This window comes from Paenibacillus phoenicis, assembly GCF_034718895.1.
Taxonomy (GTDB): domain Bacteria; phylum Bacillota; class Bacilli; order Paenibacillales; family Paenibacillaceae; genus Fontibacillus; species Fontibacillus phoenicis.
The window spans coordinates 1-56461 of the sequence record NZ_JAYERP010000002.1 but is presented as its reverse complement, the minus strand read 5'-3'; the positions used below and the strand labels follow the sequence as shown (position 1 = coordinate 56461).

Annotated in this window: 60 protein-coding genes, 2 pseudogenes and 1 riboswitch (1 of these 63 cut by a window edge); of the genes and pseudogenes, 47 read left to right on the top strand and 15 right to left on the bottom strand. The window is 54.6% G+C overall.

Annotated features, from left to right (window positions below):
* Nucleotides 1–1215, top strand: partial view of a deoxyguanosinetriphosphate triphosphohydrolase family protein gene (locus U9M73_RS21705; RefSeq protein WP_323079236.1) — the 3' portion only. 195 nt of this gene lie to the left of the window's left edge; only the last 1215 of its 1410 coding nucleotides appear in the window; its start codon lies beyond the left edge, outside the window; it ends in the stop codon at nt 1213–1215.
* A 52-nt stretch (nt 1216–1267) separates the two neighbouring features.
* On the opposite strand, the gene U9M73_RS21700 is transcribed toward U9M73_RS21705, so the two are convergent.
* Entirely contained in the window at nt 1268–1837 is a 570-nt protein-coding gene (locus tag U9M73_RS21700; protein WP_323079235.1) for a thymidine kinase, read from the bottom strand.
* 145 nt (nt 1838–1982) lie between these two features.
* Between U9M73_RS21700 and U9M73_RS21695 the strand changes: the two genes are divergently transcribed.
* Nucleotides 1983–2174: a hypothetical protein gene (locus U9M73_RS21695; protein WP_198136181.1), complete on the top strand. Its 192-nt coding sequence runs from the start codon at nt 1983–1985 to the stop codon at nt 2172–2174.
* A gap of 8 nt (nt 2175–2182) precedes the next feature.
* On the opposite strand, the gene U9M73_RS21690 is transcribed toward U9M73_RS21695, so the two are convergent.
* The 3 genes from U9M73_RS21690 to U9M73_RS21680 all read right to left on the bottom strand — a co-directional run bounded on the left by U9M73_RS21690 (nt 2183) and on the right by U9M73_RS21680 (nt 4711).
* Nucleotides 2183–2749 (bottom strand): 5' nucleotidase, NT5C type, encoded by a 567-nt coding sequence (locus U9M73_RS21690; protein WP_260070691.1) that lies wholly within the window; start codon nt 2747–2749, stop codon nt 2183–2185.
* A gap of 156 nt (nt 2750–2905) precedes the next feature.
* Nucleotides 2906–3754 carry an NAD-dependent epimerase/dehydratase family protein gene (locus U9M73_RS21685; protein WP_323079234.1) on the bottom strand — a complete coding sequence of 283 codons (849 nt, stop codon included), beginning with the start codon at nt 3752–3754 and terminating at the stop codon, nt 2906–2908.
* 18 nt (nt 3755–3772) lie between these two features.
* Nucleotides 3773–4711: an aldo/keto reductase family protein gene (locus U9M73_RS21680; protein WP_009224497.1), complete on the bottom strand. Its 939-nt coding sequence runs from the start codon at nt 4709–4711 to the stop codon at nt 3773–3775.
* A gap of 209 nt (nt 4712–4920) precedes the next feature.
* On the opposite strand from U9M73_RS21680, the gene U9M73_RS21675 reads away from it, so the two are divergent.
* Both U9M73_RS21675 and U9M73_RS21670 read left to right on the top strand, forming a co-directional pair.
* Nucleotides 4921–5265, top strand: coding sequence for a winged helix-turn-helix transcriptional regulator (locus U9M73_RS21675; protein ID WP_009224498.1), 345 nt, complete (start codon nt 4921–4923; stop codon nt 5263–5265).
* A 20-nt stretch (nt 5266–5285) separates the two neighbouring features.
* Nucleotides 5286–7061 carry a glycerophosphodiester phosphodiesterase gene (locus U9M73_RS21670; RefSeq protein ID WP_260070689.1) on the top strand — a complete coding sequence of 592 codons (1776 nt, stop codon included), beginning with the start codon at nt 5286–5288 and terminating at the stop codon, nt 7059–7061.
* Nucleotides 7062–7218: 157 nt separating this feature from the next.
* Here U9M73_RS21670 and U9M73_RS21665 read toward each other — a convergent pair whose 3' ends face one another.
* The 4 genes from U9M73_RS21665 to U9M73_RS21650 all read right to left on the bottom strand — a co-directional run bounded on the left by U9M73_RS21665 (nt 7219) and on the right by U9M73_RS21650 (nt 9259).
* Complete coding sequence (locus U9M73_RS21665) at nt 7219–7611, bottom strand: DoxX family protein (protein WP_260070688.1); 393 nt, start codon at nt 7609–7611, stop codon at nt 7219–7221.
* 72 nt (nt 7612–7683) lie between these two features.
* Nucleotides 7684–8136, bottom strand: a complete 453-nt coding sequence (locus U9M73_RS21660; protein WP_323079233.1) for a MarR family winged helix-turn-helix transcriptional regulator — start codon at nt 8134–8136, stop codon at nt 7684–7686.
* A gap of 86 nt (nt 8137–8222) precedes the next feature.
* Nucleotides 8223–9071 carry a sulfurtransferase gene (locus U9M73_RS21655; protein WP_260070687.1) on the bottom strand — a complete coding sequence of 283 codons (849 nt, stop codon included), beginning with the start codon at nt 9069–9071 and terminating at the stop codon, nt 8223–8225.
* 53 nt (nt 9072–9124) lie between these two features.
* Nucleotides 9125–9259, bottom strand: coding sequence for a hypothetical protein (locus tag U9M73_RS21650; protein WP_260070709.1), 135 nt, complete (start codon nt 9257–9259; stop codon nt 9125–9127).
* A gap of 169 nt (nt 9260–9428) precedes the next feature.
* Between U9M73_RS21650 and U9M73_RS21645 the strand changes: the two genes are divergently transcribed.
* Nucleotides 9429–10361 carry a DMT family transporter gene (locus U9M73_RS21645; protein WP_260070707.1) on the top strand — a complete coding sequence of 311 codons (933 nt, stop codon included), beginning with the start codon at nt 9429–9431 and terminating at the stop codon, nt 10359–10361.
* Between the two features lie 46 nt (nt 10362–10407).
* Here U9M73_RS21645 and U9M73_RS21640 read toward each other — a convergent pair whose 3' ends face one another.
* Nucleotides 10408–10620 carry a hypothetical protein gene (locus U9M73_RS21640; protein ID WP_009224505.1) on the bottom strand — a complete coding sequence of 71 codons (213 nt, stop codon included), beginning with the start codon at nt 10618–10620 and terminating at the stop codon, nt 10408–10410.
* Between the two features lie 272 nt (nt 10621–10892).
* Nucleotides 10893–11900: a ketoacyl-ACP synthase III gene (locus U9M73_RS21635; protein ID WP_260070686.1), complete on the bottom strand. Its 1008-nt coding sequence runs from the start codon at nt 11898–11900 to the stop codon at nt 10893–10895.
* 149 nt (nt 11901–12049) lie between these two features.
* On the opposite strand from U9M73_RS21635, the gene U9M73_RS21630 reads away from it, so the two are divergent.
* The 30 genes from U9M73_RS21630 (at nt 12050) to U9M73_RS21485 (ending at nt 41940) form a co-directional block, all read left to right on the top strand.
* Complete coding sequence (locus U9M73_RS21630; protein WP_323079231.1) at nt 12050–14182, top strand: DNA topoisomerase III; 2133 nt, start codon at nt 12050–12052, stop codon at nt 14180–14182.
* An 81-nt stretch (nt 14183–14263) separates the two neighbouring features.
* Nucleotides 14264–14401 (top strand): hypothetical protein, encoded by a 138-nt coding sequence (locus tag U9M73_RS21625; protein WP_198136182.1) that lies wholly within the window; start codon nt 14264–14266, stop codon nt 14399–14401.
* 161 nt (nt 14402–14562) lie between these two features.
* On the top strand, nt 14563–14826 hold the full coding sequence (locus U9M73_RS21620; protein WP_036644872.1) for a DUF1294 domain-containing protein: 264 nt from the start codon (nt 14563–14565) through the stop codon (nt 14824–14826).
* A 27-nt stretch (nt 14827–14853) separates the two neighbouring features.
* A complete protein-coding gene (locus U9M73_RS21615) occupies nt 14854–15288 on the top strand; it encodes a universal stress protein (RefSeq protein WP_009224511.1) in 435 nt (144 codons plus the stop codon).
* 508 nt (nt 15289–15796) lie between these two features.
* Complete coding sequence (locus tag U9M73_RS21610; protein WP_036644873.1) at nt 15797–16525, top strand: amino acid ABC transporter ATP-binding protein; 729 nt, start codon at nt 15797–15799, stop codon at nt 16523–16525.
* Between the two features lie 30 nt (nt 16526–16555).
* On the top strand, nt 16556–17410 hold the full coding sequence (locus U9M73_RS21605; RefSeq protein WP_260070685.1) for a glutamate ABC transporter substrate-binding protein: 855 nt from the start codon (nt 16556–16558) through the stop codon (nt 17408–17410).
* Nucleotides 17411–17416: 6 nt separating this feature from the next.
* On the top strand, nt 17417–18067 hold the full coding sequence (locus U9M73_RS21600; protein WP_009224514.1) for an amino acid ABC transporter permease: 651 nt from the start codon (nt 17417–17419) through the stop codon (nt 18065–18067).
* An 18-nt stretch (nt 18068–18085) separates the two neighbouring features.
* Nucleotides 18086–18736, top strand: coding sequence for an amino acid ABC transporter permease (locus U9M73_RS21595; RefSeq protein WP_009224515.1), 651 nt, complete (start codon nt 18086–18088; stop codon nt 18734–18736).
* 110 nt (nt 18737–18846) lie between these two features.
* Nucleotides 18847–20154, top strand: coding sequence for an ATP-binding protein (locus U9M73_RS21590; RefSeq protein ID WP_009224516.1), 1308 nt, complete (start codon nt 18847–18849; stop codon nt 20152–20154).
* 46 nt (nt 20155–20200) lie between these two features.
* Nucleotides 20201–21112 (top strand): response regulator, encoded by a 912-nt coding sequence (locus U9M73_RS21585; RefSeq protein ID WP_323079228.1) that lies wholly within the window; start codon nt 20201–20203, stop codon nt 21110–21112.
* 49 nt (nt 21113–21161) lie between these two features.
* A complete protein-coding gene (locus U9M73_RS21580; RefSeq protein WP_323079227.1) occupies nt 21162–21455 on the top strand; it encodes a hypothetical protein in 294 nt (97 codons plus the stop codon).
* A 207-nt stretch (nt 21456–21662) separates the two neighbouring features.
* A riboswitch (purine riboswitch) is annotated at nt 21663–21764 on the top strand.
* A gap of 232 nt (nt 21765–21996) precedes the next feature.
* Nucleotides 21997–22494, top strand: a complete 498-nt coding sequence (gene purE / locus U9M73_RS21575) for a 5-(carboxyamino)imidazole ribonucleotide mutase (RefSeq protein ID WP_260070681.1) — start codon at nt 21997–21999, stop codon at nt 22492–22494.
* Nucleotides 22491–23705 (top strand): 5-(carboxyamino)imidazole ribonucleotide synthase, encoded by a 1215-nt coding sequence (purK, locus tag U9M73_RS21570; protein ID WP_009224520.1) that lies wholly within the window; start codon nt 22491–22493, stop codon nt 23703–23705. The genes purE and purK overlap by 4 nt, the downstream gene beginning before the upstream one ends.
* A complete protein-coding gene (purB, locus tag U9M73_RS21565; RefSeq protein WP_009224521.1) occupies nt 23702–25000 on the top strand; it encodes an adenylosuccinate lyase in 1299 nt (432 codons plus the stop codon). The genes purK and purB overlap by 4 nt, the downstream gene beginning before the upstream one ends.
* Before the next feature lie 36 nt (nt 25001–25036).
* Nucleotides 25037–25936 (top strand): phosphoribosylaminoimidazolesuccinocarboxamide synthase, encoded by a 900-nt coding sequence (locus U9M73_RS21560; protein WP_323079225.1) that lies wholly within the window; start codon nt 25037–25039, stop codon nt 25934–25936.
* A 466-nt stretch (nt 25937–26402) separates the two neighbouring features.
* Nucleotides 26403–26648: a phosphoribosylformylglycinamidine synthase subunit PurS gene (gene purS, locus U9M73_RS21555; RefSeq protein WP_009224523.1), complete on the top strand. Its 246-nt coding sequence runs from the start codon at nt 26403–26405 to the stop codon at nt 26646–26648.
* A gap of 3 nt (nt 26649–26651) precedes the next feature.
* Nucleotides 26652–27341, top strand: a complete 690-nt coding sequence (purQ, locus tag U9M73_RS21550; RefSeq protein WP_009224524.1) for a phosphoribosylformylglycinamidine synthase subunit PurQ — start codon at nt 26652–26654, stop codon at nt 27339–27341.
* Complete coding sequence (gene purL, locus U9M73_RS21545) at nt 27319–29562, top strand: phosphoribosylformylglycinamidine synthase subunit PurL (RefSeq protein WP_260070680.1); 2244 nt, start codon at nt 27319–27321, stop codon at nt 29560–29562. Before purQ ends, purL begins: the two co-directional genes overlap by 23 nt.
* Nucleotides 29547–31028 (top strand): amidophosphoribosyltransferase, encoded by a 1482-nt coding sequence (gene purF / locus U9M73_RS21540; RefSeq protein ID WP_260070679.1) that lies wholly within the window; start codon nt 29547–29549, stop codon nt 31026–31028. The genes purL and purF overlap by 16 nt, the downstream gene beginning before the upstream one ends.
* Nucleotides 31029–31171: 143 nt before the next feature.
* On the top strand, nt 31172–32215 hold the full coding sequence (gene purM, locus U9M73_RS21535) for a phosphoribosylformylglycinamidine cyclo-ligase (protein WP_323079224.1): 1044 nt from the start codon (nt 31172–31174) through the stop codon (nt 32213–32215).
* The gene (purN, locus tag U9M73_RS21530) at nt 32215–32832 is read left to right on the top strand and encodes a phosphoribosylglycinamide formyltransferase (RefSeq protein WP_323079223.1); all 618 of its coding nucleotides are present in this window, start codon (nt 32215–32217) and stop codon (nt 32830–32832) included. Before purM ends, purN begins: the two co-directional genes overlap by 1 nt.
* Before the next feature lie 132 nt (nt 32833–32964).
* Entirely contained in the window at nt 32965–34512 is a 1548-nt protein-coding gene (gene purH, locus U9M73_RS21525; protein ID WP_323079221.1) for a bifunctional phosphoribosylaminoimidazolecarboxamide formyltransferase/IMP cyclohydrolase, read from the top strand.
* Between the two features lie 301 nt (nt 34513–34813).
* Nucleotides 34814–36085, top strand: coding sequence for a phosphoribosylamine--glycine ligase (purD, locus tag U9M73_RS21520; RefSeq protein WP_323079220.1), 1272 nt, complete (start codon nt 34814–34816; stop codon nt 36083–36085).
* 106 nt (nt 36086–36191) lie between these two features.
* On the top strand, nt 36192–36413 hold the full coding sequence (locus tag U9M73_RS21515) for a hypothetical protein (protein WP_036644875.1): 222 nt from the start codon (nt 36192–36194) through the stop codon (nt 36411–36413).
* Between the two features lie 154 nt (nt 36414–36567).
* The gene (gene ilvA, locus U9M73_RS21510) at nt 36568–37830 is read left to right on the top strand and encodes a threonine ammonia-lyase IlvA (protein WP_009224532.1); all 1263 of its coding nucleotides are present in this window, start codon (nt 36568–36570) and stop codon (nt 37828–37830) included.
* 442 nt (nt 37831–38272) lie between these two features.
* Nucleotides 38273–39289: an ABC transporter ATP-binding protein gene (locus U9M73_RS21505; RefSeq protein ID WP_323079218.1), complete on the top strand. Its 1017-nt coding sequence runs from the start codon at nt 38273–38275 to the stop codon at nt 39287–39289.
* Nucleotides 39282–40046 (top strand): DUF2705 family protein, encoded by a 765-nt coding sequence (locus U9M73_RS21500; protein WP_323079217.1) that lies wholly within the window; start codon nt 39282–39284, stop codon nt 40044–40046. Before U9M73_RS21505 ends, U9M73_RS21500 begins: the two co-directional genes overlap by 8 nt.
* 48 nt (nt 40047–40094) lie before the next feature.
* Entirely contained in the window at nt 40095–40469 is a 375-nt protein-coding gene (locus U9M73_RS21495) for a GntR family transcriptional regulator (RefSeq protein WP_009224535.1), read from the top strand.
* Between the two features lie 16 nt (nt 40470–40485).
* Nucleotides 40486–41181 carry an ABC transporter ATP-binding protein gene (locus tag U9M73_RS21490; RefSeq protein WP_260070672.1) on the top strand — a complete coding sequence of 232 codons (696 nt, stop codon included), beginning with the start codon at nt 40486–40488 and terminating at the stop codon, nt 41179–41181.
* Entirely contained in the window at nt 41182–41940 is a 759-nt protein-coding gene (locus U9M73_RS21485; protein WP_323079216.1) for a hypothetical protein, read from the top strand.
* A 78-nt stretch (nt 41941–42018) separates the two neighbouring features.
* Here the strand turns inward: U9M73_RS21485 and U9M73_RS21480 are convergent, their stop codons facing one another.
* Nucleotides 42019–42768, bottom strand: a complete 750-nt coding sequence (locus U9M73_RS21480) for a DUF1129 family protein (protein WP_260070670.1) — start codon at nt 42766–42768, stop codon at nt 42019–42021.
* Between the two features lie 263 nt (nt 42769–43031).
* Here U9M73_RS21480 and U9M73_RS21475 point away from each other — a divergent pair, with 263 nt between their 5' ends.
* From U9M73_RS21475 to U9M73_RS21465, 3 genes are all read left to right on the top strand, one after another.
* Nucleotides 43032–43253: a hypothetical protein gene (locus tag U9M73_RS21475; protein WP_036644877.1), complete on the top strand. Its 222-nt coding sequence runs from the start codon at nt 43032–43034 to the stop codon at nt 43251–43253.
* Nucleotides 43254–43389: 136 nt separating this feature from the next.
* The gene (locus tag U9M73_RS21470; RefSeq protein WP_009224540.1) at nt 43390–44214 is read left to right on the top strand and encodes an alpha/beta hydrolase; all 825 of its coding nucleotides are present in this window, start codon (nt 43390–43392) and stop codon (nt 44212–44214) included.
* A 112-nt stretch (nt 44215–44326) separates the two neighbouring features.
* The gene (locus U9M73_RS21465; RefSeq protein WP_009224541.1) at nt 44327–45115 is read left to right on the top strand and encodes a DODA-type extradiol aromatic ring-opening family dioxygenase; all 789 of its coding nucleotides are present in this window, start codon (nt 44327–44329) and stop codon (nt 45113–45115) included.
* Nucleotides 45116–45220: 105 nt separating this feature from the next.
* Here the strand turns inward: U9M73_RS21465 and U9M73_RS21460 are convergent, their stop codons facing one another.
* On the bottom strand, nt 45221–45703 hold the full coding sequence (locus tag U9M73_RS21460) for a DoxX family protein (protein ID WP_323079215.1): 483 nt from the start codon (nt 45701–45703) through the stop codon (nt 45221–45223).
* Between the two features lie 222 nt (nt 45704–45925).
* On the opposite strand from U9M73_RS21460, the gene U9M73_RS21455 reads away from it, so the two are divergent.
* The 4 genes from U9M73_RS21455 to corA all read left to right on the top strand — a co-directional run bounded on the left by U9M73_RS21455 (nt 45926) and on the right by corA (nt 49904).
* A complete protein-coding gene (locus U9M73_RS21455) occupies nt 45926–47002 on the top strand; it encodes a DUF3048 domain-containing protein (protein ID WP_323079214.1) in 1077 nt (358 codons plus the stop codon).
* A gap of 197 nt (nt 47003–47199) precedes the next feature.
* Nucleotides 47200–47814: a DUF47 domain-containing protein gene (locus U9M73_RS21450; RefSeq protein ID WP_085279799.1), complete on the top strand. Its 615-nt coding sequence runs from the start codon at nt 47200–47202 to the stop codon at nt 47812–47814.
* A gap of 83 nt (nt 47815–47897) precedes the next feature.
* On the top strand, nt 47898–48887 hold the full coding sequence (locus U9M73_RS21445; protein ID WP_009224545.1) for an inorganic phosphate transporter: 990 nt from the start codon (nt 47898–47900) through the stop codon (nt 48885–48887).
* A 57-nt stretch (nt 48888–48944) separates the two neighbouring features.
* Nucleotides 48945–49904: a magnesium/cobalt transporter CorA gene (corA, locus tag U9M73_RS21440; RefSeq protein ID WP_260070666.1), complete on the top strand. Its 960-nt coding sequence runs from the start codon at nt 48945–48947 to the stop codon at nt 49902–49904.
* Between the two features lie 38 nt (nt 49905–49942).
* Here the strand turns inward: corA and U9M73_RS21435 are convergent, their stop codons facing one another.
* Nucleotides 49943–50464 carry a hypothetical protein gene (locus U9M73_RS21435; RefSeq protein WP_260070665.1) on the bottom strand — a complete coding sequence of 174 codons (522 nt, stop codon included), beginning with the start codon at nt 50462–50464 and terminating at the stop codon, nt 49943–49945.
* Between the two features lie 348 nt (nt 50465–50812).
* On the opposite strand from U9M73_RS21435, the gene U9M73_RS21430 reads away from it, so the two are divergent.
* The 4 genes from U9M73_RS21430 to rlmD all read left to right on the top strand — a co-directional run bounded on the left by U9M73_RS21430 (nt 50813) and on the right by rlmD (nt 55390).
* Nucleotides 50813–51103 carry a YerC/YecD family TrpR-related protein gene (locus tag U9M73_RS21430; protein WP_009224548.1) on the top strand — a complete coding sequence of 97 codons (291 nt, stop codon included), beginning with the start codon at nt 50813–50815 and terminating at the stop codon, nt 51101–51103.
* A gap of 67 nt (nt 51104–51170) precedes the next feature.
* Nucleotides 51171–51959, top strand: coding sequence for a sirohydrochlorin chelatase (locus tag U9M73_RS21425; RefSeq protein WP_260070664.1), 789 nt, complete (start codon nt 51171–51173; stop codon nt 51957–51959).
* Nucleotides 51960–51987: 28 nt separating this feature from the next.
* Nucleotides 51988–52869 (top strand): diacylglycerol kinase, encoded by an 882-nt coding sequence (locus U9M73_RS21420; protein WP_260070663.1) that lies wholly within the window; start codon nt 51988–51990, stop codon nt 52867–52869.
* 1009 nt (nt 52870–53878) lie between these two features.
* Entirely contained in the window at nt 53879–55390 is a 1512-nt protein-coding gene (gene rlmD, locus U9M73_RS21415) for a 23S rRNA (uracil(1939)-C(5))-methyltransferase RlmD (RefSeq protein WP_407673991.1), read from the top strand.
* Here rlmD and U9M73_RS21410 read toward each other — a convergent pair.
* Both U9M73_RS21410 and U9M73_RS22255 read right to left on the bottom strand, forming a co-directional pair.
* A complete protein-coding gene (locus U9M73_RS21410) occupies nt 55303–55839 on the bottom strand; it encodes a hypothetical protein (RefSeq protein WP_323079209.1) in 537 nt (178 codons plus the stop codon). The two genes, rlmD and U9M73_RS21410, sit on opposite strands and share 88 nt — an antisense overlap.
* 18 nt (nt 55840–55857) lie before the next feature.
* A pseudogene (locus U9M73_RS22255) lies at nt 55858–55905 on the bottom strand (hypothetical protein); the annotation flags it as partial.
* Nucleotides 55906–55911: 6 nt separating this feature from the next.
* On the opposite strand from U9M73_RS22255, the pseudogene U9M73_RS21405 reads away from it, so the two are divergent.
* Nucleotides 55912–56052, top strand: a pseudogene (locus U9M73_RS21405) (aspartate-semialdehyde dehydrogenase); the annotation flags it as partial.
* Nucleotides 56053–56461: the final 409 nt, after the last annotated feature.

The window sequence follows — 56461 nt, the reverse complement described above, 5'->3', positions numbered from 1 at the left end:
GTCGCCCAGATCGCCCGGGAAGCGGCGCGCAGCCTTCTGCGCACGTATCCGGAGCTGGCGGCCGACCGCGCCGAGCATCCAGGCTTGGTCATCGATCCGGAGGTGGTGGAATGCGCCGCTATTTGCCATGATTTTGGCCATCCGCCGTTTGGCCACAAGGGCGAAGAGGTGCTGGATCAAATATTGGAGAAGCTCATTGAGGAGAAGGTACGGACTGCCCTTAAAGGCAAACAGCCCACTCCGGAGGAAGAGCAGCAAACGAGGGCAGCATTCCGTCAGAAATATGAGCATTTTGAAGGCAACGCCCACAATTTCCGGCTGATGATGTTCCTGGAGAAGCGGGAAAACATCGACGGGTTGAACTTATCCGATGCGGTGCTGCTTGGAACAAATAAATACCCTTATCCCGGTACGATCAACAAGAAAGGGTTATATCTGCATGAATGGGAGTACATCTCCTTCATTCGCGACCGCTGGGGCATTCCCGAAGGGAAGAAGACGTTTGAGGCGCAGCTGATGGACCTTTGCGACGACATCGCTTATTCGGCCCACGATCTCGAGGATGGCATCAAGGCGGGAAAAATCGAGGTGCACGAGCATTTCCTCAAGGACTCGCACATTCAGAGACTGATCGTCGAGAAAATCATGACGTTGGAGGATGCTTGCTGGGCGGGATGGCAGCCGCAGCAAATTCAGGTCAAGGTGGCCGAGGTGCTGGACGATTTCCTGCGCATCTGGAATGTCAAAATGCCGGTGTGTGATCATGACTATTCCCGCACGCGCCGGGAGGTGAAGGCCTATTGGGTCAGCCTGTTCGTCGGCTGCCTGGGAGTTATCGATGACGGCGATTGGCAGAAGGTCACGTTCGTGAAGGACGGGCAGGAGGATAAGGATATGCTGCGGACGGTGAGCGTGCTGAAGAGCTTCGCTTGGGTGACGATGATCCGCGATTTGCGGGTCCAACGGCTGCAGAAGCGCAGCGCATGGATTATCAAGCGGCTGTGGGATGCCTTCGTGGATCCGGAGACAAGCAAGTCGATCATTCCCGGTGACTGGCTGCGCCGGTTCGACCGGGATCAGGCCAAGCCCAAACCGATCTGGACATGGGAGCATATGATCATCGATTATATTGCCGGCATGACGGACGCCTATGCAGAAAAGATCTACAACGAGCTGTACGGGCTGAAGGTGGGCACGATTTACGATATGGATTAAAAACGACGAACGGACCGGCGTTAGCCGGTCCGTTTTTTTAGATTCGGAAGTATTACAGCGGCGGGTTGGCGTGGCATTTCCGGCATACCGGGTAATACGACTCGTTGCCGCCGATTTGGATCTGCTCGCCGGTGTAAACGGGTTTGCCGTTCTCCACCCGCAGGTTCATCGTTGCTTTGCGCGCGCAGAACCAGCAGATCGTTTTCATTTCCTCGATTTTGTCCGCATAAATCAGCAGCAGGCGGCTGCCCTCGAACAACTGGTTCTGGAAATCGTTTTTCAACCCGAAAGCCATCACGGGAATATCCAGCTCATCGACGATGCGGACCAGCTGCTTAATGTTGTTCTCACCGAGGAATTGGCATTCATCGACCAATACGCAGTATAAGCGCGGGGTATGATTTTTGACGATTTCGAAGAGGTTCGTGTTCGGATAAATCGGAATAGCCTGCCGGCGCAATCCAATCCGCGAGGAGACATAACCAACCTCGTCACGGTTATCGATCGCCGAAGTAAAGAGCAGCACCGGTTTGTTCTGCTCTTCATAATTGTGGGCAACCTTCAAAATTTCGATAGATTTGCCGCTGTTCATTGCTCCGTACTTGTAAAATAATTGTGCCAACGATGACGTCCCTTTCTATTCGTTCTATCGAAACCATGCTCTTTATTCTAGCATACTTCGATTCGGTTGTTGGATAGGCTGGCGCGAAATTTGGAGATATTCAGCGCCTGGAAAATGTTACATCGCTGCATCAAAGAGCTGCGGCATGTCCTGGAGGGGCTGGTTTTGGAGCCGCCTCGGATGCAGGCGGATTCGGAGCGGGAAGCTGAGTTTGGAGACGCCGTTCCGGTCCAGCATCGAAATCGAACTGCTGGAGGAAGGCGTAGAGATCCGCCATGCCGTAAACGTGTCCTTCGGGGAAACAACTTCGGCTCCCATCCGGGGGCATCTGCAGTAGCCGCTGAGCTATTCCCTTGGGAAACGTTCAGCCAACAGCTGGTTCACCAAGTCGCTCATGCCTTCCCATGAATCCTTCATGAGGAATTGCTGCTGAATCGGGGCGTTCCACGGGCGTGGGATCCCGATGGTGAGCCGGCCAGCTTCCTTGGCAGGCTGCAAATTATGCGGCCCGTCATCGATTATCAGGTCGAAGTCCAGCAGCGTTTTTCGCTTGGCGACGAAGAAGTTCTCAAACGGGATAAACGGCATCCAGCGTTGCAGCCAGTTCCATTTTTCCTGTACAGATGAGGGGCGGGCGGCCGTAACGATGATCACATCATGCTCCTGCGTCATTTTGCGTACTTCCTCGACGGTATGCTCATCAAAGATCTCCAGCTCCTCATACAAGCCGGGGCGTCCGAAGAAGAGATCTTCATTACACTCGGGATGCCAGATTTGTGTCATATCAAAGCTGGTCATTTGGTCCATGGTGAGCTGACGGTCGGGAAACTGCAGATTATGATAGTAAATCGCTTTGGGCACGAGATGGCATAGGGTATCGTCCATATCGATGGCTACAATGTGTTTGCGCATAACGGAAATCTCCTGATTCGATGTATTCGTTGATTGGTATGACTTCCTCTAAGATATCAAAAAACGCGGTTTTGGGATACAGTAAGGCTAGTAAAAAAAGAACCCGGCTCCGTATCGGCGGAGCCGGGTTCTTCTGCGTGAACAGCCGCAGGCGGTTTATGGCTTAACTTCATCCCGCCAGAAATGGACAGGCTGCCATCCAAGCAGTTGTTTGGCTTTCTCGTTGCTGAGCAGCGTTTCGTGCCCTTCCAGCGGCGCGCGGAAGTCTGTGACGCCCGGGAAGCGGGCGGCCATCAGCTCCCGGCTGCGAATCGCCATGCTGGAGTCGTCCGCGGCGATGTTCAGCGCCACCGCGCCGAGGCCGTCCGCTTCGACGGCCAGCCGGCATGCGGTTGCCGCATCGCGCGTATCGATGTAGCTCCACAGGATGCGTTCCCGCTGAGCCGGATCGTGGATGAAGGACGGGAACGTTGCATAGCGTTCCGGCGGAATCACGTTGCCCAGCCGCAGCGATACGATCTGCATTCCGGTGCGGCGGTGGAACATGTCCGCGGTCAGCTCGTTCACCACCTTGGACAAGCCGTAGCTGTCCTCGGGGAGCTGTGGGTGCGCTTCATCCACCGGCACGTATTTCGGGGCGGGCGGATGCACCGCAAAGACGATGCCGTAGGAGGATTCGCTGGAGGCGATCACCGCCTTGCGGATGCCCAGCCCTTCCGCAGCCTGCAAAATGTTGTACGTCGACATCACATTATTGAGAAAGGTGACCTCCGGCGTGCGGATATGCGCGGCGGGAATCGCGGCGAGATGAACAACCGCGTCCGCGCCGGTCAGCGCGCTGTAGCATTCGCCAAGCTGCTCCAGATCGGCGATCAACGTCGGACAGACCGGGTCTTCCGAAGGCCGGACGTCTACGTTCAGCACGTCATACCCGCGTTCGACGAATTCTCGTACAACGTAGCGCCCTAACATTCCGCTTCCCCCGGTAACTACGACTTTAGCCATGGCTGCTTCGACTCCTTCTTAGTTCAGAATCTCTTCGATCCGCGTCAGCACGTCCTCGCTTAGTTTGATGCCGGAAGCTTTGGCGTTCTCGATCACCTGTTCCGGACGGCTGGCGCCAACCAGTGCGCTGGCCACGTTGTTTTGGCGCAAAATCCAAGCCAGGGCCAGGTTACCTACCGTGATGCCAAGTTCAGCGGCAATTCCCTCAAGCTGCTTCACCTTGGCGATGTTCTCTTCCGTAATGCCTTTGCGAACCCATTCCAGCTTGGCTGCACGGCTGTCCTGCGGAATATCGGTTGCAGATGTATATTTACCGGTTAGCAGACCTTGAGCCAGCGGAGAGAAGACCACCTGGCCGATGCCGTGACGTTCGCTGACCGGGATGACTTCCTTCTCGATATAACGATTAAACATGTTATATACCGGCTGATTCACGACGATGCGATCCAGCAGGTAACGATCGGCCAAGCCAACAGCTTCCGCAATTTGTGAGGCTTGCCATTCGCTGACGCCGGCGTACAGGATTTTGCCTTGACGGATCAGGTCATCGATCGTGCGCAGCGTTTCGTAAAGCGGTGTCTCCGGATCGTGACGGTGGCAATAAAAGATATCGATATAATCATGGCCAAGACGCTTCAGGCTGGCATGGACCTGCTCCATGACGTGCTTCCGCGACAAACCGCGATCGTTAGGTCCATCCCCCATCGGCCAGAACGCTTTCGTAGCCAATACATAGGATTCCCGGGGGTAAGCTTTAAGCGCTTTGCCCACCAGCTCTTCGGCGGCCCCTTTTTCGTATACATTGGCGGTGTCAAAGAAGTTGATCCCTAGATCGTAAGCGGTTTTGATCGATTTCTCCGCGTTTTCACGTTCGACGTACCCGCCGTAAGTCAGCCAGCTTCCCAAGCTGATTTCACTGACTTTGAGGCCGCTTCCGCCTAGTCTTCTATATTCCATGTTTCATCATCCTCCTTGAGCATTTGTGTTGGAACCATTTTCATTCTATAAAAGTTCATATACAATTGAAAGAAGTGAAAACTCCTTCACTAAATTATATCTGTGATACTTACTATAAAAAGTATAGCGCCCTATAACGAACCTATATCGCCTGAAATAGCAACTCTTATACATCACTAAAGCAACACTTCCAGGGGAGGTTTTTACGAATGAACAGCATCCGCAAGGCTAGCAATTACATTCCGAAAACGCCGGAGCATATCGAATGCAATATCGAAAAAACGTTGGACGTCCTCGGAGGAAAATGGGCGTTCCTCGTGATCCGCGAGCTGTTTGGAGGGACGCTGCGCTTTGGGGAGCTGCAACGCCGAATCCCTCAAGTGAGTCCACGGGCGTTAACCAGTACGTTGCGCCATCTGGAGGAGAAGGGCGTACTGGAGCGTACAGTGTATCCTACCGTTCCCGTGACGGTCGAATACACGCTTACGCCGAAGGGGATGGACTTGCATGTCATATGTCATGAGATGAAGGTTTGGGCTGCGCGGTGGACCTGATGGAACAGGGAAGGGGGTCCATGCTTAAACTGATCGGCAGAAGCATCCGTGACTTCCGCAAGTATTCCGGTAAGCTGCTGCTGTTTCAACTGCTGTATATGCTGGCCACAAGCGTCTTTGTCCTGCCGGTTACGACGTTCCTGTTCAACCGGGTTCTCCGGGTGGTCGGCTCCGGTTCCCTGTTGAACGGGGAGGTTTACCGGATCGGGTTGAGCTATAAAGGTATGGCGGGGCTGACTCTCATCGGGCTTGTTGCCTCTTTTACCCTGCTGATTGAATTGTTGGTCCTCATCGTGCTGATTCAGCAGCGCTTTTTTGGCAAGTCGATTGCCATTTCTGATGCTGTGTTAACGGTGCTGCATAAAATGCCCAAGCTGTTCGGGTTTGGCGTATTCCAGCTGCTGCTGTTGTTGCTGCTCTTGATTCCGTTTGTGGACTCGCCGCTGTCGGCTTCGTTTTACGCGTTGTTTAACGTGCCGATCTTCTTGAACAATCAAGTGCTGGATGCCTCATTCACCATGACCGTAGCTTATCTCGTGCTGATCGCAGGGCTGCTCTATACTTTGCTCCGCTGGATTTTCGTCCTGCATTGTATCGTGCTCGAGGATATGAATCTCCGGCAGGCGGTTCGCCAAAGCCATGAGCTGACGCAAGGTCGGCGGTGGCGGCTGTTTGGAACGCTGCTTCTGTTTAACTGTACGGTGGTCGGGGTCACCTCCGCGGTGGTGACTGCCCTTGGGCACATCCCTTCCTGGCTTGATCTGGATGTGCTTGCGTTGGTGTCCCAGCACTATTCACTGCCGGTTACGACGGTACTGGCTTATCTGCTGGAGCTTCTGCTGCTGCCAATCAACCTGTTCGTGCTGACGAGACTTTATTATGCGTTGGGCCGCTTAAAATGGATTCGGCCAAGGGATCAGCTGCAGGTGCGCCGCAGCCGAATCGGTCGTCTGGAGAACCAGATCGTAGATTGGTGGAAGGGGCTAAAGTGGAAAAGGATGGTGTATGTCCTAAGCGCGGCCCTTTATATTTCGCTAGCGCTGCTGATCGGTTTGCGGGCGAACGAGAGTCTCGTCTACGCAAAATGGAACGTGCAGATCGCAGTGCATCGCGGGGATACGTCGAATGCTCCGGAAAATTCGCTGCCTGCCCTGATCTCCGCGATCGACAAAGGCCTTCAAGTCGTGGAGTTGGACGTGCAGTTGACCAAGGATGGCGTCGCTGTGTTAAACCACGATTCCGACCTGCGACGGATGACAGGCTTGCGGAAGCGGATCGCGGATATGAGCTTCAACGAAGTGCAGCAACTGAGCATCGGCATCGATGCGAACGGTTATCCGATACATATCCCCTCGTTGTCCAGCGTGCTCGCCGAGGCGCAAGGGCGAATCAAGCTGCTGCTGGACCTGAAGCCCAACGGCTCCCCTAGTGAAGCGCTGGCGGAGGAGGTTGTCCGCCTCATCAAGGAAGCTGGAGCCGAGGAAGAGGTGAGAGTGCAATCCTTCGACGGCGAAGTGCTTGGCCGAATCCGTGAATTGGCTCCCGAGATCAAGATCGGGCGAATTCTGTTCTTCGCCCTCGGAGATCTATCGGTGCTCGACGTCGATTTCTATACGATTGAGCAGGTGATGTTAACCGATTTCCTAGTGAACCAGGCCCATGCCGACGGCCGCGAGGTTTGGGTGTGGACCGTGAATACCCGGAGGGACATGAAGGAAGTGCTCAAATATCCGATCGACGGCATCATCACCGATTATCCGGAGACCGCCCAGTCGATGGTAGAAGTGGATCTGTAAATGGTGAAGGCGCCGGTTTCTGGCGCCATTTTTTAAGATATCAGAAAGTATAAACTTCGGGGCATTGACATCCTGATATCGCAAGAAAAACTTCCGCTAAACGCGGTCTGTCTACATTGAATGTACGTCGATTGACGTTTTTCTTATGCCCAATGGTTCAAGCATGGCTTTCAACACGCTTAGATTTAGATTTGGATTGGAAAACAATTCTGAGGCGCACCCCTGCGATCAGCACCAATACGACCAACCACTGGGCAGCCATCAAGGTGCCAAAACCTTGACCGGCCGACAGTTCGGAAACTACGGCGCCAATCATAAGGAGGCCAAGGGCTGTCGCGGCGTACAAGGTTAAGCGCGGCCAAACCAGCAGTACCGCGCCTGCTATTTCCACCAAGCCAATGAGGATTCGACTCCAATCCGGATAACCTATCTCTTGAAAGTGCCGGATCATCTCTTCAGTCCCCGCCAGCTTCTGAATACCGCTCTGAATATAAAACAATGAAGTCAAACCCACGACGATCCATCCAACAATACGCATCCATCTCTTCATCATCTTTGCCTCCTAAGTGCAATTTAATTAGAATTCTAACTACATAGACGCAAAAGGGGTGCAAATAAAAATCTACTGCTTTTCAAATGTACGGATCATTTTGGTGAGGAGCGACTTTAAGGTGTCGAACTCTTCAGCCGTCATCTCCGCTTTAACTCGCTCTTCTACAACTGACGTGAAGTGCTGCGTCTCTTCCGCCAATTGGCTGCCCGCTTCCGTCAAAAAAATCAGCTTAGAGCGTCCGTCTTGCGGATGGTCCTTATAACGGATGAGTCCTTTGTTCGTCAACCCTTTTAATAAGCTGGTGACGCTCGGACGTTCAATCATTAGAATCGGCTCCAGTTGAGAGGGAGAGATTCCTGGATATTGACGAATGACGCCGAGCGCACTCCATTGCGTATGTGTTAACCCCAGCGGATGTAACAATTCCTCGACTTCCCTGCGCAGCGTGATATACCCCGTCTTGACCAGTCGGCCAATGGGCCCCTTATCCCATTGCCACTCAATAGGCTCGCTTTGATGCATGATTAGATACCTCTTTAGTTAGAATTCTAACTATATTATATCCCAAAATCGAGCCTTGTAAAGTCCCTAGGCCCATATTCTGGCGTTTATTCCTCCCCCGTCGCGATGGGGTTCTCGGGATAAGAAATCCAGTCGCTCCAGCTGCCGGCGTACAGTTTGACCTGCGGGTAGCCAAGCCGATAGAGGGCGAGCACGTTCGGGCAAGCGCTCACGCCGGAGCCGCAGTAGACGATGGCCTCGCGGCCTTCGTCGAGGGCGGCGATGACCGGCGCCAGCTGCTCGCGCAGCTCGCCCTCGCTTTTCCAGGAGCCGCTGTCATCCAGCACCTGCTTCCAAAACCGGTTGATGGCCCCGGGAATGTGGCCGGCCTTGACGTCGAGCGGCTCCTGCAAGCCGGCGTAGCGATCCGCGGCGCGCGAGTCCACGAGCAGGATGCCGGGATCGCGCAGCGCCCGGCGGACGTCCTCGACGCCGGCCAGCAGGTGCGGCCGGGGCGAGGGGGTGAAAGCGGCGGGGACGATCGTCCGCCGCTCTGCGGTCACGGGATAGCCGCCGGCTTGCCAGGCGGCGAACCCCTCGTCCATGACGTAGACCTCGTCATGGCCCAACCAGCGCAGCAGCCACCATAGGCGGGAGGCGTTCATGCCTCCCTGGTCGTCGTAGGCGACCACCCTGGTGGCGTTGCCGATGCCGGCGCGGGCGAAGCGCGCGGCCAACTCGTCCGGGGCGGGCAGCGGGTGACGCCCGCCATGCGTGGTGACCGGTGCCGACAGATCCTGTTCCAGATCAAGATAGACGGCACCGGGAATATGTGCGGCGTCGTAGGCCGCACGCCCGGCCTCCGGCTGCCCAAGCTCAAAGCGGCAATCGACGATGACGAGATCCGGTTCATACATTCTAGCTAACAGCCAACGTTTGGATACGATCGGTTCCATAAGGCGTACACATCCTCTGCACACATAATATGGAACCATTATAAGCCTAAAGCTTAGATCAGGCGATATCCGCTGGGCCATGTCCCGCTGCGGCGAATTTCCCGAACTTGTTCTGCCGTTAACCGTTGGTTGGTCGCGATGAGCGATTCCACGTCGTTGCCGCCGATCAGAACATCTAAATTTTTCATAGAAAGCTCCTCCTTCATCTTTTTTTGACGATAGATTAGGGGCTGCTTCTACTAGATCCTTAGGGTCTATTTTTTCGATTGAGGAACGGCTGTGACTCCGCTATAATGAAGTGGTTTGCAGCCCGATCGGGTGACAAAATTTCATGAGAAAGATGGGACCTTAACGCATATGCACACCACCACGAAGTCCATGGGTAAATATGAAATCCTCTACGTGATCGGCATTATCGCCATCTCGTTTTCTTCCATCTTCATCCGCTGGTCCAATGCCGAAGTGTCGGTGATTGCCATGTACCGGATGTATATCACGAACGTATTGATGCTGCCGCTGCTGTGGCGCTACCGGGGAGAAATTGCGCGACTGACTGGCAAGCAATGGGGGCGTCTTTTGTTTTCGGGGCTGATGCTGGGGCTGCATTTCCTGCTATGGATGGGTTCGCTGCGCTTGACGACGGTCGCAAGCTCCACGGTCCTTCTGACACTGGAGCCCATCATCGTGATGTTCGGGTCGTTCTTCTTGTTTGGGGCAAAAATCAATAAAGCGATGATCCTCGGTATTACGCTGGCATGTATCGGCTCGATCGCGATCGGCTCCGGAGATTTCGCCTTGTCCGGCAAGGCCGTGACCGGAGATTTGCTCTCTCTGCTCGGGACGATTGCGGTCGCGATTCATATCCTGGTCGGCAAGCAGCTGCTACAGACGATCAGCGCGTTTGTTTATAACTTCCTCGTGTTTGCCGTGGCGGGAACGTCAATGGCCGTATACAACGTAGCTGCCGGCATCCGGTTTACCGGCTATGAGCCGAGGGAATGGGGCATTTTCCTTCTGCTGGCGATCGTTCCTACGTTATTCGGGCATTATCTGTTTAACTGGCTGATGAAATATCTCAGCGCTTCTGCAGTGTCAATGGCCGTTCTCGGCGAGCCGGTATTTGCCTCACTGCTGGCCTGGTTGCTGCTGAAGGAAAGCTTAACTCCGCTGCAGCTGTCGGCGGGCGTGCTCATCTTATGCGGCGTATGGATCTTTATTCGCTACGGCAAAGAAACGCCTAACATGAAGACGGAAAATGCGGTTCTCCCGACGGCGGGGCAGCCAAAGTGAAAGGGACGAACCCGGAGAGAGCTCGCTCGGTTGCCGTCCCTTGGAGTTATTTTTTTAACTCAAAAAATTGGCATTCCCGGCGTGGATGGTAGGACAACTCGTCTACTCCAGCCTGCGTGATAATGGTGTCATCTGTGAAACGGACAATAATGCTGCCGTTATCGATCATGTGATCGTCGCGGAATACGCGGACGCGCAGCTTCCGGTCCAACGCTTCCTGAAAGTCCAGATCGGTAAACAGTTCTCTGAGAGTAGGCATCGTACGGCATCTCCTTCGGACACAAGATGGGGCGGATCGTAATGAATGACTCCTGTTATTGTACCTGGAAGCCTGCAGGTTGAAAAGGGAACGCTCCGAAACGGAGATCAAGAGCAGAGGAGCAGAAGAGCTGAGGCTTCACCTCTTCCGCCCGGCGCTTTGCAGGATGATCCCGTTTGGTCAGATAGAAGTTAGAGTCAAGTGAATTGAAGCCCCAGCATACTCCCTTACCAAAAGGGATAATGACGCAAAGGGCCGTGCGGACAGACAGATCACGCACCCCAGCGCAGGATCAAGCCGGCATGGGTTAAGCCGCTGCCAAAGCCGTACACCAGCACGCGGTCGCCATATTTCAAGCGGCCCGCGTCAACGCCGGCCTGCAACGCCAGCGGGATGGAGGCAGAGGACGTATTTCCCATGTCCTGCACGCTTTGCAGGGTTTTGGCGAGAGGGAGATCCGCTTTCTCGCAGATTGACTCGATCATGCGCAGGTTAGCGCTATGCGGCACAAACCAGTCGATGTCCTCGCGAGCCAGACCCGCCTGCTCCAGCAGTTGCTCAATTCCGGCGGTCACGGTTCGGACGGCCCATTTGAACACCTCGCGGCCGTTTTGTACGATTTTGCCTTTGCCTTCGAGGGGCTGCCCGTTCATTTGATCCGACAGACCGGTGCGGTACACATGGATGCCGCCGGCGCCGTTGGTTCCGAGAACAAACGATTCGAAACCCGGCCATTCGGCTTCAGCCTCAGAAGTTGCCTCGACCAGCACAGCTCCGGCTCCGTCCCCGAACAGGATGCAGGTGCTGCGGTCGGTATAGTCGGTGATTTTGGACATCGTTTCCCCGGCCACGACAAGGATTTTGCGATGCAGACCGGCGCTGATCATGCCGTTCGCCAAATGAAGAGCATAAGCGAACCCGGCGCAGGTTGCGTTTAAATCAATCGCTCCCGCCTGTTCCATGCCAAAATGCTCCTGAATCCGGCAAGACACGGTCGGAAACGAATAATCCGGCGTTGTCGTCGAGGTGATGATGAAGTCGACGTCGTCCAGCGAAGTCTTGTACGTCTCGCGAAGCCGCTCCACCGCCTTAATACTTAGGTGGGAGGTGAACTCATTCTCGGCGGTAATATGTCTTTCCTTAATCCCCGTGCGCTGCACAATCCACTCGTTGCTCGTATCCACGAGCTGCTCCAAATCCGCGTTGGTCAGGATTTTTTCAGGAACATAGGTTCCAAGAGCGGTAATGCGGGCCTTGGATGGGGGTGTTTGTATGGCCATCGGTATCACTCCTTTAGGTCGAGAAGGATTTTTTTGTGATCAGATATTAGTACCTGGTACTAAACATGAGTATATCATGTTTTAAATTTCAAGCAACTGTTGCTTGAATGCTATAATGGTTCAGTGGAAAGGAGTGTCCGATCGAACTTATGAAAACGTTGGTATTAGCCGAGAAGCCCTCGGTTGCCAGAGAGATCGCGCGAGTCATCGGCAGCCGGGATAAGCATAAAAGCCATTTTGAAGGGTCCAAATATGTAGTGACCTGGGCATTAGGCCATCTGGTGGGATTGGCCGAGCCGGAGGATTATGATAAGAAATATGCCACGTGGGCGCTGGAGGATTTGCCGATTTTACCGGAAAAAATGAAGCTCAAGGTGCTGCGCGAGACCAGCCACCAGTTTAAGGCGGTGCAGCAGCTGATGCGCCGTCAGGATATCGGCGAGCTGATCGTGGCGACGGACGCCGCCCGCGAAGGCGAGCTGCTCGCCCGCTGGATTATGGAAATGGCTAAATGGAATAAGCCATTTAAGCGGTTGTGGATTTCGTCGCAAACGGACAAAGCGATCAAGGAAGGGTTCGCGTCGCTGAAGCCGGGCAATCAATATGAGCGCTTGTACCAATCGGCGCGCTGCCGGGCCGAAGCCGACTGGATGGTGGGGCTGAACGTGACCCGGGCGCTGACCACCAAGTTTGGCGCGCCACTCTCGGCTGGACGGGTGCAGACGCCGACACTTGGCATGATCATGCAGCGGGAGAATGAAATTCTCCGCTTCCGCTCGGAGGAGTATCATGTGCTGCGCGCGGACTTCGGCAAGTTTGAGGCGGTATGGCGCGGCGGGAACGGCGATGCGCGTATTTTTGACCCGGAGAAGTTAAATGTGTTGAAACAGAAACTGGAGGGCGCTTCCGGCCAAATCGTTAAGCTGGTTAAGCATGAAAAAACCGTGCCCCATCCGCTGGCATACGATTTGACCGAGCTGCAGCGGGATGCCAACCGACTTCTGGGCTTTTCGGCCAAGCAGACCTCTAACGTGCTGCAACGGCTCTACGAGCAGCATAAGTTAGTAACGTATCCGCGGACCGATTCGCGGTATTTGACTTCGGATATGACGGATACGCTCAAGGAGCGCCTGACGAGTGTGGCTGTCGGCCCTTACGCGAGTTTGGCGCGGCCGTTGCTGCGGGGTTCTTTGCATCTGAGCAAGCGGGTGGTTGACGACAGCAAGGTCACCGACCACCATGCGATTATTCCAACGGAACAAACGGTGCTGTTGAACGCGCTGAACACGGATGAACGTAAGCTCTACGATTTAATTGTTCGGCGATTTATCAGTTTATTTTATCCGCCGGCAAGGTTTGATCAAGTTAGCGTGACGGTGCAAATTGCGGGGGAGACGCTGCATGCCAAGGGGACGACGATTAAGGATGCCGGATGGCGGGCGGTTTATGACGGGCAGGTCATGGAAGAGGAAGAAGGCGGCGAGGACGATGCCGAGAGCGGCTCCGTGCTGCCGGAGCTCACTCAAGGTGAGGCGGTGAAGGTGCAGCGCTGCCGCGTGACGCCGGGACGGACCCAGCCGCCGAAGCGCTACACAGAAGCTGCCCTGCTGACCCAAATGGAGAAGCATGGGCTGGGCACGCCGGCAACGCGGGCGGACATCATCGAGAAGCTGATCAGCTCCGACACGATCGAGCGGCAAGGGAATTACCTGCATCCGACCGGCAAAGGGAAGCAGCTCATCGAGCTGGCGCCGGCTGATTTGCGTACGCCGGAGCTGACGGCCCGCTGGGAAGCTGAGCTGGAACGGATCGCCCGCGGGCAAGGTCAGCCGGGGCCGTTCCTCAGCGGAATCCGTGAGATGGCGATCAACCTGGTGCAAGGCGTGAAGCGCAGTGATGCGACGTATAAGCCGCATAACGTCTCCAACAGCCATTGCCCGGAATGCGGGACAAGGCTGCTTGAGAAGAAGACCGGGCGCGGCTTGATGCTGGTCTGCCCCAGCGAGGATTGCGGTTATCGCCGATCCGGCGAGAAACGTCTGTCCAACCGTCGTTGTCCGCAATGCCACAAGAAGATGGAGCTCAAGGAAGGCAAAGCCGGCAAGTATGTGCAGTGCCTGTCCTGCGGGATCACCGAGGTGCTCGGGAAAGACAAGGATAAGCATATGAGCAAGCGCGAGCAGCAACGGCTCGTGAAGCAGTATGCCCAGAAGCAGGAGTCCGGCGGCATCAATCTCGGTGAACTGCTGAAGGCGGCGCTGAAGAAAAAGGGCGACGATTAACCCCGATCACAGGATGGTGGCAGCCCAACCCTGAATAAATCGGCAGCATTTACGGGACGCTAAGTAGCGGAGGTGATGAGGGTGCCGCATCATAAAGCGCGGAAGACCGAGAACCAGCAGAACAAGTCGAGCCTGATGGAACCATCCATCGCGGCCAAGCCAAAGAAACAGGCTGAATATGCGCCCAATCTGAACGGAATTTCAAAGAACGAATCCTAATGTTTATGCGTCCGCAGCTCCCCGTTTCGGGGAGCTTTCTTTAGTATGAGGCGTATTGGCTTCAAGATGCCGATTGCTCTGGATTGAGGTATAATAGATTTATCCATTAAGAGGAAATACTAAGCAATAACCGAGCAATGGGCTCGAAGGGGGCGGCGAAGATGAGGACGGGGTTACTCGTATGGTTTCTATTTATCAATGCGGTCGCCTATCTGGTGATGTCCGATGACAAGAGGCGGGCGAGGCAGAGACGTGAACGGATCCCGGAGCGAACGCTGTTTCTGCTTGCTGCACTGGGCGGAGCGCTGGGTGTACTGGTTGCCATGAATACCAAACGCCATAAAACGAAGCACTTCAGCTTCCGGGTGGGCATTCCGCTGCTGCTTCTTTTCAACGCCGTACTTTATGGGTATTTTATGATATAAACTCTTGGGACAAGTGAGGTGCTTTCCATGCTATTCCATAAGATTTTAGCCGCGTACGACGGTTCGAAAGCAGCAAACAAAGCGCTGGACAAAGCCATTGAGTTGTGCAAAACGACGCCCGAAGCCAAGCTGGAGGTCCTGCATGTGTACGACTTCCCGCGTTTTTACGTGGCCGAGGGCTTTGTGCCGGTACCTGCTTCCATGAACAAGGATTTCTATGAGCTCGCAGAGAGAACGGTAGAGGAAGCGAAGAAACGCGTTGTGGCCGCAGGTCTGGAGCCTAAAGTCGAAATGGTTCAAGGGGCTCCGGCAGAGACGATTCTGGAGTACGCTCAGAAGAGCGGGGCGGATCTGATCGTCATTGGCAGCCGCGGACTGGGCGGCATCCGCGAATTCGTGCTTGGCAGCGTCAGCCATAACGTCGTCCAGCATGCCCGGATCCCGGTGCTCGTCGTGAAATAATAAGAGCCAGCTTGTTACAAGAAGCCTGACCGAATCATTTCGGTTGGGCTTTTTTGCTTGTTGGAAGCATGTTGTGCTGGGTATCGGTTTTAACGCTTGCCAGAAAGCTTATTGAGGCGAAAAACACTAGATTTTTTTTCTAACGCTGACCAGCGTGCTTATTTGAGTCGGGAGCCGCCTTTTTCGGGAGAAAACTCCGAAATAAGCTCTCCCATAAGCGTTACAAGTTGCACGCTCCGATTTTAGCGCAAATAGCGTCTAACCCAAGCGTTAGAACTTTTGGCGTGTGTAGAACTTAACTCCTTCAACTCCATCAAGGAAGATTCCTGTAAGGAAAACTAACGCTTGTCCGACAGGATTGAGGAAGATGCCCAAATTTTTTTGGGCGATTTTCTAGTCGGCGTGTAGGGAATTGTAGTTTTTTATAGTCTCCAAAGTAAGGTTATGTTCAAATGTTACGATTACTCACATCGACTTCAGGGATGTGCGGTCGAAAGGAGGGCTGCCGTTGATTCGCTTTCGACAGGTAGATAAGCATTTTGGTCATTTTCATGTACTGAAGGGGATTAATTTACAAGTTGAGGAAGGGGAAGTCGTGGTCGTTGTTGGCCCGTCGGGTTCAGGGAAAAGCACGATGCTGCGCTGCATTAACCGGCTGGAGACGATTACGAACGGCGAGCTGACGGTAGGCGGCCTCCCGGTCCATGACCGCAAGACAGATATCAATAAGCTGCGCCGGGATATCGGAATGGTCTTTCAGCACTTTAATTTGTACCCGCACAAAAAGGTGATCGACAATATCACGCTGGCGCCAATTAAGGTGCTGGGCATCTCCAAAGCGGAAGCTGAGCAGACGGCGATGTTTTATCTGGAGAAGGTGGGCATCGCCGATAAGGCGTCCGCGTATCCGTCCCAACTGTCGGGCGGGCAGCGGCAACGGGTGGCGATCGCCCGGGGGCTGGCGATGAAGCCGAAGATTATGCTATTCGACGAACCCACCTCGGCGCTGGATCCGGAAATGGTAGGCGAGGTGCTGGATGTCATGCGGACGCTCGCCCGCGAAGGCATGACGATGGTGGTGGTCACGCATGAGATGGGGTTTGCCCGGGAGGTGGCGGACCGGATTGTTTTTATGGATCAAGGGCAAATCGTGGAGGAAGCAGGGCCGGAGGAGTTCTTCGCGAACCCGCGGGAAGAGCGGACGCGTGCGTTCCTGAGCCGTCTGTTGAGCCACTAAATTAATCGATAATCAAGGGGAGGAAGAGAAATGAAGAAGCGTTGGAGGCTAATCAGTATTGCGGTGGTATGTGCGTTGACGGTGCTGGCCGGATGTGCAAGTAATGGGGCAGGCGGCAACACAGCCGGGAACGGCGGGAATGCCGCTCCGGCAACCGGGGAGAGCGGAACCGGAGCTTTGGCGAAAATCAAGGATCGCGGCAAACTGGTGGTTGGTGTGAAGTACGACACGAAGCTGTTTGGTCTCAAAGACCCGTCCACCGGCAACGTCGAGGGCTTCGACATCGATATCTCCAAGGCGATCGCTAAGCACATTCTCGGCGATGAAAACGCGCTGGAGCTGAAGGAAGTCACTTCGAAGACGCGGATTCCGATGCTGAATAACGGTGAGATCGACATGATCGTAGCTACGATGACGATTACCGAGGAGCGGAAGAAGGAAGTCGATTTCTCCGACGTCTACTTCCAGGCAGGGCAGTCGCTGCTGGTGAAAAAGGGCAGCCCGATCACAGGCATCGAAAGCCTGACGGCCGATTCGACGGTGCTGGGCAGCAAAGGCTCAACCTCGGTGAAAAATATCCGCGAGAAAGTGGAAGGTATCAAGGTGCTGGAGTTCGATAACTATCAGGATGCGTTTAACGCCCTGAAGGCGGGGCAAGGCGATGCGCTGACAACGGATGATGCGATTCTTTACGGTATGGCTGCCCAAGATCCGAATTATGAGGTGGTCGGCAAGCCGTTTACCGATGAACCTTACGGCATTGCGGTGCAGAAAGGCAACTCGGACATTGTGCAGGCAATAAACGATACATTGAAGGAGCTTCACGACAGCGGAGAGTACGACAAGATTTACGAAAAATGGATCGGCAAGAAGCCGGGCGAATAATTCGTTATGGATTTTACGATTCTAACTGACTATTTTGACGTGTACCTGGAAGGGTTCCGGGGAACGGTGCTATCCAGCTTGCTGGCGCTGGTGGGAAGCTTCGTGCTGGGCGCCTTAATCGCTGTGTTCCGCATCGCCCCCGTCCGGCCCCTGCGCTGGTTCGGAACAGGTTACGTGGAATTTATCCGCAATATTCCGCTGCTGCTTGTCGTATACATTTTCTATTATGGGCCAGCAGCTTTAGGTTTACCGCTTGACGGTTTCACGGCGGGAACGATCGGGCTTGCGGTATACACATCTTCGTTCATTGCAGAAGCGATCCGCGCCGGGATTCTGGCCATCCCCCAAGGGCAAACGGAGGCGGCCCGCTCGTCCGGGTTGAGCTACGTGCAGACGATGCTGCATATTATCCTGCCGCAAGCGATCAAGCTGGTTATTCCGCCGCTCGGGAACCAGTTTATCAATTTAATCAAAAACTCCTCGGTGTTGACAATCGTGGCGGGGCTCGACCTGATGTATTTTGCCGACATCGTGAATGCCGATACGTACCGGACGTTTGATACTTATATTTTTGTGGCGTTGTTCTATTTGGTGCTGACCTTGCCTTTAAGTTATGGAGTGAGGGTGTGGGAGCGAAGACTTGAGAAAAAATACTGAAAGGAGGCCTGAAGTTCGATGGATTTTGCGGGGGCGTACAGTGCGGAGAATTTGCGCTTCTTGGCGGATGGGCTATACGTGACGTTGATCGTCGCCGGGCTGTCCATCGTGCTAAGCTTCCTGATTGGCTGTATCGTGGGCGTGATTCGGTATACGAAGCTGCCCGTGCTGTCGCCGATCATGCTGGTGGGTGTCGAGCTCATCCGCAATTTGCCTCTGCTGCTGATCATCTTCTTCATGCGATTTGCCTTGCCGGAGGTCGGCATCAAGCTCGGGCTTGTGGCCGCGACGGTGACCGGGCTGACGATCTTTGAGGCCGCGATGATCTCGGAAATCGTGCGCAGCGGTCTCGCCTCCATTGACAAAGGGCAAATCGAAGCGGCCCGTTCGTCAGGACTCAGCGCCGTGCAGACACTATGGCACATCGTGCTGCCCCAAGGCTTGCGGCGGATGGTGCCGCCATTAGTGAGCCAGTTCATCTCGCTGCTCAAGGACACGTCGCTGGCCGTGGTCATCTCCTTGCCGGAGCTGATGCACCACGCCGGGATTGTCATCGGTCACGGCTACACGTATACGATACCGATTCTGCTGCTGGTGGCGTTGATCTATTTTACCGTCAACTTTGTGCTTTCGGTGATCTCAAGGCAATTGGAGGCACGGCGAGCCTAGGCATCAACTGACATAACACTAACATATAATGGTATATAAGGCATAGTCATCCTTCTCCGGATGTGGTACGATAAGGGGCAAAATAACTCACGGGATCCGGGGGAGCGGGGATGCGGAGCGTTGTCATAAAGTCCTTTCAAAGATCCGCTTACGTTCAGATTGTGGTCGTTGCGATCGGGACGGCCTTGGCGGGGGAACTGAAGATTAATCCGTTTGTTGGCGATATTTTTCGGATTGGTCTGGGGAGCAGCGCGTTTTTGTTGTTTTTGCTGCTGCTGCGGCAGTTGCCGTATCTCGTCACGGGCGTCATAACCGGCGTAGTGGTGCTGCTGTTTCGTACGGGATTGGATCAGGTGCTGAGCAACGGCTTGACCGTGGCTGAAAGCGTGACAAGGCATTGCTCGGCGGCGGTGTATTATATCGTATTCGCCCTAGGGATGACCCTGATCAAGCGGCGTTTGGACCGCTTCTATCCCTTGGTGCTAGGGGCCGTAACCGCGGTCATCGACCTGATGTCCAATGAGTCGGAGCTGCTGACTCGGTTGCTTGTGACCGGCACAGCTACGTTTAAACTGAACGAGTGGACGTTTCTCATGATGATTGCCATGCTGCGTACGTATTTTGTTACCGGGATTTACAGCAGCATTTCCGTCAGCCGGATGCGAATCGTGCAGAAGGAGCAGAATCGGCGGATTGAGCAGATGCTTAGCTTTAGCTCCGGTTTATATGGAGAGGTCTTTTACCTGAAGAAATCCATTGGCACCCTGGAGGAGCTGACCTTGCGCAGCTATGAGTTGTACCGGCGGTTAACGGAAGAAGGCCTGGAGGAGCACAAGCGTCACATCTTGGGGATGACGGAGCAGATCCATGAGGTGAAGAAGGATTCGCAGCGGATTTTGGCCGGGCTGATCAAGTTGACGGACCGCGAAGTCCCGGGGGATATGCCGTTGTCGAGCTTGGTCCAATATACCATCGACAGTACGCGGCAGTATGCCGATATGTTGGGAAAGCAGGTCGTTTTTACGCAGAAAATCACCCTGGATTACGACACCGCCAACTACATTCCCTTGCTTACGCTGCTGGGGAACTTGACGGCCAATGCGGTGGAGGCGATCCAGGGCCAGGGGCAGATTCATTTGGAGGTTCGCGAGCAGGCGGGATGGACCTTGCTCACGGTGAGCGACAGCGGGAGTGGCTTCCCGCAGGACGAGCGGGAGCTGGTCTTTGAACCGGGTTTTACGACCAAATTTGATGAGGAAGGCGTCGCGGCGACGGGGATTGGGTTATCCCATGTGCGCGACATCGTGGCCCGGTTTGGCGGGGATATCTCCCTGGGGACGGCACCCGGGCTGGGCGGAGCGATGGTTCAAATCCGGATTCCAACCCCAAGCTTGCAGAAGTCGGTGGCGCCGGCTTAAAGCCTTGGCAAACCGCTACTAACCCAAAGTGTGAGGAGGTTATCCGATGCCGCTCTCTTTTTGTATCGTTGACGATGATGCCAGTGCGCGAAAAATGCTGCAGCACATTATCGAGGACAGCGGTCTGGGCGAGGTGACGGGGACGGCCGGCGGCGGAGCGGAGGGGGTGCGGCAAATTTTAAGCGAGCCGCCGGATATCGTGCTGATGGATTTGCTGATGCCCGATCAGGACGGAATCGAGGTGATCGATTCCTTGCGCGCCCAAGGCTGCAGCTCCAGGTTCGTGATGATCTCCCAGATCGAAAATCAAGATATGGTTGGACGGGCGTACCGAAGCGGGATTGAGTTCTTCATCCGCAAGCCGATCAACCGGATCGAAGTGGAGACGGTGCTGCGGAAGATCAACGAACGCTATGCGTTAGGACATTATTTAGATGAAATCAAATCGAGTCTGAAGAAGCTGGAGGACTTGCGCAGCGCACCGCTCGCTGCTCAGAACAAGCGCACGGTTCGCGAGGCGATCCAACCGATTCTGATGAATATGGGCTTGATTGGCGAAAGCGGCAGCCGCGATATGATCGCCATCATGGAGTTGCTGCTGGAGCGGGGAGGCGAAGCTGGCGGCAATCTGCCGCCGCTGAAGGAGTTGTATCGTCAAACCGCGGCCACGTACAAGACGAAGCCTGAGGACATCGCCAAGGAGGTCAAGGCGATCGAGCAACGGCTGCGCCGCGCGTTGATGGCGGGGCTGACGAACCTGGCTTCGCTGGGCTTGACGGATTACGGCAATCCCCGGTTTGAGTATTATGCCCCGCTCTATTTTGACTTCGAGGATGTGCGGTTGAAGATGAAGGAGATCGAGGAAGGGCGCGAGCCGGGCAACAGCAAAGGGAAAGTGAACATTAAGAAGTTCCTGCAGGTGCTGTTTATCGAAGTGCAGGAGCAGTTGGGCGGATGAGAGGATTATTGGAAACGGGTGATTGGTTAGCGGGAGCAACTGTTATTGGATGTCGGTGTCGCTGGATATCGAGCGGATGAAGTTGGATGGCGCTTTCCCGTTGGAGGCTGCTGATATCGGTGGTTGCCGCCCGGCCGTAAGGCTGGAGGATAAAATAACTGGAAAAAGTAATGTTAATTTCGGGGAATCGGCGGGATTTTGTCAATTTAGCTGGAAATTCCCCTGTTATTTTAATCATTTGATTGGATCTATAGAGTTTTGGTCCAAATTAACAGTAACTTTTACATCTAATTGGTTTCAAATGCGGGAGATTGGCGAAATTAAAGGTACTTTTTACAGTTAAGTGCGGCAGATTTCAGATCCAGAGCCGCATCCGTGGATATCAGAGCCGCATTCGATAGATCCCCTAGTCTGTATACCAGGCTAGGTTTTTTTGCGTTAGAGGGACATTGTTCAAAAACGAACATTCGGATTTTACATTCTATTAATGTTCGGATTTGAGTTGACATGATGTGTCCGCCATTGGTACACTAGGAGAGGAAAGGCGGCTCGCCGCCGAACATCATAATCTCGTATAATGCCGGGAATAGGGCCCGGAAGTTTCTACCCGAGAACCGTAAATTTTCGGACTACGAGCGAATACGTGATGAAGGTAAGGCTACTCCGCACGGAAAGCCTTCTTTTTATGAGCCTGGGCTTGTAAGCACCGGGCTTTGCGTTGCCGGCGGCGCGGCTGTGGCTGCCCGCACGCAGGTATCGTATTTCGCAGGGTCCGCGAATTTCGGGAAATCTTCGATTGTTTCCAGGAAGTTCGGGGCCCTTTTCCGTATTCGGCTCATTCTATAGATAGGTTTACAAGAAAACATAAACGTGGAGGTTGAGGCATGACAGCACAAGTCGCCGTAATCATGGGCAGCAAATCGGACTGGGAGACGATGTCCCATGCCTGTGCCGTTTTGGACGAACTGCAGATTCCTTACGAAAAAAATGTCGTATCCGCGCACCGCACCCCGGATTTGATGTTCGAATTCGCCGAGCAGGCCGCAGGCCGCGGTTTGAAGGTCATCATCGCGGGGGCGGGCGGAGCCGCCCACCTGCCGGGCATGGTCGCGGCCAAAACCACGCTGCCGGTCATCGGCGTGCCGGTGAAGTCGGCCGCGCTGAACGGGCTCGATTCGCTGCTGTCGATCGTGCAGATGCCGGGCGGCATCCCGGTGGCGACGGTGGCGATCGGCAAAGCCGGGGCGATCAACGCCGGGCTGCTGGCGGCGCAAATCCTGGGCGCATTTGACCCCGAGGTCATGCGCCGGGTGCAGGAGCGCCGCGACCGGATCAAAGCCGAGGTGCTGGAGAGCGGCTCGGAGTTGGGAGCGGCGGAATGAGCGGCGGCGTGATGGGCAAAGCAGGCGGCGGTAATGGCACCCCGGTGATTGCGCCGGGCGCGACGATCGGCGTGCTCGGCGGCGGGCAGCTCGGCCGGATGATGGCGCTGGCCGGGAGCAACCTTGGCTACCGGTTCGTAGCCATGGATCCGACGCCGGATGCGCCTTGCGGCCAAGTAGCGGGGCAGATCGTGGCCCGCTACGACGACCAGGCCGCGGCGCGTGAACTTGCGGCGCGGGCCGATGTGATCACGTACGAGTTCGAAAACGTCGACGCTGGCGTAGCCGCGTTGTTGGAAGAAGCGTCGTACGTGCCCCAAGGCAGCCGATTGCTGTATACGACTCAGCATCGGCTGCGGGAGAAGCGAGCCATCGAAGCAGCGGGCGTGAAGGTCGCGCCGTACGCGGAGATCGGCAGCGAGGAGGAATTGCGCGCAGCCGTGGCCCGGCTCGGCCTCCCGGCCGTGCTGAAGACGGCCACCGGCGGATATGACGGCAAAGGTCAATGGGTCATTCGCGGCGAGGACGAAATTGCGCCGGCCTACGCCGAGTTGAGTAAGGCCGGGACGGAGCTCGTGCTAGAGCAATTTGTCCCGTTCGTTAAGGAGCTGTCGGTCATCGCGGCGCGCAGCCCGCGCGGAGAAATAAAGACGTTCCCGGCAGCGGAGAATATTCATGTCGACAATATTTTGCATGTGTCGATCGTGCCGGCCCGCGTGGAGGAGCAAGTGCAACGGGAGGCGGAACGGCTTGCGGCCCGAATCGCCGAAGGCTTGGAAGCCGTTGGCCTGCTGGCGGTGGAGATGTTCCTGACCGAGGATGGTGAGCTGTTCGTCAATGAGCTGGCGCCAAGACCGCATAACTCCGGCCATTACACGATGGAGGCCTGCACGACCTCCCAATTTGAACAGCATGTCCGGGCGATCTGCAATCTGCCGCTGGGGCCGGTGGAGCTGTTAACGCCGGTCGTGATGGTCAACATCCTGGGCGAGCATTTGGAGGCGGTGCGCAAGGCCGTTGTTACTGGCCAGTGGTTTGGCGAAGCCGGCGGCGAAACTGGATTCCCGGTGATCCCCAAAGTACACTTATATGGAAAGCACGGAGCCGCTCCCAAACGGAAGATGGGGCATATCAACCTGATCTGCCGCAACGTGGAGGACGGGCTGCGTTGGATAGAGCAAACCAACATTTGGAGGAATGAATGTAAATGATCGAACGCTACAGCAGACCGGAAATGAGAGCGATCTGGACGGAGGAAAACAAATTTAAGGCCTGGCTGGAAGTGGAGTTGTGCGCCTGCGAGGCTTGGGCCGAGCTTGGCGTGATCCCGAAGGAAGACGCCGCGCTGCTGCGCGAGAAGGCTTCGTTTGACATCAACCGGATCTATGAGATCGAGCAGGAAACCCGCCATGACGTGATCGCGTTTACCCGCGCCGTCTCGGAAAGCCTGGGCCCGGAACGGAAATGGGTGCATTATGGCTTGACCTCGACCGACGTCGTAGACACGGCGCTGGGGTATTTGTTGAAGCAGGCCAATGCGATTTTGGAACGGGATATTTTGAATTTTATCGATATTTTGAAAGAAAAAGCCTTGGCTTATAAAGATACCCCAATGATGGGCCGGACCCACGGTGTGCATGCTGAGCCAACCACGTTTGGTCTGAAAATGGCGCTTTGGCACGAGGAAATGAAACGGAATCTGGAGCGGTTCCGCCGTGCAGCGGAGAATGTTCAATTCGGAAAAATCTCCGGTGCCGTTGGTACTTACGCGAACATCGATCCGTTTGTAGAGGAATTTGTCTGCCGCAAGCTGGGCACGACGCCGGCGCCGATTTCCACGCAGACGCTGCAACGCGATCGTCACGCGGAATATATGGCGACCTTGGCTTTGATCGCGACGTCGCTCGACAAGTTCGCCACAGAAATCCGCGCTTTGCAGAAGAGCGAATTCCGCGAGGTGGAGGAAGCCTTCGCCAAAGGGCAAAAAGGCTCCTCGGCCATGCCGCATAAACGCAACCCGATCGGCTGCGAGAACATCTCCGGCTTGTCCCGCGTGATCCGCGGCCATATGATTTCGGCTTACGAAAACGTAACGCTGTGGCATGAACGCGACATTTCCCACTCTTCGGTTGAACGGGTGATTCTGCCAGACGCTACGATGCTGCTGAACTACATGCTGAACCGCTTTGGCAATATCGTGAAGAACTTGACGGTGTTCCCGGAAAATATGAAGCGTAACATGGCTCGCACGTATGGCGTACCGTTCTCCGGCCGCGTGATGACGAAGCTGATCGACAAAGGCTTCAGCCGTGAGCAAGCTTACGACACGGTGCAACCGCGCGCGATGCAGGCATGGGAAACGCAGCGTCAATTCCGCGACATCATTGAAGAGACGCCGGAAATTACCGCCGTCTTAAGTAAAGAAGAAATTGAAGACGCATTTGATCCATCCTGGCATCTGAAGCATGTCGATACGATTTTCCGGAAGCTTGGATTAATCGAGTAGTGGCTTGATAGCGGTTATAAGGGGAGGAGAAGCTTCATGGCGGTACCGGCAATTTCCACCGCAGCGGATTTGGTGAAGGTCCCGCTGCTGTACAAAGGCAAGGTCCGGGAGCTGTACGATCTTGGCGAGCATTATCTGATCGTGGTCACGGACCGCATCTCCGCATTTGATTACGTGCTGGATCCGGCGGTGCCGGACAAGGGGAACGTGCTGAACCGGCTGAGCGCGTTTTGGTTTGACAAGACGAAGCATCTGTTGGAGAACCACGTGATCCATACAGACGTGGACCGGCTTGGGGACGTGATTCCGGCGGAGCATCGCGAGGCGTTGCGCAACCGGATCATGGTGACCCGCAAGGCCGAACGCATCGACATTGAATGCGTGGTGCGCGGCTATGTGACCGGCGGCGGCTGGCGGCAGTATGAGAAGATCGGCGCGATCAACGGCATCCAGCTACCGGAAGGGCTGCGTAAGAACGCGAAGCTGGCGGAGCCGATTTTTACGCCGGCGGCGAAAAATGACGTGGGCCACGACGAGGATATCTCGTTTGCGGAGATGGTGGACAAAGTGGGCCAAAAATTGGCTGAACAGCTGCGGGACCGCAGCCTGGAGATGTACGCCTTTGCCCGGGATTATTGCGAGGAACGCGGCATCCTGCTCGCGGACTGCAAGCTGGAATTCGGGCTGGTGGACGGCAAGTTGATTGTTATTGACGAGATGTTTACGCCGGATGCGTCGAGATTTTGGGCCAAAGAGAACTACGAGCTGGACATCGAGATCGACAGTATGGACAAAGAGCCGGTGCGTACGTATCTCGCCGGTTCCGAGTGGGATAAGCAGAGCCAACCAGACCCGCTCCCAGCGCAGGTGGTCGAAGCAACGACGCGTCGGTACCGTGAGATTTACCGGCGGCTGACTGGAGCAGAGTTGGCGTAGGGACTGTGCTCAACATTGCCCTTCGCTCTAACGGACCACAGGGCCCTTATTGATCCAGATATATGGGGAAGACTGACGTAACGGACCGAGGAGCCCTTATTTTACCGGGGCGGCCTAGTTAGTTGCTGCATGGGGCCAAATAACGTCTGTGAAGTCCTTTAGCCGGGGAAATATCCGGGAAATGAGTAAATAACGTCGCTGCGGTCCGTTAGGGATTCGAAAGTTAGCGAATGAGGGACCAGAATATAAGCCCTTTGGCAGTCTTTTGAGGATGATCCCTTTTGGTCAGGAGGCTAGGAGCTAGGGAGCAAGAAGACAAGCGTGCGAGCAAGAAAGCATTGGAGTTAGAAAGGCAAGCCAGAAAGTAAGAACTGACCCAGGCAAAACCAAAAGCAATTATTACATCCCATCCAGAAACCAAGCGGCCGTGCCGCACAAGTCCAAACTTAGGAGGAACACGAGGAACATGATTAAAGCGAGCGTTTATGTCACGATCAAGCAAAGCGTACTTGACCCGCAGGGGGTAGCCGTTCAAGGGGCGCTCCATTCCATGGGGTTCAGAGAGGTGGACAGCGTCCGCATCGGTAAATATATGGAGCTGACGCTCGACACGAACGATCGCTTCGAAGCGGAAGCTCGGGTGAAAGCGATGTGCGAGAAGCTGTTGGCCAATACGGTGGTAGAAGACTACCGCTTTGAATTGGAGGCTTAAACTATGAAATTCGCGGTACTCGTATTCCCCGGTTCCAACTGCGATATCGACTGTTATAAAGCGGTGGAAGAGACGTTGGGCGAACCGGTTGACTATGTGTGGCATACGGCCACCGATTTGTCTGCTTACGACTGCATCCTAGTTCCCGGCGGGTTCTCCTACGGCGACTACCTGCGGTGCGGGGCGATCTCCCGTTTTGCACCGGTCATGGCGGAAGTGGCCAAGGCTGCGGAGGAAGGTAAATACGTGCTGGGGATTTGCAACGGATTCCAAATCCTAACGGAAGCTGGACTGTTGCCAGGCACGCTGCGCCGCAACATGTCGCTGAAATTCCGTTGCCATGACACCGAGCTGCGCGTGGAGAACAACGAAAATCCGTTTACGTCGCTCTATGCGAAGGGTGAAGTGATTACGATTCCAATCGCGCATGGCGAAGGCAACTATTATTGCGATGAAGCGACTTTGGAGCAGTTGAAGCGGAATAACCAAATTATTTTCCGGTATGTTCAAAATCCGAACGGCTCGGTGGACGACATCGCCGGCATTTCCAACGAACGCGGAAACGTCGTCGGCATGATGCCGCACCCGGAGCGGGCGGTCAGCGATTTGCTGGGTTCGACGGACGGCAAGAAGATGTTTACATCCATTTTGAAAGCTTGGAGGGATCGGCATGAGTCAGCAAGTGTCCGCTAAGGAACCAAGTGCAGAACAAATTGCAGAGCAGAAAATTTACAAACAGATGGGCGTTTCCGACAGCGAATACGAACTGATTTGCGGATTCCTTGGGCGGAAGCCGAATTATACGGAAATTGGCGTGTTTAGCGTCATGTGGTCCGAGCACTGCGCCTACAAAAACTCGAAGCCGCTGCTGCGGCGGTTTCCAACCAGCGGCCCGCGCGTGCTGATGGGCCCAGGCGAAGGCGCCGGGATCGTGGATATCGGCGACAACCAAGCGGTTGTCTTTAAAATCGAAAGTCATAATCACCCCTCGGCCGTGGAGCCGTATCAAGGCGCCGCAACAGGCGTGGGCGGGATTATTCGCGATATTTTTTCCATGGGGGCAAGACCTGTGGCGTTGCTGAACTCCTTGCGATTTGGCAAGCTGGAAAGCGAGCGCGTGAAATATCTGTTCGAGCATGTCGTATCCGGGATCGCGGGCTACGGCAACTGCATCGGCATTCCGACGGTTGGCGGGGAAGTGGTGTTCGACGAGAGCTACGAAGGCAATCCGCTGGTCAATGCGATGTGCGTCGGGCTGATCGACCATGACAAAATCCAACGCGGGGTTGCGAAAGGAGTCGGCAATCCGGTGTTTTACGTAGGGCCGCCAACGGGCCGGGACGGCATCCATGGCGCTACGTTTGCTTCGGAGGAGCTGACGGAGGAATCCGAAGCGAAGCGGACGGCGGTGCAAGTGGGTGACCCGTTCATGGAGAAGCTCGTCATGGAGGCTTGTCTTGAATTGATCGACAGCGGTATCGTGCTGGGGATCCAGGACATGGGTGCAGCAGGCTTGACCTGCTCCAGCGCGGAAATGGCCAGCAAAGCCGGCAACGGTCTGGAGCTGTACCTGGACGAGGTGCCGCAACGCGAGGAAGGCATGACGGCTTATGAAATGATGCTGTCGGAATCGCAGGAGCGGATGCTGTTCGTCGTTGAGCCGAAGGATGAGGCGAAGGCGCGGGAGATTTTTGAGCGTTGGGGCGTCATCTGTGCGAAGGTTGGTAAAGTTACGGACGACGGCCGTCTGAAGCTGTTCCATCATGGCGAGCTGGTCGGCGATATGCCGGTGAAGGCGCTGGTGGACGAATGTCCAATCTATGAGAAGCCTTCGGCAGTTCCTGCTTATTATGTGCAAAATGAATCGGTCGACACCACCCGCTACGAAGAAGTTCGCGATTTGGGCGCGGCGCTGGAGAAAGTGCTGTCTTCGCCTTCGGTCGCAAGTAAAGCGTGGGTGTACAACCAATACGATTACATGGTCCGCACGAGTACGGCGGTTCGTCCGGGTTCGGACGCTGCAGTGGTCACCGTTCACGGCACGCGCAAGGCGCTGGCGATGACGACCGACTGCAACGGACGGTTCGTGTACCTGGATCCGGAAGTGGGCGGACGGATTGCGGTCAGCGAAGCGGCGCGCAACATCGTTTGCTCCGGCGCAGAGCCTCTGGCAATCACCGACAACCTGAATTTTGGCAGCCCGGAGAAACCGGATATTTTCTGGCAGATGGAACGGGCAGTTGATGGGATGGCGGAAGCTTGCCGCGTGCTGGACACTCCAGTTATCGGCGGGAACGTCAGCTTGTACAATGAGAACGCCAAAGGCGCCATCTACCCAACGCCAGTTGTAGGCATGGTTGGGCTGGTGCACGATACCGATCATATTACGACCCAAGACTTTAAATCGGCCGGGGATGTCGTGTTCCTGCTGGGTGAGACGAAAGCGGAACTCGGCGGCAGCGAATTCCAGGCGGTCGTACATGGCGTTGTAGAAGGCCGTCCGCCACAGCTTGATTTAGAGGTGGAGAAAAAGCTGCTTGGCGCCGTGCTGGAAGCGATCCAAGGCGGGCTGGTGCGTTCGGCGCACGACTTGTCCGAAGGCGGCCTCGCGGTTGCGTTGGCTGAATCGTGCATCAGCGGCGGAATTGGCGCCAAGGTTGATATCGCCAGCGAGCTGCGCCCTGACTTTGCGCTGTTCAGCGAATCGCAGTCTCGGATTCTGCTGTCGGCTTCGCCGGAGAAGGCGGAGGCGCTGGAGAAGCTGCTCGCGGAACGCGGCGTGCCTGCGGCGCGGATCGGGGTCGTGGAAGGATCGGAACTGAGCATTGCTGTAAACGGAACGGAGGTTCTGAGCAAGCCGGTGGAACAGCTGAAACGCGTCTGGGAGGATGTCATTCCATGTCTGATGCAATAAAACCAGCGCAGAGACTTTGGACCGGAGACTACTATAACGAAGGGGCGGGGCATGCGGATCCGTTTGATACGTTACGCGAGGAATGCGGCGTGTTTGGCGTATTTGGTCATGCTGAAGCCGCCTCGCTGTCCTACTACGGACTGCACGCGTTGCAGCACCGGGGGGAAGAAAGCGCGGGAATCTGCGCCACCGATGGGGAGGACTTTCATTACCACCGCGGTATGGGCCTGGTTAAGGAAGTGTTCGACCGCGACAAGCTGGCTTCGCTGCGCGGGGACCGTTCGATCGGCCACGTCCGCTATTCGACGAGCGGAGACAGCAAGCTAACGAACGCGCAGCCGCTGATCTTCAAATACCGCGACGGCGATCTGGCAGTGGCAACGAACGGCAACATCGTGAATGCGCCGAAAATCCGCCGCCAGCTCGAGCAAAGCGGCTCGATCTTTCAAACGACCAGCGATACGGAAGTGATCGCGCACTTGATCGCCCGCTCGCCGAAGGATTTCGTCGAGGCGGCAAAGGACGCCCTTCGTCAGCTGGTTGGAGGCTTCGCTTTCCTGCTGCTGACGAACGACAAGCTGATCGTGGCCAGCGATCCGAACGGCTTGCGCCCGCTTGTGATGGGGCGGCTAGGCAACGCGTACCTGTTCTCGTCCGAGACGTGCGCGTTCGAGGTCGTTGGCGCGGAGACGATTCGCGAAATCCAGCCCGGTGAAATGCTGGTGCTGGATAAGGACGGCCTCCGCGAGGAGCGTTATGCCGAGCCGGAGCGGAAGGCGTTGTGCGCGATGGAGTACATTTACTTCGCGCGTCCTGACAGCGACATGAACGGCTCGAACCTGCATGCCAGCCGCAAGCGGATGGGGCAGGTGATGGCGCAGGAGTCTTTTGTCGACGCAGATGTGGTCACCGGCGTTCCGGACTCCAGTATTTCCGCCGCGATTGGCTATGCGGAGCAGACCGGCATCCCTTACGAGCTGGGCTTGATCAAAAATAAATACACTGGCCGCACGTTCATTCAACCAAGCCAAGAGCTGCGTGAGCAAGGCGTAAAGATGAAGCTGAGCGCGGTGCGCCGCGTTGTAGAAGGCAAGCGCGTTGTGATGATCGACGATTCGATCGTTCGCGGCACGACCTCGCGACGGATCGTCAATCTGCTGCGCGAAGCCGGCGCGACGGAGGTGCATGTCCGCATCACCTCGCCGCCGTTCAAGAACCCTTGCTTCTACGGCATCGATACGCCGGATCGCGGTGAGCTGATCGCCTCCTACAAATCGGTGGAAGAGATCTGCAAGGAGATCAATGCCGATTCGCTGGAGTTTCTCAGCCCGCAGGGGCTGATCCAGGCGGTGGGCGGGGATAACGCGACGGACTACAAGGGCGGCCTCTGCATGGCCTGCTTCGACAACGATTATCCGACCCGGACGGATTTCGACGGGGAAGAGAAGTTTGGGTGCACTTGCTGAATTCGTTAGCGTTTAGCGATTCGTGTCTTGTGCCATCCGACTCGTGACGGGTGTTTTGCGTAGATTCGACTTATTTCACGTGATGAATTGATTGGATAAATGGTTTCCTCGTGTTCAAAAAGTTAAAGGAGTGGGTCCCTCTCGTGTCTGAAGCATATAAGAAAGCCGGCGTCGATATCGCAGCCGGGAATGAAGCGGTAGAGCGCATGAAAAAGCACGTCAAACGGACGTTCCGGCCGGAAGTGATGACCGATCTTGGCGGATTTGGCGCTTTGTTCGGATTGAACAAGGACAAGTACGCGGAGCCGGTGCTCGTGTCGGGAACGGACGGCGTGGGCACGAAGCTGAAAATTGCCTTTGCGATGGATAAGCACGATACGATCGGCATCGATGCGGTAGCGATGTGCGTAAACGATATCGTCGTGCAGGGGGCGGAGCCGCTCTTTTTCCTCGATTATTTGGCGTGCGATAAGGTTGTCCCTGAAAAAATCGAGGCCATTGTCGCCGGCATCGCGGAAGGCTGCAGTAGGTCGGGCTGCGCATTGATCGGCGGCGAGACCGCTGAGATGCCGGGCATGTACAGTGAAGGCGAGTACGACATCGCCGGGTTTACGGTGGGTGTCGTTGACAAGAGCAAGATCGTAAACGGCAGCCGCATTACCCCTGGCGACACGGTGATTGGTCTGGCGTCCAGCGGCGTGCACAGCAACGGGTTCTCGCTGGTTCGCAAGCTCTTGCTGGAAGAAGCGGGCTACGCATTGACCGACAAGCTGCCGGAGTTAGGCGGGGAGTCGTTGGGCGACGTGTTGCTCACGCCAACCAAGCTGTATGTGAAGCCGGTATTGTCCCTGCTGGAGCAGGTGGATGTGAAGGGGATGGCTCACATTACGGGCGGCGGCTTCATCGAGAATATCCCTCGCGTTCTGCCGGAAGGCGTAAACGTGGAGATCAACTACGGGTCTTGGCCGATTTTGCCGATCTTCGACTTGCTGCAGAAGACAGGGAACGTGAGCAACCGCGATATGTTTACGACGTTTAACATGGGCGTCGGGCTCGTGATTGTTGTGGCGGAGGATCAGGCTGAGGCTGCGGTCGCTACGTTGGAACAAGCAGGAGAAACGCCTTACGTGATCGGTAAAGTGACGGAAGGACAGCGGGTCGTGACTTTTGCAGGAGCGGATGTCTAATGGGAGCGAAATACCGGATTGCCGTGTTTGCCTCGGGGAACGGCAGTAATTTTCAGAATTTGCTCGACGCGACGCGGTCGGGCGAGCTGGACGCTGAGATAGTGTTGCTCGTTTGCGATAAGCCGCAGGCCTTTGTCGTCGAACGGGCCCGCCAAGCCGGCGTGGAATGCTATCTTTTTGACCCGAAGGCCTATGCGCGTCGAGAAGATTATGAGGCGGAAATTGCTGCCGAGCTGGACAAGCGCCAAATCGATTTGGTTGTGCTGGCCGGATACATGCGGTTGCTCACTTCGGTGTTGGTTGAGCCGTACGCCGGGCGCATGATTAATATTCATCCATCGTTACTGCCGGCTTTTCCGGGAAAAAATGCGATTGGGCAGGCTTGGGACTACGGCGTAAAAATGACGGGAGTTACGGTTCATTTGGTTGACGGCGGCATGGACACCGGCGCAGTGGTTGCTCAGGCGGCGGTGGAGATTACGGCGGACGATACGCTGGAATCGCTCGAAGCCAAGATCCATGCGGCCGAAGGGCGCTTATATCCGCAGGTCGTGTCGTGGTTCGCGAAGAACCGCGTGCGCGTGGAAGGAAGAAAAGTGACGATTCTGTCGGAATAGACAGCGCCGAAAAAACGCTTGTCTACAGGAGTTTTCAGGATTATCGGATAGCTTTTAGAACAGATGCAGGGTTTCGATATTTCCCGAGAAATATCGGGGGCAGGATTCGCCAAAATAAAGGAGGAGCCGATTGTGAGTATGAAAAGAGCGCTCGTAAGCGTGTCGGATAAAACAGGTATCGTGGATTTTTGCCGCGAGCTGTCGCAGCTGGGTGTGGAAATCATTTCGACGGGGGGCACAAAAAACCTGCTGGCGAAGGAAGGCGTACCGGTGATCGGAATTTCCGATGTCACCGGGTTCCCGGAAATCCTCGACGGACGCGTTAAAACGCTGCATCCTGCCGTGCATAGCGGGCTGCTGGCGGTGCGCGACAGCGAGGAGCACCAAGCACAGATGAAGGAACTGGGATTGGATTATATCGACCTGGTGATCGTCAACCTGTACCCGTTCCAAGAAACGATCGCGAAACCGGACGTCACCTATGAGGACGCCATCGAAAATATCGACATCGGCGGGCCTACGATGCTTCGTTCGGCTGCGAAAAACCATGCGTTTGTCACCGTTGTAGTCGACGCAGCTGACTATGGAACCGTGCTTGAAGAAGTGCGTGCGGGCGGCGATACGACATTTGAAACGCGTAAACGGCTTGCGGCCAAAGTTTTCCGCCATACGGCGGCATACGATGCCTTGATCTCCGATTACTTGTCGAAGGTGACGGGTGATCCGTTGCCAGAGCGTTTCACGGTCACCTACGAGAAAATTCAAGATTTGCGTTATGGCGAAAATCCGCATCAAAAAGCGGCGTTTTACCGCAAACCGTTGGCAGCAGCGGACACGCTGACGAATGCAGAGCAACTCCACGGCAAGGAGCTTTCCTATAATAACATCAACGATGCGAACGCGGCGCTGCAAATCGTTAAGGAATTTGACGAGCCGGCGGTCGTCGCGGTCAAGCATATGAATCCTTGCGGCGTTAGCGTGGGCGCCAGCGTATTGGAAGCTTACAAGAAAGCGTACGAGGCCGATCCGGTATCGATCTTCGGCGGGATCGTCGCTGCCAACCGCATCATTGATGCAGATACGGCGATGCTGATGAAGGAGATTTTCCTGGAGATTATTTTGGCGCCAGGCTTCACGGAAGAAGCGCTGGAGATTCTTACGAAGAAGAAAAACCTCCGTCTGCTGAAGCTTGGCGGACTGGAGCTGGGCGCGAGCCGCAGCAGCCAGTTTGTTGTCACCTCGATCGACGGCGGGATGGTCGTGCAAGAAAGCGATGTGCATACGCTGAAAGAGTCCGACTTGACGGTCGTAACCGATCGCAAGCCAACCGAAGAAGAGTTGAAACAGCTGCTGTTTGGCTGGAAAGTGGTTAAACATGTGAAGTCGAACGCGATTGTCTTGGCGAAGGACGATATGACCATTGGCGTTGGCGCGGGGCAAATGAACCGCGTAGGTGCAGCGAAGATCGCGATCGAGCAAGCGGGAGAGAAAGCGAAAGGCAGCGTCTTGGCGTCGGACGCGTTCTTCCCGATGGGCGACACGGTCGAAGCGGCTGCCAAAGCCGGGATCACGGCGATTATCCAACCGGGCGGCTCCGTGAAGGACGAGGAGTCCATCAAAGTTGCCAACGAGCACGGCATCGCGATGGTCTTCACCGGCGTGCGCCATTTCAAACACTAGGTTAAAGGCAAACGGCAGACCGCTGCGGCGGCCTGCCGTCTTTTCGCAGACGCACAAACGTGCGTGGGCAAATAGCTGTAAAACCTACTGTTATTTCAGCCGTAACGCTTGATTTTGCCTACTTAACTGTAAAACCTGCCGTTAATTTGAGCGAAAATGCCTTCATCAACGTTTTGAGCTTAAATTAGCGGTACATTTTCCAGTTAGTTTCGTTCAAATGCGGGTAAGGTGCAAAATTAACAGTAGAATTTCAAGTTATTTCATTTAGTTAACTAACTATTCAGAAGCGAGGGAGGAGACTATGGATATTTTGGTGATTGGCGCCGGAGGGCGTGAGCACGCGATCTGCTGGAGCCTGGCGAAAAGCCCGAAGGCCGATAAGATTTATTGCGCTCCGGGGAACGCGGGGATCGGACAAATCGCCGAGCTGGTGCCGATTCAGGTGAACGAATTCGATAAGCTGGCGGCTTTTGCGGAGGAGAAGCGTGTGGGCCTGGTCGTCGTAGGTCCGGACGATCCGCTCGCAGACGGCATCGTGGATGTATTCGAAGCCAAGAACATCCCGGTATTTGGTCCGCGTAAGAATGCTGCGCATATCGAGGGCAGCAAGACGTTTATGAAGGATCTATTGAAAAAATACAACATTCCGACCGCCGCATACGAAAAGTTCGACAAGTACGAGCAGGCGCTTAAGTATCTCCAAAGCCGTCCGGTGCCAATCGTGATTAAAGCGGACGGGCTTGCCGCAGGCAAAGGTGTAACGGTCGCCTTCACTCGCGAAGAGGCGGAAACAGCTCTAAAGAACATCATGGTTGACAAAGTGTTTGGCGAATCCGGCAGCCAGGTCGTGATCGAGGAGTTTCTTGAAGGACAGGAAATGTCGATCCTGTCGTTTGTCGACGGGGAAACCGTCCGTCCTATGGTTGCGGCGCAAGACCACAAGCAGGTGTATGACGGTGACAAAGGCCCGAACACCGGCGGCATGGGAACCTACTCCCCGTTGCCGCATATCGCGGATTCGATTATCGAAGAGGCTATCGAAACGATCATCAAACCAACCGCGAAGGCCATGGTTGCGGAAGGCCGGCCGTTCCGCGGCGTGCTGTTTGCGGGGTTGATGATTACGCCGGACGGCAAACCGAAGACAATCGAATTTAACGCCCGTTTTGGCGATCCGGAAACCCAGGTTGTTCTGCCGCGTTTGAAGAGTGATCTGCTGGAGATTTTCTTGGCAGCGGTAAATGGGACGTTGGATCAAGTAGATATCGAGTGGAGCGAGGAAGCGGCGGTTTGCGTTGTGCTGGCCTCCGGCGGTTATCCGGCTTTCTATCCGAAGGGCCTGCCGATCCGCGGGCTGGAGGAAGCGCAGGCTGCAGGGGCGTTGGTGTTCCATGCCGGCACGTCGAAGAACGAAGCAGGCGAGTGGGTCACGAACGGCGGGCGTGTGCTTGGCGTGGTTGGCCTGGGACAATCGATTGCCGAAGCCCGGGACAAAGCCTATGAGGCAGCGAACCTCATTACGTTCGAGGGCAAGCATCAACGGTCGGATATTGCCGCGAAGGCGCTCGTCTAGTGAGATGATCCGTCAAGGATAATCCGCTGCCCTTTCGAGCATGTTAAGGGATATTGGGGATTTTCTTCTGAGTCCCTGTAATACTCGAATGGGAGGCGGCATCATCATGAGCGACAAAATGAAGGAAATGCTACCGGTCTCGCGCGAAGAAGTGGAAGTCGACGGCGTTTACCGGGATGAGCTGGGACGGGAAGTCTATTTGCAAAAAGGCGAGGAGTTCCCTTCCGACCCCGTGTACGGCACGATGGAATGGGAGCTGACCGAGCTGTCCCAAGAGACGAACTCGAAAGGTCATACCGATGACCGTCTAATACCAAAGAAACGTTAAGCTATAGGTTCGAACGTAAACGCCCTTCCGAGCCGGGAGCATTTGCCCGTACGGAGGGGCGTTTCCCTGACTGTACAAAATAACTTGAACCGGAGGCGGTTTCAGGTGTACCTTTATTAGAATGAGAGAACTCAGTTAAAGCGAGGAGAAATAGATGAATCAGGCGGAACGACAAACGGTAGGCATGGAAGACATCGTCAAAGCGCATCACGTGCTGAAGGAAGTGGTCATCCGAACTCCGTTGCAGCTCGACGCAACGTTATCGGCTAGATATGAATGCAATGTGTATTTAAAAAGGGAGGATCTGCAGGTCGTGCGCTCCTTCAAGATCCGTGGGGCGTACAACATGATTCGCAGCCTGCAGCCCGAAGATCTGAAGCGCGGAATCGTGTGCGCGAGCGCCGGCAACCATGCGCAGGGCGTAGCGTTCTCCTGCAATGCGCTAGGCATTCAAGGGAAAATCTATATGCCCAGCACGACACCGAACCAGAAAATCAAGCAGGTCAAAAGATTTGGCGGCGAGCATGTGGAGGTCGTTCTGATCGGTGACACCTACGATGATGCTTATGCGGAGGCGATGAAAGCCTGCCAGGAAGGCGGGATGACGTTCATTCACCCGTTTGACGATCCGAAGATTGTTGCCGGGAACGGGACGATCGGCATGGAGATTATGGAAAGCCTGACTACACCGGCGGATTACGTCTTCGTCACCATCGGCGGCGGCGGGTTGGTGTCGGGCATCGGGACTTACTTGAAGACGGTAAGCCCTGATACGAAGATCATCGGCGTTGAACCGTCCGGTGCGGCGTCCATGACGGAAGCGTTAAGGCAGAAGCAGGTTGTCACGCTGGAATCGATCGATAAATTTGTGGACGGCGCGGCGGTGAAGCGGGTTGGCGATTTGAATTACGAAATTTGCGCCAACCTCCTGGACGACATCGTTCAGGTTCCGGAAGGCAAGGCATGTACGACGATTTTGGAGCTCTACAACGATAGTGCCATCGTTGTAGAACCAGCAGGGGCGTTGCCAGTCTCGGCACTCGATATGTACCGTGACCAAATCCGCGGGAAGACGGTGGTCTGTGTCATCAGCGGCGGTAACAACGACATCGACCGGATGCAGGAAATGAAGGAACGGTCACTGATCTATGAAGGGCTGAAGCACTATTTCTTGATTAATTTCCCGCAGCGGGCCGGAGCGCTTCGCGAATTCTTGGAAGAGGTGCTGGGGCCAAACGACGACATCACGCGGTTCGAGTACACGAAGAAGCACAACAAAGAGAACGGCCCGGCCTTGGTTGGCATCGAGCTGAGCGACAAAGCGGATTACGAACCATTGATCGGGCGCATGTCCGCGAAAGGCATCGTATATACCGAGCTGAATCGGGATTTGAATTTGTTTAATTTGCTGATATAAGCTGGAAGCGAAAAAATTTAGAGGCGAGCAGCCCTCTTCGACTTTGGTCGGGGAGGGCTTTTTGGTATGCATGGAGGTCTGGATCGGGAACGTGACTGTAACGGAACGTACGGACCTTATTCGTAGGTCACAAGGCCCTCATCCATTTCTAACGGAACCCAGGAGCGCTATTTGAACGGGAAGCCGCTGGATTGGCCGCTTTTTCCCAAAATAAGGTCTCCCTGTTCCGTTAGCTCGGGAAATGCCGCGGGAAATGACAAATAACGTCTCTACGTTCCGTTAGTGTTGACAATATCAATGACCCAGTGTACTATTTAACTATAACACTAATACAACGACTCGAAACCATGGAATCGAAACGTAGCACAATCAAGAACTCGCATTCAGGTACATGGCATTCCAGTATCACATTTCAGAGCATCGATCAAAAGGAGTGAATAAAGTGAACGTGCAGCATCAGTCTATTGAAAATGTCGCCCCGGGCTTTGGAGCGGATGCGGCGAAATTGCAGGGACAAGAGCAGGGACAAGAGCCGGTCGTCTTGTCGGTACAACAGGTGACGAAGGCGATTGGCAGCAAACGGATTGTTGATAAGCTGTCTTTCGAAATTCGACGGGGAGAAATTGTGGGTCTGCTCGGACCTAACGGTGCAGGGAAGACGACCACGATTCGGATGATCGTGGGTCTGATCGGAATGACGGAGGGCGATGTCCAGATCAAAGGATTTAGTATCCGGAATCATTTCACCCAAGCGATCGCCCACGTTGGCGCGATTATTGAGAATCCGGAGTTTTACCCGTACATGACCGGATATGACAATCTGAAGCAGTACGCGCGAATGAGCGAAGGGATTACGGAGGAGCGGATTCAGGAGGTCACCCGGCTGGTAGGCTTGGAGAAGGCGATGAAAAAACGTGTAAAAGCGTACTCGCTAGGCATGCGTCAGCGCCTGGGCATCGCGCAGGCTTTATTGCATCGGCCGTCGATTCTGATTCTCGATGAGCCGACCAACGGGCTGGATCCGGCCGGGATTCGGGAAATGCGCGACTATCTGAAGCGCGTTGCGGTCGAGGAAGGGATTGCTGTGCTGGTCTCCAGCCATTTGCTGGCCGAAATGGAGCTGATGTGCAGCCGCGTGGTCGTCATTCAGGAAGGGAAGTTCGTGACCGAACGCGCCCTAGGTGAGGCGGCAGAGAAAACCGAGGAACGGGTGAACGTGACGTTCCGGGTCAGCGATGCCGAAGCGGCGAAAGCCCGACTCATCCGGATGGAAGAAATCCGCCTGCTGGGGATGTCTCCGGAACGGGGCGAAGTGACGGTCGCCGTACGCGACAGCTATATCCCACGCGTCGTTGGCGCGCTGGGCAGCGAAGGGATCGCCATCTACCGGATCGAAGAAGTTAAGCAATCGTTGGAAGACGAATTCTTGAAATGGACGGGAGGAAACCAAATTGCGTAAATTTACACCGCTTGTTGTGAACGAATGGCTTAAGATGTCCAAGAAGGACAGCTTTATCGTCCCTTATACGCTGATCGCCGCGTCGATTGCCGGGATGCTGTACATGATGCACACTTTCTCGCAGCAGTCGGTAGGGTTCCTGGATTTTGCGTTAATGGCCATGTCCCGAAACGGCTTAGGTCAAATGATGACCTTGCTGGTCATTATTTGTACCGCAGGGATTGTGGCGAAGGAGCACAGTCTGGGGACGATCAAGCTGCTGCTGATCCGCTCGCAAAGTCGCAGCCGTATCTTGGCCTCTAAATACGTGGCTGTGCTGCTGTTCACGATGTCTCTCTTCGTCTTTTCACTGGCGATTGCCCTGTTGGGCGGCGGGCTGATCTACGGATTCGGATCTGCCAGCGTGCAGGGAATCGGCTGGAGCGAAGTTCTAACCAGCGCCTTGTATCAGTTCATTTATACCGTTGTTTACGTTACGATCACTTTTCTAGTAAGCATTCTGACTCGTTCGACAGGAGCGACAATTGGGATCGGCATGTTCATTGTTGTGCTGGAGGAACTGGTGGTGGCCTTGCTTTCGAGATACGCCTTCGCCAAGTATCTCATCTTCGCCAACGCCGATTTAACGGTATACCTAAACGGGAATCCGCCGATGCCGGGCATGACGTTAACCTTCTCCTCCGTGGTGATCGCCGCCTATTTGATCTTGTTTCTTGCAGTAAGCTTTGTTACGTTTAAAAAACGGGATGTTGCTTGACCGGTAGAATCACTAACGGCGGCACACGGCGGAAAGGAGCCAAGGAACGTGAGCATCGAATTCGATAATAATCTGCCGATCTATCTACAAATTATGAATTATTTAAAAAGGGAAATCGTCACTGGCCGATTGAAGGCCGGCGACAAAATTCCGTCGGTACGCGAGCTTGCGGCCGAGCTGCAAATTAATCCGAATACCGTGCAGCGGACTTTTCAGGAATTGGAGCGTGAAGCCATCGTGGAAACGAAACGCGGACTCGGAAGATACGTGACAAGCGAGGAAACGAAAATTATGACCATCAAAAAAGAAATGGCCGGTGAGCTGCTGGATCGTTTTATCGGAGGCATGCAGGAGCTGGGCTTTAGCAACGAGGATATTGCGGCGCTTGTCGCCGACGCCATAAAGACGGATGAGCGACGCTAAAGGAGGGCAACCATCAATGAAACCGCTACTGGAAGTACAAGGCCTATCAAAATCGTACGGCAGCAAAAAGGCATTGCATGGCGTGTCCTTCAGCGTCGGCAAAGGAAAGATCGTTGGCCTGCTAGGCACGAATGGCAGCGGCAAAAGCACACTGATGAAAATCGCCGCCGGCCTGATTCATCCTTCCGGAGGCAAGGTGTCGGTGGACGGAACGCCGGTGGGACTAACGACGAGATCGTTGGTTTCCTTCATGCCCGATCGTCCATTAACGGAGTCGTGGATGAAGGTGCGGGATGCAATTGGATTTTACCGCGATTTCTACCCAGATTTCGATGAGGAGAAGGCCGGCACGATGCTGGACTTTATGAATCTGAATGAGAAGGACAAAATCAGCTCCCTGTCGAAGGGCATGAACGAACGGCTTCAACTGACGTTAACGTTATCGAGAAATGCCAAGCTGTATCTGCTTGACGAGCCGATCGGCGGGGTGGACCCGGTGGCCCGGACCAAAATTTTGGATGCGATCGTGGAATTTTACAACGAAGAGAGCAGCCTCGTCATCTCTACCCATCTGGTTTCGGATATTGAGCGGATTTTCGATGAGGTAATCTTTATCCGCAGCGGCGAGGTTGTCATGCAGGAGGAAGTGGAGAACCTGCGGATTCGCTATGGCAAGAGCGTCGATGACATGTTCAGAGAGGTGTTCGCGTAAATGAGAAAGCTGCTGAAGTACGATATCAAACAAAATGCCAATACCGTGCTGGGGCTGGCTGCGATCCTGGTCATCGTGCAAGGACTGCTGTCGATCACAGGCAACCTTCGCCATTGGGATGCGGAGACGATCTTTGGCTTAACCACCGTTCTTTATTTTACCGCTGCTATCATTATGGTCGTGCAGTCCTGCAAAACGTTTGCCTACAACATCAAGGCGTATCATCGTCGTTTGCTCCCGCTGCATCCGGTATGGACGATCCTGTCTTGCCTGGTATTCAGTTGGCTCGTGGCGCTGATCATCGCGGTGATTGTCGTGGTTCATGCTGCGATCTATTTTCGGATTGCCCAGGTACCGATCAACATTATTCAAATTGAGACGAACGGGCTCCAAAACACTCTGTTCGTCATCCTGACCATCATTTGGGTGTATACGCTGCTGGTGCTAACGGTCTTTATGGCGATCACGATTGGCGCCAGCGTCAGCATCCGGGGCAAAGCCGGGACGTGGGTCGGCATCATTTCCTTTTTTGTCATTCAGAACGGGTTGTCTTGGGTGGAAAGCCTGATCTTTCGAGATACGAATAGTACCTTTGCGAACTTCGGAATCATTCATATCGGGATGGCCGAGGAGAACGGTGCAGTGGCGAGTGAATCGGTGAATCTGCTTCCGCTTGGGCCGTTCTTGCTTGAAGTGGTCGTAGCGGCTTTGATGTTTTACGCGATAACGTATTTGCTGAAGAAACGGATCGAGATTTGATCTCCTTATGTAAAAATAAACCGCAAAAGCCGCATCCTCTTGATCGTTTGGGGGATGCGGCTTCTGTGGTTTTTCTGCTTAATTCTTCGAGCGGCGACCAAAAAAGAAAATTTGCCCAGCCAGTCCCACGGCAAACAAGATCAGGCTGTCCCAAGGCGAAACGGTAAATGCCGGCATAATTCGGTTTAATACGGTGCCAACAATGATCAACACGGCGGCAACGGCGATGTAAGTGCCGAACGCACGAAGATTAAAGCCGCGCGGTCCTGAGTTGGACTGCATTCCTGGTTTTGCTCCTGGTCCTGCCGGTCTTCCACCTCCGGCGGCCTTCTGGCCTTCGACGGCTTTGGAGCTATTGCCGAGGAAGCGAGTGACCAGCTCAATCAGCACGATAGACAGTACGGCGATGATCAACAGCGAGGAGGTGCTGATCTGTGTATATTCGAGCTCCCCGCCAAACCATTTGCTGAAGAAACCGGTGATCATATAAATAAAGAAGACCCAGGTCAAAGCTACCCAGGGGATCATCGTATAATATTTGATTTTGTCCTTCAGCGTCCGGGGCTTCCGTGCCTTTACGTCCTCCGCCAGCTCCGCACAATAAGCCTTCGGATCGGGGCCGAAGCGTTCTGCCGCCGAGATGCCTTTGGCTTGATTTTTGATGATTTGCCGGGCGATGTCCAGCAGGAGTTCTTCCCCTTTGGCTTCACTAAGCGAGCTGGAGCCGGAACGGAAGTACAAGACCATTTCCCCGAAATATGCTTCGTTCTCCGGCGTCATTTGTTGTCGTAGCCGTTTCGTTTCGCCGATCATTTCGTGGATGTACATGGTTGTATCTCTCCTCCCAGTTTCTTCCGTAGTATACTTCATAGTTTGTCCCATTCGCAAGGGACCGAGGCACGGCAGAAGTGGAAGCGGAACAGAACTAATGGATCATGAACATTCCTTGAACAAGGAATAAAAAGCGTCCCTCCCTCCAAAAACTACTTTATAAGCAAAACGGCAGGCGCCGGCAATCAGGCTGAAAATCGATTTGATGGCGACAAGGCGGTCTGCACACAATCACACTAAAGTTGCGGGAGGCAGAGACAGTGGGAAAATATGAATCGGAGCTGACCCGGAGGTATTTGCTGAACAGCAACTCTCGGGGAAGCCTGGAAGAAGTCGTAACCAATGAGAGCGATGAGGAAAGCGGCATGTTGTGCGGGGATGACGAGGCGTGTGACGAAGGTGATCTGGGGAATCATCGGTTTATGAAAGAGTGGGAGGGCCGGGTTACCACCCATGCGTACTTCCGCCAGTCCTATGAATAAGTGAGTTTCTTGCGATCTGCGCGATCCGATTGACACCCCGGCTCGGGTAATGCTAAGATAAGTTCAAACAAAATCATATTAAACTTATCGGATTTAAAGTATATATCATTGCCGGAATACGGGGAGGAGACGGGTTATGGAAAGACAGATTGTGATCAATCATGGAGAAGAACAGCTTGCGGCCAGCATACATTACCCGGCCGAGAACAAACAAGGGGGGCGCTGCCAACGCGCTCCCTTGGTCGTCATCTGCCACGGATTTGTAGGCAGCCGTATCGGCGTTGACCGTCTATTCGTCAAGACTGCAAGGGAGCTTGCAGCAGACGGCTTCCTCGTGCTTCGCTTCGACTATCTCGGATGCGGCGAGAGCAGCGGTTCTTACGGTGACCATGGCGTAGAGTCGATGATCGCCCAGACCCGTTCGGTGCTGGATTATGGCCTGAGCGCGTTTGACGTTGACCCGACGCGGGTATCGCTGCTTGGACACAGCCTTGGCAGTTTGATTGCCCTCCTAACCGCCATCCGTGACCGACGCGTAAAGAACCTTGTCTTATGGTCGGCGGTTGGCTACCCGTTCAGCGATATTGTCAAAATCACCGGACGCGATCTATATGACCGGGCGGTAAAGCAAGGGAGCGCTGACTATTTGGGCTACGGACTGACGCCGAAATTTTTTGATTCGCTGGGCGAATATCAACCGTTCCAGGAAGCCGTTAAATTTTCCGGTGACGTACTGGTTGTTCATGGAACCTCAGACGATATTATTCCGGCGGACTATGCTTTCTTATATCAGAAGGTGTTCTGGATGCGTCCAGAGGGGCGCTGCGATAAGGAGATTATTTTCCAAGGCAGTCACACGTTCTCGTCCGGTGACCATCAGCAACAGGTCATCCGGAAGACTAAGGAATGGCTCGGAGGGTTGGAAGCCCTGCAGACCGAGTGGCAGCATTGGATGATTTAAGGACATGAGTAGGAGGCACCGTCAAACCCAGACGTACAAAAACTGGTAAAATCCTTCGGGGATGGATACAATGAAGGTGTAACCATTTTTTTGGCGTAGGGAGGTTTGGGAGATGTCTCAGCCTGCATTGTTTATTGCACACGGATCGCCTACATTAGCGATTGAGAAGAACGCATATACGGATTTTCTTCACCGCTTGGGTCAAGAAATTCTGGAACCGCCCGATGCCATTGTGATCTTCTCGGCGCACTGGGATGCTCCGGATCAATGGGTCTCGACGGATACGAAGCATATGACGATGCACGATTTCTACGGCTTCCCGGAAGAGATGTACGCGATCGAGTATCCGGCGCCGGGCAGTCCCGAGCTTAGTGAAGAAATCGAAGCGATTTTCCGAGCGCACAATCTGCCTTACAAAACTTCGACAGGCAGAGGTCTGGACCATGGAGCCTGGGTTGTGCTGCGGCTGATGTTTCCGTCTGCCGATATCCCTGTCGTAGCCTTGTCTGTGGACGCCAAACGCGAGCCTGAAGAGCAGTATGCCATCGGCAAAATGCTTACGGAGCTGCGGCAGCGGAACGTCCTTGTGATCGGCAGCGGCGGACTTGTTCATAATCTTCGCCTGCTCGATTGGGAAGGACGAGAGCCGGCTGCGTGGGCCGTGGAATTCGACGATTGGATCGGAGAGCAGCTGGAGAACTGGGACTTGCGGCAGCTCTTTGATTATGACCGCAAAGCACCGCATGTCCGGATGGCGATTCCTTCGTACGGACGGGAGCATTTTGTTCCGCTCTTCTACGCCATGGGGGCGGCAGACGATGAACGCCATGCTGTGAAATTGTTTCAGGATTATCAATACGGCAGCCTTAGCTTAAACTGCTGGAAGTTCGGCGGTCGTTGACCGGGCGGTGATCCCGGTACACAACGACCGATCCATATAAATAAGCGCAGAACCTCAAGAATTGGGAATTGGGGTTCTGCGCTTTTTTTCTCGGGATGGGACTGGTTAACGCCGCCGTCCGTAGTTGTTGCGGAAGTAAGGCTGGATGAAGTAGTCCAATCCGATCCGCCCGGCGTTCGTGCCGGCGACAACGATAAAGATTTGGAGCAGCAGCAACTGCGGGTTCGTGCTTACGGTCCCTGAGAACAAGAAGGCAAAGTTCATGACCATGCCAAAGAAGGCAGCCAGCCAAGTGAAGCCGCCCAGGATCAGGCCCAGACCGACAAGTACCTCGCCGTAAGGGACAAGGATATTAAACAAACCGACGTTGGGCACGGCAAAATGCTCGAGGAAGGAAGCCCACCAGCTTTGCACAGCGGGGTGTTCGCCGCCGGTCTTCGCCAAAGCGCCCGTCAGAAATCCAGCGGCATTAAACCCGCCGGTTACTTTGCTCCAACCGGAGGTTAGCCACTCGTAACCTACATATAGTCTGAACAGCAAGAGCAGCCAAGAGGCAACGATGCTCTCCCTTAACCATTTTACGATCATCTCTTCATCTCCTTATACATGGATGCGGCGACAAGGTTCGTTTGATCCCGTGGATAATCTCTCCTCTCCTGTAGTATTCATATGAAGAACTGTATTTTAAACACCCAATTCAGAATTAGAATGAAATATGGGGTTCGCTGAGAGGTTTGCTTTTGTTCCGGCTTCCCCCGAAAGAGGAATTCAACGTATAATGTAAAAAACTTAAGAATTTTGACGGAGGACATGCCTTTGAAATCATTGAAGTTAAGTTGGCTGCTGCTCTTATTCTTGCTTATCGTTATGCTCTCCGCTTGCGGGAAGGTCGAGGAGACGGCCACGCCTGCGGATAACATCGCTCCGCCGCAACAGACGGAGACCCCGGAGGACACTGCTGAGCCCGAACCGGCGGCGCCTGCCTATACGGCTCCGTTGACGGGATTGCCGCTCGAGGAGCCGCTGACCCGCAGACCGCTTGCCATTATGATTAACAATGCGCCGGCAGCCCGCCCGCAATCGGGGTTAATCGATGCCGATGTTGTATACGAGGTGTTGGCGGAAGGCGGAGTCACGCGGCTTGTATCCATCTTCCACAGTCAAGCGGACAATGCCAAGATCGGCCCGATTCGCAGCATTCGCCCGTACATGATCGATTTGGGCGAGAGCTACCACGGGGTGTTGGTGCATGCCGGGGCGAGCAACGAAGCGTTTGCGATCCTGCAAAGACAGCATAAAGAGGATCTGGACGAGATCACAAACGCCGGCGCTTATTTCTGGCGGGACAAGTCCCGGAAGGCTCCGCACAATTTGTATTCCAACGTAGAGAAGCTGCTGGAAGGCGCCGCGAAGCGCGGGTATACCACGGAGGATACGGCGGTGCCGGGGTATCTTTTTTATAAGGAAAATGAACATTCGGATTCCCTGGAGACCGCAAATCACGTGGAGATTAAGTTTCAACTGGACAGCTACCGGGTGGGTTACGAATATGATGCGGCGTCCGGGCTTTACAAGCGGTTCATCAATGGTGAGCCTCACACCGATCTGGAGACTGGCGATCCATTAACCGCTGCGAATGTCGTCGTTATGGGGGCAGACCACCGGGTGCTGGACGATGTCGGCCGTCTGGAAGTAGGACTGGAGCTGGGCGGTGAAGCGATATTGTTCCAGCAAGGCAAAGTCATTCAGGCCAACTGGATCCGCAAGGAAGGCGATATTATCCGGTTCATTAAGGATAACGCGGAGATCCCTATGGTGCCGGGCCAAACCTTTATTCATGTCGTCCCCAATACGCCGGATTTCGCCAGTCATGTAAAGGCAGAGTAAAGGAGAAGAAAGGCAGATTTTGTATTTCCAGGGCGATTAAAGGATAACTCTGGGAGAATAAGGGGAAATATAAGCGCATGAAGGTGAAATGTTTGCGACAATATTTCCTATCTGTGATGCAGTTGTGATAAGATATTCAAGGTTGTGTAAAAACATCAACCACAAGAACTACCTTATGGAGAGAAAAGGGGATACTGATGCGACTGAAGAAGAAAGATATCTTTTTCCAGACGTTAGAGGATATGGCAGATACGATCGTGCATTCGGCGGACTATTTCGCCCAGCAGGTCGCGGACTTCAAGGACGTTGAAGCCTTCGCCAAGAAGATGAAGGAGTTCGAATCCCAATGTGATGGTTACACCCATAAAATCATCGTGGAATTGAACAAAACGTTTATTACGCCCATCGAGCGTGACGACATTATGCATCTGATTACCGCCCTCGACGATGTGATCGACGGTTTGGAAGCTACGACTTCCCGTTTTTTTATGTACAATTTGAACGGGCCGGACGAATATATCGCTCGCTTTGCCGAAATTTTACGCAACTCGGCCTATGAGATCCAAAAGGCGATTCATTTGCTGTCCCAGAAAAAATTGCTCGCAATCCGCGAATACACGATTCGTCTTAACGACCTGGAGAATCAAGGCGATGAACTGCTGCGGATTTGCATCAAGGAGCTGTTCATGAAGGTGACCGATCCGATCGAACTGATCAAGAAGAAAGAGATCTATGAGCGGCTGGAGACGACAACCGATGCTGCCGAGAAGGTTGCCAACATGCTGGAATCCATCATCATGCGTAATTCTTAAGAAACTTCACTATATATTTGATTTTCGGGAGGTTGGAATTGCGCGGATTTATATAGAGAGATAGCCATCTGTGCAAAAATGCTATGGATACGAGTTTAATGATTATGCTTATCGTTATCATACTGGCGTTGGCGTTCGACTTCATTAACGGGTTTCATGATACAGCCAATGCGATTGCGACCTCGGTATCAACACGCGCGATGAAGCCGCGTACTGCGATCATGATGGCAGCGGTCATGAACTTCTTAGGTGCTATCATGTTTACGGGCGTCGCGAAAACAATTGGGGGTAGTGTCGCCGATCCGGCGAAGCTGGATAACGGTCTGGAAGTGCTGGTCGCCACGCTGTTGTCGGCAATTATCTGGAACCTCATTACTTGGTGGTTTGGCATTCCGTCGTCTTCTTCCCATGCACTGATTGGTTCCCTGGCCGGGGCGGTGTACATGGGGGCTGGACCGGACAAGCTGAACTGGGGCGGATTTACGACGATTGTAGAGGGATTGGTGTTCTCCCCAATCATCGCTTTTGTGATTGGTTACATCGTCATGACCATCTTGAGATGGATCTTTGCCCGGCGTAGTCCGCATACCGTCAACAAAGGCTTCCGGTCGTTGCAAATCGTGACTGCAGCGATCCAAAGCTTCACGCACGGCACCAATGATGCCCAGAAAGCGATGGGGATTATTACGTTCGCCTTGGTGACGGCAGACTTCCAAGATCATATGGAAGTGCCGCTGTGGGTTAAACTGGCCGCAGCGACGGCGATGGCGCTCGGGACATCGGTTGGCGGTTATAAAATTATCAAGACGATGGGTACGAAGATCTTCAAAATCGAGCCGATCAACGGTTTCGCCGCGGATCTTTCCGCTGCATCGGTTATTTTCGGGGCCACGTTGTTTCATTTGCCCGTCAGCACGACGCATGCCATCACCTCGTCCATCCTCGGCGTAGGCGCAGCCAAACGTTTCTCCGCCGTACGTTGGTCGATGGCCGGGCGGATCGTCATTGCCTGGGTAATTACGATTCCGATCGTGTTTGTGATGGCCGGGCTGATCTATAAATTGTTGTTCTAAGGATGAAATTCGAGTAAGCCAATCTGCTGAGGATTGGCTTTTTTTGGGAGGTTCGGCATGATCAGAACGATGGGCATGATGAGAGATCACCAGACGGTGGAGGGATTTCCGCTGGAGCAGATTCATAATCAGCAGTTCGTCTGGACCTGGGTCGATCTGGATACCCCAACACCGGAGGAGACGGAGCTGCTGTCGAGCTTCTTCCATTTCCATCCGCTGGCGATTGAGGATTGCTTGCATATTTTGCAACGGCCGAAAATGGACTATTACGACGATTTTCAATTTCTGGTGCTTCATGCGATTGATGAAAGAACGCTGGAGACGGTGGAAGTGGATCTGTTTATCGGGGACGAGTACTTAGTTTCGTTCCACCAGCGCCAGCTGGATGAATTGGATGAAGCGTGGAGCAATATGCTGAAGCGGGCCCATGAGCGCAAGGTGTGGGTTCACGGGCCGTATTCGGCGGCTTACATGGTGATCGACAGCCTGGTGGATCATTATTTTCCTTGTGTGTATGCGATTGAAGATGATCTGAATGAGTTGGAGGGCAAAGGAAGCAGCGAATCGGTGGAGGAGTTGATGAACCAGGTGTTTGACCTGCGCAGCCGGCTGCTGAAGCTGCGGCGGACGATCGTACCGATGCGCGATCTCATGTACCGCATCTTGAACTCACAGCATGTCCAAGGCGATAAAGAGCCGCGCGCTTATTACGCGGATATTTACGACCATCTGCTTAAGTTGTCGGAGATGATCGAGGCTGACCGGGAAATGACCGCCGATTTGCGCGACTCTTATATTTCGCTGAATTCCAATCGGATGAACGGGATCATGAAGACGCTGACGGTTATCACCACCGTCTTTATGCCGCTGACGCTAATCGCTGGCATTTATGGAATGAACTTCGTGAACATGCCCGAATTGAATTGGGAATACGGGTATTTTGCGGTGATCGGACTAATGGCGGCGCTGGGCGGTTGGATGATCCTTTGGTTCAGGCAGCGCGGTTGGTTTAAGTGAGCACCGGAGAGCTCGGTAAAAGTAAAGCCGCCGCCGGATTAACGGCGGCGTTTTCCCGATTTGACCGACTTGCCGGATTTGCCGGTCGATGAGCGTTTTCCGCTGCGGCCGGAGCCGGTGCGGCTGCCGCTTTTCTTGCGATTGGTTTTGCGGCGGCGCGGGCGGTAATCGTCCATTCGGCCGACACTGCTGCCCGCCCTGCCTTTGCCGCCGGGCAAGAGCGAGGTGAGCAGCTTCGCCATCGGGGCGAATTGCTGTACGGTTTGCATCACCTTCTGCACCTGGCCCATCGTCGCCAAGATGCCGTCGATCCCGCCCATGCGGTCGACGATGCCTTTTAGGTCGCTTAAGCTGGGCAGCGACAGGCCGCCGGCCTTTGGCGTGGTTGTGACAACCGGGGTGGGAGTCGGCGCCTGGGTCGGTGTGGGTGTCGGCGGAGAATAGGGAACCAGTGAGGAAGCCACCGCTTTAATTTCGTACGGATTCACCCCCGGGTAATTATGGGTGTACGGATGGAACGGGGGCACCGGACCTTGGCGGGAATCATAGTTATGAGGCATGGGTATCACTTTCCTTTTCGGATATTTTGCCCGGGCAGGCTGACCGTAAGGCCCGTTTCCTTCTTGTCCGCCCTCCCGAGACAAGACCTAGGAGCGAATTGACATACGCCGAATGGGACACGCGCGGATGGTCTGATCGGCGTGATGATCCCTGGCTAGGCGTTTGTATTACTATACTGTATGTGCCCGCCCTGCCTTGCGTATGGACGAATGTCCCGGTTCTGGTGGGCGTTCGCGGAATTTGGGCGTTCTTTCTGTGATGCGTGAAATCGTTAATGCTTGAAAAGGAGTACGCCCCTCGGGTACAATGGGGGTGTGGTTACAGTAACGGTAGGGGATGATAATTCAGTGCAGCTGAAGAAATTAAATGACAAAACGATTGATCAATTATTTGAAGCCATCTTAACGTTAAAGAACATCGAGGAATGTTACATCTTTTTTGATGACCTGTGCACCGTTAACGAAATTCAGTCTTTGTCGCAACGGCTGGAAGTCGCCCGAATGTTGGGCAAAGGCAACACATACAACCAGATTGAAGCAGAAACCGGAGCCAGCACGGCGACAATATCCCGGGTGAAGCGCTGCCTAAATTACGGTAACGACGGCTACAAAATGGCGCTGGACCGTTTAGGTCGCTAAGCGTATGACAGACGAAATGAAGGCAAGGTCGATGAGGTTGCCGGAAGATGGCCGGGAGGTGCTCCAAATGGGGGACTCCAAGAAACCGGGTGTGCTTGTCATCAGCCACGGCTCCCCAGATGAGCATTGGGTAGCCCTCGTGGAAGCGGCGGTGGCGGAAGCGGCGGACGATTTGCCCGCCGGGCTTCCGCTCGCCTGTGCTTTCCTCGAAACGGTGGAAGGCCGCCTGATCCAGGACGGCATCGATCAGCTGGAAGCCCAGGGAGTGACGGACATCATCGTCATTCCCTTGTTCGTGTCCTCGGGAAGTACTCATATCGACGAAATCGCCTATGCCCTTGGGGTCAAAGATACACCGGAGAAGGAAACTGACCTGGAACGTTTTCGGGTTTCCGCTCGGGTGTTTTTTGGCGATCCCATCGATGATGGTCCGCTGGTCGCCGAGATGGTGTGGGACAAAGTGAAGGGGCTGTCGGTGCGGCCGGAGCGTGAGGTGCTGCTTCTCGTCGGGCACGGCAGCAGCCACCCCGGGTTCTTGCAACGGTGGGAACGCGGGATCGCCTCGCTGGCGGCGCAGTGCGCGGAGCTTGCCGGACTTGCGGGCGGGGCCGATTACGCGCTCCTGAATCCGGACAGCGTATCTGCCAAAGTACGTTATTGGTCAGAGCAGCGGGGGATGGACGTCATTGTGGCTCCTCTTTTCCTGAGCGCCGGATATTTTACCAAAGTCACGATTCCTGAGCGGTTGAATGGGCTGGCTCATCGCTATTCGGGAGAGGCGTTGCTGCCCCACCCTTTGATGGCTCGCTGGATGTCGCAACAAATATTGAATATAATGGGATCAGTGATATGTTGACATTTTGAGTTCAGGTGGCGTTTGGAAAATGAAAAGAGCTAGGTTGATTTATAATCCAACCTCGGGAAGAGAAGAGATGCGCCGCCTTCTGCCGGACGTGCTGGAGCGTCTGGACCAGGGCGGCATCGAGACGTCGTGTCATGCGACGACCGGGGAAGGCGATGCGACGCGCGAGGCGGCTTTGGCGGTCGAACGCGGATACGACATCATTATTGCGGCCGGCGGCGACGGGACGCTGAATGAGGTTGTGAACGGCATGGCCGGGAAGAGTGATTTGCCCCCGCTGGGGGTGTTCCCGCTCGGTACGACGAACGATTTTGCCCGTGCGATGGGAATCCCTCGGCGTTGGGAGGATTATTGCGACCTGGTCATTGAGAATAAAACAAGACCCATCGATATCGGCAAGGTGAACGGCCGGCATTTCATCAATATCGCCGGCGGCGGCAAGTTAACCGAGCTGACGTATGAGGTGCCAAGCCGGCTCAAGACGCTGATCGGGCAGCTGGCCTACTACATGAAGGGTATCGAGAAAATGGCCAGTCTGTCGCCCACCAAGCTGATTATCGATGCGGAAGGGCACGAGGTCATGGAAGGCGAGTTCATGCTATTCCTGATCGCCAACAGCAACTCGGTTGGCGGCTTCGAGAAGCTGGCGCCGGACGCACGGATCGACGACGGGCTGCTCGATGTGATCGCGCTCAAGAAGTGCAACCTGGCGGAATTTATCCGCCTGGTCACGATGGCGCTGCGCGGCGATCATTTAGGCGACTCGCACGTCGTCCACTTCAAGACGCGGCGCATGGAAGTCACTTCGCCCGGCCGCGTGCTGCTCAATCTCGACGGCGAGCTGGGCGGCGAATTGCCAGGCGTATTCGAGGTTTTGCCGCAGCATTTGCAGATTTTTGCTTGAGGGTAAATGAGGTGGATGGTGCTAGGGCGGACGGATGGAGATTGCGGTTGATTTAGGCGTGATTGAGATAGGTGCAGCTGTGTTCGTCAGATTACGGCGTTGTAGCTGAATCAGAGCGGATGCAATCGATCTAGATCGAGGCACCTTGAGTACGGAATTTTGGATGTCCGTCCTTGAGTGATGGATGCAAGAGAGCAAAGCAGAGGATAGCCTGAGGCACACCATCAGGAAGCCTAGGTTGCGAGGATCCCCCGCCGGGTTGGCGGGGGATTTGGCTTGGTTGGGGCAGGTGTGGTGTGGCGGTGGTTAGAAACGTATGGTTTTCGAAATGTATGGTGTTCGTTCGGAATGTATGGTGTTGGAAGGTATGGGATTCGAAGCGAATTAAGTGGAAATTCTACCGTTATTTTTTAAGTAACTGCGGTTTTGCGAGAATTAGCTGGAAAAAGTACAGTTAATTTCGCGAGTTTAGCTGAAAACGGGGAAAATGGGCCAAATTAGCTGTAGGATTTCCAGTTAATTTTGCGAAATTGGGCCAAACGGGGTAAATTAGATGGAGGATTTACCGTTAGTTGTTTTATCGATGGGCTGGATTAGATGCATTGACGTCGAATGGACGTTCTTCCCTTAATGGCGAGGATTTAGATTATAGGATTAAAGTATATAGAAAGTATTGGACTAAAGTATATAGATAGTATTGGACTAAAGTATATAGTTTGAACTGTGTTAGATAAAGCCATGTTGGAGTAACCGGTTCAGTTGAACATAGAAGGAGAAAGTGATGAAGAAACAACGGAGTAACAATCGACGTCCTGGCGGGGGACGGACAGGTGGAGCCCGAGGACAAGGACAAAAAATAGCCGGCGGTGCGAAAGGCAACCCTGGCGGGCGAGGGGAAGCTTCCGGGAGCCTTCCATCTCGGGAGCGTGCGGCTGTGGCTGCGGCTGCGGAACGACCTGCCAGCGCGCGGCCTGCAGCGCGTGCCGGGAGCAGCGTGCATGAAGCCGCGATGGCCGGCCTTCCCGTCGTGAAGAATGATGAGGTCGTGATCGACATCATCGGGATGAACCACGACGGGGAAGGCGTGGGCCGGGTGGAGGGCTACACGCTGTTTGCAGCTGGCGCCTTGCCGGGCGAGAAAGCCCGGGTCAAGGTGCTCAAGACGAAGAAGCAGTATGGCTATGCCAAGCTGCTTGACGTGGTTGAGGCGAGTCCGGACAGGGTGGCTGCGCCCTGTCCGATCTACGACAAGTGCGGCGGCTGCCAGCTGCAGCACTTGAGCTATGACGCGCAGCTCGCGTGGAAGCGTCAGCACGTCGTCGACGTGCTGGAGCGCATCGGCAAGCTGCGCGTGGCAGGGGGCGCGCCGGGAGCGGGCGCGTCAGCGGGCGGCAGCGGCGCAGCAGGCGCTGCCGCAGGGACGGCGGCGGCCGCGGGCCAAGCGGCCGCAGATGCCGCCCGCGCCGCGGAGCACGCGGCGGGCGGCGACCATGCCGTCGTCGTGCGACCGACGATCGGCATGGCTGCGCCTTGGCGCTACCGCAACAAGGCGCAGGTGCCCGTCGGCGTCATCGACGGCGCACTGGTCGGCGGCTTCTACGCCCGCGGCAGCCATCGCATCATCGACATGGAGACGTGCCTCATCCAGCACGAGAGCAACGATGATGTGATCAGCCGCGTCAAAGCGATCGGCCGCCGCCTGGGCATCACCGCCTACGACGAAGAGACAGGCCAAGGCCTGCTTCGCCACGTCGTCGTAAAGGTTGGCTTTCGCACCGGCGAAATGATGCTGGTGCTGGTCACAAACGGCGATCGGATCCCCCGTGAAGACGAATGGATTGCGGCGATCCGCGAAGAGCTTCCGGCTGTGGTAAGCATCTGCCAGAACGTCAACACACGGCAGACGAACGTCATCTTCGGCGACGTAACTCGCGTCCTGTGGGGCCGCGAAGTGATCTATGACTATATCGGGGACGTGAAGTTTGCGATCTCGGCGCGTTCTTTTTACCAAGTAAACCCAATCCAGACGGAAGTTCTCTATGGCAAAACGGTCGAATACGCCGGTCTGACCGGTCAAGAGACGGTCATTGACGCCTACTGCGGCATCGGCACGATCTCGTTGTTCCTGGCGCAACACGCGAAGCGGGTGTACGGCGTGGAGATTGTCAAAGAGGCGATCGAAGACGCTCGCGTCAACGCCAAGCTGAACGGAATGAACCATGTCACTTTTGAAGTCGGTGCCTCCGAAGACGTCATCCCAGCCTGGAAAGAGCAGGGGATCGAAGCCGACGTCATCGTCGTTGACCCGCCCCGCAAAGGCTGCGACCCGCACCTGCTCGACACGATTATCAAAATGAAGCCCGAGCGTGTGGTTTACGTATCGTGCAACCCCGCAACTCTGGCTCGCGACCTGCGCATCCTTGAGGACGGCGGCTACCGGACCGTGGAGGTAACGCCGGTGGATATGTTCCCGCATACGGTGCATGTGGAGTGCTGTGCGTTGATAGAACGAAGCAAATAAGAAGCAGATGGGTGTGAGAATCTGTAGAAGATTCTCGGTGACCCGTCTGCTTTTATTTCAATGCGGTGAATCAGCCAATGAAGGCTTTCTGGTGTTAAATCGTTGAATGCAAGAAACCTTTGCAGCGATTCCTTGAATTCTTGAATCATTTTCAAATCGTCGCCTTTCCGCAAGGCTTCTTCGATTTGTTGCGTCAGAGTTTGGATTTCTTCGTTCACTCGCAACATGTATTCATCATATTCGCTTTTGGACATTTCACCGTCAAAATGCTTGTCATGGGCCATTTTTTTGCGTTTTTTCAGTTTTTCGAGCTGGTTTTCGATGGATTTGAGCTGTTTTCCCTGAAGTTTTCGTTGTTTTTCCATGTTTTCTTCCAACTTTTCCATGACACTTTCGCTGCTCAAATGGGTAGCCATCGCCCGAATATCCGCTAAAATGGCCTCTTTCAACTCTTCTTCCCGAACCAGATGATCCGTGCAGAACTGGGTGCCGTAACGGTTGTAGCTGCCGCACATATATCCACGATAGGGCGGCTACGCGAGGATTCGATTTACGACTACAAATTCGTCGGACTGTCGCATAACACGCTGCGCGGAGCTGCGGGCGGCGCCGTCCTGATCGCCGAATTGCTCAAAGCGGAAGGCTACATTCAGCCGAAATAAGCCGGTAGCGGATGGCAGATGGCGGGCGGATAAACAGCATTTTCATCCGATTGGGGGAGAATGAGGGAAGACAGGCGCCCGCTTAATTCCATAGTAAAATCGCTAGCTTCTCATAGGAATTTTGGGGAACTGGCCAAGAACAAAGAACGACTTCGGGTCTGTATTAGAAGCGCGGTTTTTGCGTCCATCTTCTCTATACAGGCAGGATAATCGATGTAATGCTTCCAGCTATAGCCATCCGTTACGTCTGGGAAAGAGTTGAAGTGGGGCATACCGTTATTTTCCTTGTCTGAAGATCAAGCTCTTTCTTGATTTTCAGGGCTATTTGGTTTCATAATGAAATTCTGACGAGATATGTATGAATATGCCTCTCATTGGGATAATGGTATTATTAATGTCATTATTGATG

Coding starts and splice junctions, on each gene's coding strand:
- U9M73_RS21580 (WP_323079227.1), top strand. CDS start 21,162: ATGTCGGTGTCGCTGGATATCGAGCGGATGAAGTTGGATGGCGCTTTC.
- purN (WP_323079223.1), top strand. CDS start 32,215: ATGGGAGCGAAATACCGGATTGCCGTGTTTGCCTCGGGGAACGGCAGT.
- U9M73_RS21605 (WP_260070685.1), top strand. CDS start 16,556: ATGAAGAAGCGTTGGAGGCTAATCAGTATTGCGGTGGTATGTGCGTTG.
- U9M73_RS21490 (WP_260070672.1), top strand. CDS start 40,486: ATGAAACCGCTACTGGAAGTACAAGGCCTATCAAAATCGTACGGCAGC.
- U9M73_RS21445 (WP_009224545.1), top strand. CDS start 47,898: ATGGATACGAGTTTAATGATTATGCTTATCGTTATCATACTGGCGTTG.
- U9M73_RS21450 (WP_085279799.1), top strand. CDS start 47,200: ATGCGACTGAAGAAGAAAGATATCTTTTTCCAGACGTTAGAGGATATG.
- U9M73_RS21560 (WP_323079225.1), top strand. CDS start 25,037: ATGGCGGTACCGGCAATTTCCACCGCAGCGGATTTGGTGAAGGTCCCG.
- purE (WP_260070681.1), top strand. CDS start 21,997: ATGACAGCACAAGTCGCCGTAATCATGGGCAGCAAATCGGACTGGGAG.
- U9M73_RS21620 (WP_036644872.1), top strand. CDS start 14,563: ATGAGGACGGGGTTACTCGTATGGTTTCTATTTATCAATGCGGTCGCC.
- purF (WP_260070679.1), top strand. CDS start 29,547: ATGTCTGATGCAATAAAACCAGCGCAGAGACTTTGGACCGGAGACTAC.
- U9M73_RS21465 (WP_009224541.1), top strand. CDS start 44,327: ATGTCTCAGCCTGCATTGTTTATTGCACACGGATCGCCTACATTAGCG.
- U9M73_RS21460 (WP_323079215.1), bottom strand. CDS start 45,703: ATGATCGTAAAATGGTTAAGGGAGAGCATCGTTGCCTCTTGGCTGCTC.
- U9M73_RS21595 (WP_009224515.1), top strand. CDS start 18,086: ATGGATTTTGCGGGGGCGTACAGTGCGGAGAATTTGCGCTTCTTGGCG.
- purD (WP_323079220.1), top strand. CDS start 34,814: ATGGATATTTTGGTGATTGGCGCCGGAGGGCGTGAGCACGCGATCTGC.
- U9M73_RS21635 (WP_260070686.1), bottom strand. CDS start 11,900: ATGGCCATACAAACACCCCCATCCAAGGCCCGCATTACCGCTCTTGGA.
- U9M73_RS21590 (WP_009224516.1), top strand. CDS start 18,847: ATGCGGAGCGTTGTCATAAAGTCCTTTCAAAGATCCGCTTACGTTCAG.
- U9M73_RS21425 (WP_260070664.1), top strand. CDS start 51,171: ATGGGGGACTCCAAGAAACCGGGTGTGCTTGTCATCAGCCACGGCTCC.
- U9M73_RS21645 (WP_260070707.1), top strand. CDS start 9,429: ATGCACACCACCACGAAGTCCATGGGTAAATATGAAATCCTCTACGTG.
- U9M73_RS21665 (WP_260070688.1), bottom strand. CDS start 7,611: ATGAAGAGATGGATGCGTATTGTTGGATGGATCGTCGTGGGTTTGACT.
- U9M73_RS21660 (WP_323079233.1), bottom strand. CDS start 8,136: ATGCATCAAAGCGAGCCTATTGAGTGGCAATGGGATAAGGGGCCCATT.
- purB (WP_009224521.1), top strand. CDS start 23,702: ATGATCGAACGCTACAGCAGACCGGAAATGAGAGCGATCTGGACGGAG.
- purS (WP_009224523.1), top strand. CDS start 26,403: ATGATTAAAGCGAGCGTTTATGTCACGATCAAGCAAAGCGTACTTGAC.
- U9M73_RS21695 (WP_198136181.1), top strand. CDS start 1,983: ATGTCCTGGAGGGGCTGGTTTTGGAGCCGCCTCGGATGCAGGCGGATT.
- purK (WP_009224520.1), top strand. CDS start 22,491: ATGAGCGGCGGCGTGATGGGCAAAGCAGGCGGCGGTAATGGCACCCCG.
- U9M73_RS21630 (WP_323079231.1), top strand. CDS start 12,050: ATGAAAACGTTGGTATTAGCCGAGAAGCCCTCGGTTGCCAGAGAGATC.
- ilvA (WP_009224532.1), top strand. CDS start 36,568: ATGAATCAGGCGGAACGACAAACGGTAGGCATGGAAGACATCGTCAAA.
- U9M73_RS21600 (WP_009224514.1), top strand. CDS start 17,417: ATGGATTTTACGATTCTAACTGACTATTTTGACGTGTACCTGGAAGGG.
- U9M73_RS21640 (WP_009224505.1), bottom strand. CDS start 10,620: ATGCCTACTCTCAGAGAACTGTTTACCGATCTGGACTTTCAGGAAGCG.
- U9M73_RS21670 (WP_260070689.1), top strand. CDS start 5,286: ATGCTTAAACTGATCGGCAGAAGCATCCGTGACTTCCGCAAGTATTCC.
- U9M73_RS21470 (WP_009224540.1), top strand. CDS start 43,390: ATGGAAAGACAGATTGTGATCAATCATGGAGAAGAACAGCTTGCGGCC.
- U9M73_RS21675 (WP_009224498.1), top strand. CDS start 4,921: ATGAACAGCATCCGCAAGGCTAGCAATTACATTCCGAAAACGCCGGAG.
- U9M73_RS21420 (WP_260070663.1), top strand. CDS start 51,988: ATGAAAAGAGCTAGGTTGATTTATAATCCAACCTCGGGAAGAGAAGAG.
- U9M73_RS21515 (WP_036644875.1), top strand. CDS start 36,192: ATGAGCGACAAAATGAAGGAAATGCTACCGGTCTCGCGCGAAGAAGTG.
- U9M73_RS21690 (WP_260070691.1), bottom strand. CDS start 2,749: ATGCGCAAACACATTGTAGCCATCGATATGGACGATACCCTATGCCAT.
- corA (WP_260070666.1), top strand. CDS start 48,945: ATGATCAGAACGATGGGCATGATGAGAGATCACCAGACGGTGGAGGGA.
- U9M73_RS21480 (WP_260070670.1), bottom strand. CDS start 42,768: ATGTACATCCACGAAATGATCGGCGAAACGAAACGGCTACGACAACAA.
- U9M73_RS21655 (WP_260070687.1), bottom strand. CDS start 9,071: ATGGAACCGATCGTATCCAAACGTTGGCTGTTAGCTAGAATGTATGAA.
- purQ (WP_009224524.1), top strand. CDS start 26,652: ATGAAATTCGCGGTACTCGTATTCCCCGGTTCCAACTGCGATATCGAC.
- U9M73_RS21435 (WP_260070665.1), bottom strand. CDS start 50,464: ATGCCTCATAACTATGATTCCCGCCAAGGTCCGGTGCCCCCGTTCCAT.
- U9M73_RS21650 (WP_260070709.1), bottom strand. CDS start 9,259: ATGAAAAATTTAGATGTTCTGATCGGCGGCAACGACGTGGAATCGCTC.
- rlmD (WP_407673991.1), top strand. CDS start 53,879: ATGGCCGGCCTTCCCGTCGTGAAGAATGATGAGGTCGTGATCGACATC.
- U9M73_RS21615 (WP_009224511.1), top strand. CDS start 14,854: ATGCTATTCCATAAGATTTTAGCCGCGTACGACGGTTCGAAAGCAGCA.
- U9M73_RS21680 (WP_009224497.1), bottom strand. CDS start 4,711: ATGGAATATAGAAGACTAGGCGGAAGCGGCCTCAAAGTCAGTGAAATC.
- purL (WP_260070680.1), top strand. CDS start 27,319: ATGAGTCAGCAAGTGTCCGCTAAGGAACCAAGTGCAGAACAAATTGCA.
- U9M73_RS21685 (WP_323079234.1), bottom strand. CDS start 3,754: ATGGCTAAAGTCGTAGTTACCGGGGGAAGCGGAATGTTAGGGCGCTAC.
- U9M73_RS21585 (WP_323079228.1), top strand. CDS start 20,201: ATGCCGCTCTCTTTTTGTATCGTTGACGATGATGCCAGTGCGCGAAAA.
- U9M73_RS21455 (WP_323079214.1), top strand. CDS start 45,926: ATGCCTTTGAAATCATTGAAGTTAAGTTGGCTGCTGCTCTTATTCTTG.
- U9M73_RS21485 (WP_323079216.1), top strand. CDS start 41,182: ATGAGAAAGCTGCTGAAGTACGATATCAAACAAAATGCCAATACCGTG.